General features: G+C 40.2%; 51 protein-coding genes and 1 tRNA gene (1 of these 52 cut by a window edge). 29 read left to right on the top strand and 23 right to left on the bottom strand.

Annotated features, from left to right (window positions below; all coding sequences use genetic code 11):
• Positions 1-21 precede the first annotated feature (21 nt).
• Together HYG89_RS01960 and HYG89_RS01955 are read left to right on the top strand one after the other, a co-directional pair.
• Positions 22-843, top strand: coding sequence for a PhzF family phenazine biosynthesis protein (locus tag HYG89_RS01960; protein WP_178865826.1), 822 nt, complete (start codon positions 22-24; stop codon positions 841-843).
• Positions 844-1027: 184 nt separating this feature from the next.
• A complete protein-coding gene (locus HYG89_RS01955; protein ID WP_178865824.1) occupies positions 1028-3844 on the top strand; it encodes a pitrilysin family protein in 2817 nt (938 codons plus the stop codon).
• A gap of 96 nt (positions 3845-3940) precedes the next feature.
• Here HYG89_RS01955 and HYG89_RS01950 read toward each other — a convergent pair whose 3' ends face one another.
• The gene (locus HYG89_RS01950) at positions 3941-5005 is read right to left on the bottom strand and encodes an amidohydrolase (RefSeq protein WP_096901876.1); all 1065 of its coding nucleotides are present in this window, start codon (positions 5003-5005) and stop codon (positions 3941-3943) included.
• Between the two features lie 141 nt (positions 5006-5146).
• Positions 5147-5548 carry a DUF3144 domain-containing protein gene (locus HYG89_RS01945; RefSeq protein WP_004973007.1) on the bottom strand — a complete coding sequence of 134 codons (402 nt, stop codon included), beginning with the start codon at positions 5546-5548 and terminating at the stop codon, positions 5147-5149.
• A gap of 108 nt (positions 5549-5656) precedes the next feature.
• On the opposite strand from HYG89_RS01945, the gene HYG89_RS01940 reads away from it, so the two are divergent.
• Positions 5657-6289: a hypothetical protein gene (locus HYG89_RS01940; RefSeq protein WP_178318945.1), complete on the top strand. Its 633-nt coding sequence runs from the start codon at positions 5657-5659 to the stop codon at positions 6287-6289.
• Between the two features lie 105 nt (positions 6290-6394).
• Here HYG89_RS01940 and HYG89_RS01935 read toward each other — a convergent pair whose 3' ends face one another.
• Together HYG89_RS01935 and HYG89_RS01930 are read right to left on the bottom strand one after the other, a co-directional pair.
• Entirely contained in the window at positions 6395-7861 is a 1467-nt protein-coding gene (locus HYG89_RS01935; RefSeq protein WP_178865823.1) for a CHAD domain-containing protein, read from the bottom strand.
• A gap of 204 nt (positions 7862-8065) precedes the next feature.
• The gene (locus HYG89_RS01930; RefSeq protein WP_178865821.1) at positions 8066-9532 is read right to left on the bottom strand and encodes a CYTH domain-containing protein; all 1467 of its coding nucleotides are present in this window, start codon (positions 9530-9532) and stop codon (positions 8066-8068) included.
• A gap of 509 nt (positions 9533-10041) precedes the next feature.
• Between HYG89_RS01930 and HYG89_RS01925 the strand changes: the two genes are divergently transcribed.
• The 6 genes from HYG89_RS01925 (at position 10042) to HYG89_RS01900 (ending at position 18372) form a co-directional block, all read left to right on the top strand.
• Complete coding sequence (locus HYG89_RS01925) at positions 10042-10425, top strand: DUF962 domain-containing protein (RefSeq protein ID WP_178865819.1); 384 nt, start codon at positions 10042-10044, stop codon at positions 10423-10425.
• A gap of 642 nt (positions 10426-11067) precedes the next feature.
• On the top strand, positions 11068-11688 hold the full coding sequence (gene thiE, locus HYG89_RS01920) for a thiamine phosphate synthase (protein WP_096900945.1): 621 nt from the start codon (positions 11068-11070) through the stop codon (positions 11686-11688).
• A 46-nt stretch (positions 11689-11734) separates the two neighbouring features.
• Complete coding sequence (hemL, locus tag HYG89_RS01915; protein WP_004973021.1) at positions 11735-13036, top strand: glutamate-1-semialdehyde 2,1-aminomutase; 1302 nt, start codon at positions 11735-11737, stop codon at positions 13034-13036.
• A gap of 444 nt (positions 13037-13480) precedes the next feature.
• Positions 13481-14167 (top strand): RluA family pseudouridine synthase, encoded by a 687-nt coding sequence (locus HYG89_RS01910; protein WP_228291851.1) that lies wholly within the window; start codon positions 13481-13483, stop codon positions 14165-14167.
• A 146-nt stretch (positions 14168-14313) separates the two neighbouring features.
• Positions 14314-17151: an RNA polymerase-associated protein RapA gene (gene rapA, locus HYG89_RS01905; RefSeq protein WP_178865815.1), complete on the top strand. Its 2838-nt coding sequence runs from the start codon at positions 14314-14316 to the stop codon at positions 17149-17151.
• 411 nt (positions 17152-17562) lie between these two features.
• A complete protein-coding gene (locus HYG89_RS01900; RefSeq protein ID WP_104852176.1) occupies positions 17563-18372 on the top strand; it encodes an alpha/beta fold hydrolase in 810 nt (269 codons plus the stop codon).
• Positions 18373-18449: 77 nt separating this feature from the next.
• On the opposite strand, the gene fabR is transcribed toward HYG89_RS01900, so the two are convergent.
• Positions 18450-19130 (bottom strand): HTH-type transcriptional repressor FabR, encoded by a 681-nt coding sequence (gene fabR / locus HYG89_RS01895; RefSeq protein WP_171287383.1) that lies wholly within the window; start codon positions 19128-19130, stop codon positions 18450-18452.
• A 154-nt stretch (positions 19131-19284) separates the two neighbouring features.
• Between fabR and HYG89_RS01890 the strand changes: the two genes are divergently transcribed.
• Complete coding sequence (locus tag HYG89_RS01890; protein WP_178865813.1) at positions 19285-20355, top strand: ferredoxin reductase; 1071 nt, start codon at positions 19285-19287, stop codon at positions 20353-20355.
• A 13-nt stretch (positions 20356-20368) separates the two neighbouring features.
• Positions 20369-21463: an acyl-CoA desaturase gene (locus HYG89_RS01885; RefSeq protein ID WP_096900933.1), complete on the top strand. Its 1095-nt coding sequence runs from the start codon at positions 20369-20371 to the stop codon at positions 21461-21463.
• Between the two features lie 296 nt (positions 21464-21759).
• Here HYG89_RS01885 and HYG89_RS01880 read toward each other — a convergent pair whose 3' ends face one another.
• A complete protein-coding gene (locus HYG89_RS01880) occupies positions 21760-22407 on the bottom strand; it encodes an HAD-IB family hydrolase (RefSeq protein ID WP_178865811.1) in 648 nt (215 codons plus the stop codon).
• Complete coding sequence (locus HYG89_RS01875; protein ID WP_178865810.1) at positions 22374-23579, bottom strand: DUF1615 family protein; 1206 nt, start codon at positions 23577-23579, stop codon at positions 22374-22376. The genes HYG89_RS01880 and HYG89_RS01875 overlap by 34 nt, the downstream gene beginning before the upstream one ends.
• Before the next feature lie 83 nt (positions 23580-23662).
• Here HYG89_RS01875 and dusB point away from each other — a divergent pair, with 83 nt between their 5' ends.
• Entirely contained in the window at positions 23663-24688 is a 1026-nt protein-coding gene (dusB, locus tag HYG89_RS01870; protein ID WP_178865809.1) for a tRNA dihydrouridine synthase DusB, read from the top strand.
• Positions 24689-24730: 42 nt separating this feature from the next.
• On the opposite strand, the gene HYG89_RS01865 is transcribed toward dusB, so the two are convergent.
• The gene (locus tag HYG89_RS01865) at positions 24731-25777 is read right to left on the bottom strand and encodes a nitronate monooxygenase family protein (protein WP_178865808.1); all 1047 of its coding nucleotides are present in this window, start codon (positions 25775-25777) and stop codon (positions 24731-24733) included.
• Positions 25778-25936: 159 nt separating this feature from the next.
• Here HYG89_RS01865 and HYG89_RS01860 point away from each other — a divergent pair, with 159 nt between their 5' ends.
• On the top strand, positions 25937-26452 hold the full coding sequence (locus HYG89_RS01860; protein ID WP_178865806.1) for a hypothetical protein: 516 nt from the start codon (positions 25937-25939) through the stop codon (positions 26450-26452).
• Positions 26453-26855: 403 nt separating this feature from the next.
• On the opposite strand, the gene HYG89_RS01855 is transcribed toward HYG89_RS01860, so the two are convergent.
• A complete protein-coding gene (locus tag HYG89_RS01855) occupies positions 26856-27200 on the bottom strand; it encodes a hypothetical protein (protein WP_178865804.1) in 345 nt (114 codons plus the stop codon).
• 249 nt (positions 27201-27449) lie between these two features.
• Between HYG89_RS01855 and HYG89_RS01850 the strand changes: the two genes are divergently transcribed.
• Complete coding sequence (locus tag HYG89_RS01850; protein WP_178865802.1) at positions 27450-27668, top strand: DUF1653 domain-containing protein; 219 nt, start codon at positions 27450-27452, stop codon at positions 27666-27668.
• 88 nt (positions 27669-27756) lie between these two features.
• Here the strand turns inward: HYG89_RS01850 and HYG89_RS01845 are convergent, their stop codons facing one another.
• The 3 genes from HYG89_RS01845 to ahpC all read right to left on the bottom strand — a co-directional run bounded on the left by HYG89_RS01845 (position 27757) and on the right by ahpC (position 29438).
• Complete coding sequence (locus HYG89_RS01845; protein ID WP_004973053.1) at positions 27757-27963, bottom strand: hypothetical protein; 207 nt, start codon at positions 27961-27963, stop codon at positions 27757-27759.
• Positions 27964-28212: 249 nt separating this feature from the next.
• The gene (locus HYG89_RS01840; protein ID WP_178865800.1) at positions 28213-28689 is read right to left on the bottom strand and encodes a hypothetical protein; all 477 of its coding nucleotides are present in this window, start codon (positions 28687-28689) and stop codon (positions 28213-28215) included.
• Positions 28690-28874: 185 nt separating this feature from the next.
• A complete protein-coding gene (ahpC, locus tag HYG89_RS01835; protein ID WP_004973058.1) occupies positions 28875-29438 on the bottom strand; it encodes an alkyl hydroperoxide reductase subunit C in 564 nt (187 codons plus the stop codon).
• 375 nt (positions 29439-29813) lie between these two features.
• Here ahpC and HYG89_RS01830 point away from each other — a divergent pair, with 375 nt between their 5' ends.
• The 12 genes from HYG89_RS01830 to HYG89_RS01775 all read left to right on the top strand — a co-directional run bounded on the left by HYG89_RS01830 (position 29814) and on the right by HYG89_RS01775 (position 42918).
• A complete protein-coding gene (locus HYG89_RS01830) occupies positions 29814-33773 on the top strand; it encodes a DUF3418 domain-containing protein (RefSeq protein WP_178865799.1) in 3960 nt (1319 codons plus the stop codon).
• A gap of 30 nt (positions 33774-33803) precedes the next feature.
• The gene (locus HYG89_RS01825) at positions 33804-34916 is read left to right on the top strand and encodes a beta-ketoacyl-ACP synthase III (RefSeq protein ID WP_004973062.1); all 1113 of its coding nucleotides are present in this window, start codon (positions 33804-33806) and stop codon (positions 34914-34916) included.
• A 199-nt stretch (positions 34917-35115) separates the two neighbouring features.
• On the top strand, positions 35116-36537 hold the full coding sequence (cysS, locus tag HYG89_RS01820) for a cysteine--tRNA ligase (RefSeq protein WP_154320668.1): 1422 nt from the start codon (positions 35116-35118) through the stop codon (positions 36535-36537).
• A gap of 65 nt (positions 36538-36602) precedes the next feature.
• A tRNA-Gly gene (locus tag HYG89_RS01815) sits at positions 36603-36678 on the top strand.
• Between the two features lie 403 nt (positions 36679-37081).
• The gene (locus tag HYG89_RS01810; RefSeq protein ID WP_004973067.1) at positions 37082-38059 is read left to right on the top strand and encodes a KpsF/GutQ family sugar-phosphate isomerase; all 978 of its coding nucleotides are present in this window, start codon (positions 37082-37084) and stop codon (positions 38057-38059) included.
• Positions 38060-38062: 3 nt separating this feature from the next.
• The gene (locus tag HYG89_RS01805) at positions 38063-38602 is read left to right on the top strand and encodes an HAD family hydrolase (protein ID WP_004973069.1); all 540 of its coding nucleotides are present in this window, start codon (positions 38063-38065) and stop codon (positions 38600-38602) included.
• Between the two features lie 40 nt (positions 38603-38642).
• The gene (gene lptC, locus HYG89_RS01800; protein ID WP_004973071.1) at positions 38643-39185 is read left to right on the top strand and encodes an LPS export ABC transporter periplasmic protein LptC; all 543 of its coding nucleotides are present in this window, start codon (positions 38643-38645) and stop codon (positions 39183-39185) included.
• A complete protein-coding gene (gene lptA / locus HYG89_RS01795) occupies positions 39175-39741 on the top strand; it encodes a lipopolysaccharide transport periplasmic protein LptA (protein WP_004973072.1) in 567 nt (188 codons plus the stop codon). Before lptC ends, lptA begins: the two co-directional genes overlap by 11 nt.
• Positions 39741-40508, top strand: coding sequence for an LPS export ABC transporter ATP-binding protein (gene lptB / locus HYG89_RS01790; protein WP_004973074.1), 768 nt, complete (start codon positions 39741-39743; stop codon positions 40506-40508). The genes lptA and lptB overlap by 1 nt, the downstream gene beginning before the upstream one ends.
• 222 nt (positions 40509-40730) lie before the next feature.
• Positions 40731-41330: a YigZ family protein gene (locus tag HYG89_RS01785; protein ID WP_096900925.1), complete on the top strand. Its 600-nt coding sequence runs from the start codon at positions 40731-40733 to the stop codon at positions 41328-41330.
• Entirely contained in the window at positions 41323-41949 is a 627-nt protein-coding gene (locus HYG89_RS01780; RefSeq protein WP_096900924.1) for a DapH/DapD/GlmU-related protein, read from the top strand. Before HYG89_RS01785 ends, HYG89_RS01780 begins: the two co-directional genes overlap by 8 nt.
• 126 nt (positions 41950-42075) lie before the next feature.
• Positions 42076-42918, top strand: a complete 843-nt coding sequence (locus HYG89_RS01775; protein WP_096900923.1) for a universal stress protein — start codon at positions 42076-42078, stop codon at positions 42916-42918.
• 180 nt (positions 42919-43098) lie between these two features.
• Here the strand turns inward: HYG89_RS01775 and HYG89_RS01770 are convergent, their stop codons facing one another.
• The 8 genes from HYG89_RS01770 to HYG89_RS01735 form a co-directional block, all read right to left on the bottom strand.
• On the bottom strand, positions 43099-43764 hold the full coding sequence (locus HYG89_RS01770) for an O-methyltransferase (RefSeq protein WP_004973089.1): 666 nt from the start codon (positions 43762-43764) through the stop codon (positions 43099-43101).
• Between the two features lie 150 nt (positions 43765-43914).
• The gene (locus HYG89_RS01765; RefSeq protein WP_178865798.1) at positions 43915-44634 is read right to left on the bottom strand and encodes a D-Ala-D-Ala carboxypeptidase family metallohydrolase; all 720 of its coding nucleotides are present in this window, start codon (positions 44632-44634) and stop codon (positions 43915-43917) included.
• Between the two features lie 142 nt (positions 44635-44776).
• Positions 44777-45100: a ferredoxin FdxA gene (gene fdxA / locus HYG89_RS01760; protein WP_070152070.1), complete on the bottom strand. Its 324-nt coding sequence runs from the start codon at positions 45098-45100 to the stop codon at positions 44777-44779.
• Between the two features lie 213 nt (positions 45101-45313).
• Positions 45314-47953, bottom strand: coding sequence for a DNA mismatch repair protein MutS (gene mutS / locus HYG89_RS01755; protein WP_019838007.1), 2640 nt, complete (start codon positions 47951-47953; stop codon positions 45314-45316).
• A gap of 550 nt (positions 47954-48503) precedes the next feature.
• Positions 48504-49763, bottom strand: coding sequence for an OmpP1/FadL family transporter (locus HYG89_RS01750; protein ID WP_178865797.1), 1260 nt, complete (start codon positions 49761-49763; stop codon positions 48504-48506).
• Positions 49764-49998: 235 nt separating this feature from the next.
• The gene (locus tag HYG89_RS01745; RefSeq protein ID WP_004973099.1) at positions 49999-50256 is read right to left on the bottom strand and encodes a DNA-binding transcriptional regulator; all 258 of its coding nucleotides are present in this window, start codon (positions 50254-50256) and stop codon (positions 49999-50001) included.
• Positions 50257-50401: 145 nt separating this feature from the next.
• The gene (locus tag HYG89_RS01740; protein WP_218644897.1) at positions 50402-50896 is read right to left on the bottom strand and encodes a DUF2946 family protein; all 495 of its coding nucleotides are present in this window, start codon (positions 50894-50896) and stop codon (positions 50402-50404) included.
• Between the two features lie 164 nt (positions 50897-51060).
• Entirely contained in the window at positions 51061-51468 is a 408-nt protein-coding gene (locus HYG89_RS01735) for a rhodanese-like domain-containing protein (RefSeq protein ID WP_004973106.1), read from the bottom strand.
• A gap of 187 nt (positions 51469-51655) precedes the next feature.
• Here HYG89_RS01735 and HYG89_RS01730 point away from each other — a divergent pair, with 187 nt between their 5' ends.
• The 3 genes from HYG89_RS01730 to HYG89_RS01720 all read left to right on the top strand — a co-directional run bounded on the left by HYG89_RS01730 (position 51656) and on the right by HYG89_RS01720 (position 53656).
• Positions 51656-52012, top strand: coding sequence for a rhodanese-like domain-containing protein (locus HYG89_RS01730; protein WP_178865795.1), 357 nt, complete (start codon positions 51656-51658; stop codon positions 52010-52012).
• A gap of 161 nt (positions 52013-52173) precedes the next feature.
• A complete protein-coding gene (locus HYG89_RS01725) occupies positions 52174-52353 on the top strand; it encodes a hypothetical protein (protein ID WP_178865794.1) in 180 nt (59 codons plus the stop codon).
• 235 nt (positions 52354-52588) lie between these two features.
• A complete protein-coding gene (locus HYG89_RS01720) occupies positions 52589-53656 on the top strand; it encodes a maleylacetate reductase (RefSeq protein WP_178865793.1) in 1068 nt (355 codons plus the stop codon).
• 74 nt (positions 53657-53730) lie between these two features.
• On the opposite strand, the gene HYG89_RS01715 is transcribed toward HYG89_RS01720, so the two are convergent.
• The 3 genes from HYG89_RS01715 to cysE form a co-directional block, all read right to left on the bottom strand.
• Entirely contained in the window at positions 53731-55725 is a 1995-nt protein-coding gene (locus HYG89_RS01715; protein WP_178865791.1) for a triacylglycerol lipase, read from the bottom strand.
• A 128-nt stretch (positions 55726-55853) separates the two neighbouring features.
• Positions 55854-56756, bottom strand: coding sequence for an ABUW_2363 family tetratricopeptide repeat lipoprotein (locus HYG89_RS01710; RefSeq protein ID WP_004973117.1), 903 nt, complete (start codon positions 56754-56756; stop codon positions 55854-55856).
• 174 nt (positions 56757-56930) lie between these two features.
• Positions 56931-57671: the 3' portion of a serine O-acetyltransferase gene (cysE, locus tag HYG89_RS01705; RefSeq protein ID WP_178865789.1), read on the bottom strand. Its footprint extends 57 nt past the window's final position; only the last 741 of its 798 coding nucleotides appear in the window; the start codon falls outside the window, past its right edge; the stop codon is at positions 56931-56933.

Below are 57671 nucleotides of genomic sequence, written 5' to 3'. Positions count from 1 at the left end.
TTTAGGATCATGAGTTCATTAATGAAAATTTACCAAGTCGATGCTTTTAGCCATGAATTATTTAAAGGCAATCCTGCTGCCGTACTTGTTAGTAAAACATGGTTAGCCGATGATTTAATGCAAAATATCGCATTGGAAAATAATCTGTCTGAAACCGCTTTTGTCAAAATGATAGATGCGGAAAACTTTGAAATCCGCTGGTTTACCCCCATAACAGAAGTCGATTTTTGCGGACATGCCACACTTGCCAGCAGCTTTGTTTTATTTAAGGATTATACAGAGGCAAATACAATTCAATTTCATGTTAAAAATTTGGGGATTTTTACAGTTCAGCAACAGCAAGATGGCAAAATTTGCATGAATTTCCCGATACGCGCTGCCCAGAAAGTTGAAGATTATCCCGATATTTTACGCCAAGCTTTGACTAAACCATTTAAAAACGTCTATATCAATGCGCAAGCCTATATTGTGGAATATGAATCGGTACAAGATGTGTTAGATGAACAGCCTAACCTTGAATTATTAAAACAATTGGGACAGTTGCGCACAGCCATTACGGCACAGTCGAGTGTTGATGTTGCGATTACTGCCTCTGCAAATACACAGTATGACTGCGTATCGCGTTATTTTGCACCAGCCATGGGCATTGCAGAAGATCCTGTTACAGGTTCAATTCATACTGCAATTGCACCGCTATGGGCAGAAAAATTACAGCAAACCGAACTTGTGGCATATCAGGCTTCTGCCCGAGGTGGCGTACTGTATTGCAAGATTTTGCCTAATGATCGCATCGAAATTTCAGGATATGCACAGCTATATTTGCAGGGCGAAATCATGATTTAAACATGCACAGCATTAGACCTTGTATCTTGGAGATGAAGCTGAGATGAGAGAAGTCTGCTAGATTTTTTTCTTGGTTTTAACTTACATCATTTGCAAATATTTACTGTGGGTTTAATTGCAGCTTGTTATGCTGTTTGCGCTCAAGTTGAAAATTGTCATATTTCATGGCAAATCAAAAAATAGAATGAAATCAATCGGGAAAAAGAAGTTGCTACGTTTTAAAACCCTCACTTTATCTTTATGTGTACTGGCATTCAATAGTGTGGTTTTCGCGCAGCCAGTTTTAGTAAAATCTCAGCAAGAAATACAAGAATATCAACTTGATAATGGCTTAAAAGTCATTTTGGCACCCAATCAGAAAGAAAATAAAGTCTTTATGAATATGGTGTATTTAACGGGTTCATTGAATGATCCACAAGGCAAAGGTGGTTTGGCACACTTGTTGGAACATTTGGCATTTAAAGGTACAGAAAACGTACCTGCCGAGGAGTTTCAGCGCCGTTTAGATCAATATAGTTTAATGCACAATGCCAGCACCGACTATTACTCCACTAAATACACCAACATCATTCGTCCTGAAACTCGCGCCGTCAATGAGATGATTTATCTTGAAGCGGAACGCATGGATAAATTGGTCATGCAGGAAAAATATGTGCCTGCCGAAATTGCGATTGTAAAGCGTGAACGCGAAGTGCGTATGGATCAACCGTTTTCAGTCTTGTTAGATCAGGTGTGGAAATCGGCCTATGGCAATCAGTATTTCGGACGCTTACCAATTGGCGATTTAAATGAACTGCAATCCATTAAAATGCAGGAATTGAACCAGTTTTATCGGACTTGGTATGCGCCGAATAATGCTGTTTTGGTTATGACCGGTAAGTTTGATCAGACCGCAGTGTTAAAGCAAATTGATCAGCATTTTAGTCCAATTGCAGCACGTCAAATTCCAAAGCAGGTACAAGTTCCGTTATTGGACAGCAATAAAATTCAGCCACGCAATTTTGTCGTACAAAAGGGCAGTCAGCTGGCCAAATTTAATCTGTATTTAAATGGCAAGGATGAAAAGTTAAAAACTGCTTTGGTGTTGTCGCCTTATTTACATACCTTACAGCCGAGCGGACATTTATACCAAAATCTTGTGGAAACAGGTACAAGCACCATGGTGCAATCTAGCACATGGCTAGATCAAGATTTTAATTTAGTGCTGATGGGGGCATTGTATGCGCCAAATCACGACGCTAAACAAGTACAAGCTGGCTTGAATAAGAGCATCGAACAGGCCAAGAATTTTGATGCAGCAGAATTACAGCGGGTTAAAAATCTGATTCAAAATCAATCAGATAGTGTTATGAGTGATGCAGTGGCTTTAGGTGGTCGCTTGAGTGATTATGCGGTGGCTTATCAGGGTGATTGGACGCAGTATTGGCGTGATTTAAACAATATTCAACAGTTAAATGCAGATGAACTAAATCAGCGTTTAAAACAGTTCTTCACTGCACAGCATCGGGTCATTGGCGATATTCAGCCCACACCTGAAGATCAAAAACAGGCACTCACAGCAAAAAATAATCTAAATACAGCAAAAATTTTAGATCAGCAAGATACACCTGTTACACCTTTGAAAGATGTGAAAAGTTATCAGCAAGAAGTGACAGACTATGTGCAAAAATCCAAACAGTCTTTGATTAAAAATGAAAAAAAGATTCAGCGTGGCAGCTTAAAAAATGGTGCCAAGTATGCATTATTTCCAACTGCAACTCGTGATGATAAAACCTATGCCACCATTTCGGTAAATTTTGGTACGGCACAATCTTTATTTAAGCAAGGTGAAATTTTAGATTTAACCGCGTATTTGTTGCTGCGTGCATCTCAAGAGCATAGTTTGCAAGACATCGCCGATCAGTCAATTGCTGCAGGTGGTTCGGCTTTTGCACAAGCCGATGCTAATGCGATTCATATTCAAATTGTGGCAAAAAATGAAAAGTTTAATGCGTTTTTTAATTTTGTTTTAGATGTCATGCAAAACCCAAGTTTTGAGCAAAGTCAGTTTGATTTAATTCGTTCTCAAAGTTTATCTAGTTTAGAACGACCTTATACCGAGCCTGAAACTGTAGCAGCTTTGACTATGGCGCGTTTAATTGAAATTTATCCGCAGGGCGATTTACGCTATCACTTCGAGCCTGAATTTGCGAAGCAACAACTGCAAACTGCAACCCAAGCGCAGGTGCAGCAGTTATATCGTCAATTTTTTGCCATGAATCATGCACAGATTGCCATTACAGGTGAGTTTGATCCGAAACAAATCAAAAAAACTTTAACCCAGCGTTTAGGACAATCACGCAATACGGAAGCATATCAACGCTTAGATTCAGCCTATACGGCATATCCTGCGAAAAAGTTGCATGTATTGGCAGAACAGCGCGAATTTGGCAGTTATCAAAGTTTATTGACCTTACCTTTGGGTGTGAATCATCCTGACACACCTGCCATGATGGTGCTGAGTTATATTTTGGGTGAATCGCAATTGTCTTCACGTTTGGCACAAGAACTACGTGAAAAAAATGCATTGGTTTATGGTTTTAGTAGTGGTTTGAGTTTAAGTGAATTTGAACAATCGGGTGCGCTCAGTATTTCTGCGCAATACAGTGCAGGCAAGTCGGCTCAAGTGTCACAGGCGGTGCATAAAGTGTTGCAGGATTTGCGCCGTGATGGTGTCAGCTTGCAAGAAGTTGAAGCTGCAAAAGCCGATATTTTGAAAAAACGTGTGACTGCCTTAGAAGATGAACGCAGTATCCACCGTATGTTGGTACCGCAATTAGAACAAGGTCGTGATTTACGTTACCGTGAGCGACGTGATCAAGCGTTAGCAAAACTCAGCAAAGCCGATGTAGATGCTGTGATTCAGAAATATTTACGCTTAGAACATTTGCTTGAAGTAGCCGCCGATCAATATGGTCAAGCCAATGTTGAGGTGCTGCCGTTAAAGCCGCAGTCTAAATAAAGATTCAATTTAATTTTGAGCAGATACAAAAAACGCATCCATTTCGATGCGTTTTTTGTCTTCAAGTTTGCTATCTATGCTCAATTGGCTAAAGCTTTATAAACGATAAAACTGTTTGGCATTATGATGAAACACTTGCTGCAAAGCATTTGGATGATAGGCCGCAACAATATCACTAGTCGCATCAATTAAATTGACCAAAGACGTGCTCACTCGATCCATTGGAAAATTGGAAGCAAACATCAACCGATATATTCCAAAGCTTTGTAAGGCATGCTGAATCAGTGGTGCAGTTAAATCTATAATTTCCTGTTTTGAGGCTTCACGTTTTTGCAAGTGAAATTGATGTCCTAAAACAGGCATAAATAACCCTGAAATTTTGCTGTAAACATTTGGACAGTGTGCCAACTCGGCAATATCTTCTTGCCAACGAAACAGAATGTTTTCCCGTGCTGTTTTGGTCACGCCTGTATGTGTGCCAACTTGCCCGAACAGCCCTGCAGGTGTGCCTAAATGGTCAAGTACAATAGAAGTTTCTGGAAATTGTTTAGCCAGCGCCAAGACATCGCCCAATTGGGTCGAATACGTCCATGCATCAAAACTTAAATTATATTGCGCTAAAGCTTCAAAACCTTTTAGAAACTTTTTGTTCCGATATAAATGTGGTTCGTCTGCCCAAGAGAAAATCCCGTGATCTTCATGCACGGCTGCCATTTTACGAATTCCACGGAAGTTTGGAGAGGCTTTGTGATGTAATTTTAGAATTTTCTTAAAATTAGAATCGCGCGGGTCTGCAGTGGCGACAATCGCGCCCAAAGCCAAACCATTATTTTTAAAATCCAGACTTTCTATAAATTCGGTTTCACCAACTACACCTTTGCCTTTATGGTTGTGCCAATTGGCTTCAATATGCACAACTTTTTCAGCCGTATAAAAACCTAAGTCGCGGGCATAATGCTCAGGTAAATAGGGCGATGTGACGTGCTCGGTGCGTCCCAAAGTTTCAATGAGTGTTTTCGGTTTTATCAGGCGGATGGTTTTATCTAGCAAATTGGGATGCTTGCCCAAAAGCTTAACAGCAAGTCGTGCGCTGTGTGGCGTGTTATACGGATCCCACTGATGAATATGTGCATCAATGAGTGCAAATCCTAGATTCTGCATAATGATCCTGTTTTTATGACGCTATTATTTCACTATTCAAAGCCATCATGTTACAAAAGGGAAGGGTTATTTATCGAAATCTACAAGTTTGAAAATTAGCCGCAATAAAAAAGCCCCGTAGGGCTTTGTTTATATGCAAAATTAATGATCGTGCGAGTGGTCGTGATCATGTTTATGGGTATGAAATTCTTCGTTGTGACGGAAGCGTAAGTAGTTTTCAAACTGCTCGCAATATTCGTCATAATTATCTTCAAGCATCATTTGAAATTGCTGCAAGATATATGACATAACTTGGTCTTTGGCATCGCGCATTTCATTGCCATCTTTAAAATTATTGGCTGCCACCCAAGTATTAAAACGTGCAGTAGCAAATAACATGGCAGCACTCACCTGACCACGAATTTCGGCAGGTTTTACTGTGGAGCCTTTTTCAAAATGACAGAAGCCATTGGCCTGTTTAATAAATTCATCGGCACGTTCAAAAAAAGCCGCATTTAATGCTTCTTCTTCGGTTACATCGGTTGCTTCAATCTTTTGAACCATGAATTTTTCCTAAGCTAAAAATCTGAATGTTTCATTATAGGCAAAGCCTTGCAGAAACAAAACCTTTGCCTTAAGCTAAAAATAGCCTAAGCAAAATTGGAGTGGTTGATGCAAGATGCGATTGCGGTACAAAGTTTAAAAAGCGACATTGCTTTATTACGTCAAAATATTTGGCCACCCGTGCAACTTGCCCATGTTGAAGGCTTGCCGATTTATTATGGAACACGCGCAGAAGTAGCAGAATACTATAAACAATGGACAGGGTTGATTGAACGTGCACAGGATTTATTTCAGCCTTTTATGCAAGATGCAGTCATTGATGCGGTGCATTTACCCAGTCATTTGAACTTGCCCTTATTTTATTTTCATGTCGATCGGATTCGAGTGAATAAAACCCGCGCCAAAGAATCGAAAACTTTTCGGGGGATTGCCAGCCTGATCGAAAAATGTGGGCAATTTGAACCGCAGGAAATTCAGCTCATGCAGCGTTGGTTAGACAGTGATGACAATGCAGCACTGGTGGCACATCGTGAGTTTATTGATTTGCGTACTTATGTGTTTCAGCATGGGCAAAGTGACTACACGCGCACCCGTTTTTATGTGAATGGTATTGTGTTAAGTGTTGAACCGCATTTTGAACTGGTCGATGCGCGCGATAAGCCACGTAAGCAGCGCAGTGACAGCTATCAAGACCCTTTAGCGGATAACCAAACATGGAAAGTGTTTGGTAAATATCGTTAAGCTTTTAGAAAGTGTGCAATATTAAGATTAAATATAAAAAAGCTCAAAATGAAATGCATCTCTGTTGAGCTTAAAGGTGATCATTGATTGATGATCAAACTTCAACTACGACCAAAAAGGCTGACTTTCAGCAAACTGCTGTAAATCCTGTTCAATCTGTATGGAAATATGACGTTCTTCCGACACAATCCAACCCAATACAAACCATGTTTTCGGTTCAGTTTGAGCATGGCTTTCATATAGACCTTGTGCCACCATTAAATCATTAAAATGCCCTAAAGTTTCCTGTAATGGTTTTAGGGTTTTTAAATACGTTTTGACGTCATCTTCTGCAAATAAACTACTCACAAACTCCACGGTATAGCGTAAACGTTTTACACGCTTACGCGTGCGGTGTTTAGATTCCACATCCAAGGTTTGGAAATGACCTGTATCATCACAAATTTGTTGATGCATTTTCTGCAAGCGTTTACGTAATACTTTTTTGAATGGTTTTGATTCTGCATCTGCAATCGCAGCCGAATGTGCAAAACTCATAAGTTGTAACAGTAATAAGGTTGTGGTCGGTGAGCGGAAAATTGCATCAATCGCAATGTTTTCAGATGCTGCAGGTGGTAGTTCGGTAATAGGTGAGCCTGCATTTTCAAGTTGCGGAATCAGACTTTCGCGCAAAGCATCTTGATCGCGGGTCGAACCTAACTGCTGAAAAAGTGTCGCCAATTGACTTTCCCAATTGTTATTTGCCAACGCATCATATTCAGCAAAAATTTTTAAGGCACTGCGTAAACGTCGAATGGCAACACGCGCTTGATGCACATGCCCACTGGCATAATCTTGACTGGCAATCGCAGTTGCATTTGGCAGCAAGTGTGCCAAACAATTCTGGGTAATTTGCGCCAACAACTCATGCATATTTTCGGGGTGTTGCAATTGCAAGGTACTTTGCTGCTGTACAGGAATCATGGTTTCATTGTTATACAGCATATTGCCACGCTGCGATTTAGTGCGTGTGTCGAGCCATAAATGATATTTTTTAATCCACGGCTGAATATAGGCAATTAAGTCTGCAATTTCACCTTGTTTCAGTTCAAACTCAACTTCGTAAATTTCAACCGAATTTTTGCTTTGGCGGATTTCACCTAAATCAAAAGCAACTTCAATTTGGCTGTTTTTATAATGTGCCAATTGGCTGTAGCGTAAAACATCGGTTTCAAACTGCAGGGTTAAATCTACCTCTGAACCGTCTAAGGCTTTTTTTAAAATCTTTCGTGCTTGTTTATGATTTTCATAACATGCCAAATCACACAATTCAGGCGCATCATGTCCTAATTCATGTTCAAGCTCAAAGCGTTCATAATGTTGTGGACTAGGCGCTTTTAAAGTTTGTTTCCAAATATCGCCCTCTAAACGCTGACGCAGGGCAATGCGTTGCTTGGCTAAGTGCTGTTCAGGACTATCATAATATTTAGCCCATAAGCGTTGTTGTTGAACCAGTTTGTTCTTTTTAAATGCTTTTTCAAATGCCGCACGATAGTTGTGTGGAATTTGAAATTTTAATTCTATTTCACACATCGGGAATGCCCTCGATGAAACAAGATAAGTTCTCTTTACTATAGTGTAAATCTATAAATGAACAAGGGGAGAATTGTGAACAAAAGCTTGAAAAATAAAATAATTTGTATTCAGTTTTTAACACAAAGCAGCCGAATGAATATTCACAAGGCTGCCGTTGTATTGCAGTATTTTTAGCGTGTGCTTTGAGGATGTTAAGGATACTTATTTTAAGAATTTACGGCTCACCATAAATTGTTCTGTCGCTTCCAATAAACGCTGTGCATACACTTCCTGTTTTGCAGTGAGCCAACCTAAAACAAACCAGTCGCTCGCTTCCAATTCAGTTTGTTGAATGTATGCTGCAGAAGATGCCAACACTTGATATTCCTGTGCTGCAAGCTGTGCATCATTCAAAGCTTTACTATATTTCTGCAAATTTTTGACATCATAAATATGCGTCAAAATGGGGAAGCTGAATTTTAGCTCCTGAATACGCAAAGCCAGTTGATCTAAACTTTCAAAATCGTGAATATCACTGTGCTGTAATTGTTCATGTAACTGCTTATATTGCTGTTGCAATGTGTTTTGTGCGGCAGTTTTTAAGTCTAAACCCGAGTCAGCGCTCACATCTAAACTAAACATCAATAATTCTAAATAGTGATGCACGTTTTGCGTTGACCGGACTAAATTGACCAATTTTTCTTGGGCGTATAAGGTATCTTTTTTTAGATTTTCTGCAGTCGTCGGGTTTTGTAAAAACGCGCCGAGTGTGGCTTGCATGTGTTCTAAATGCTTCAAGTGATCAAAATGTTGTTTAAATGCTGCAATTTGCATGGCCCATTTGTCGCCTAAATGCTTAGACCAATCTTTAAATAAGGACAGCGTTAGTTGTAAATGCTGCAAAGCAAGCTGCGCCTGATCAATATGGTTTTGCTCGGCAACTTGTGCAGAAATTGCGGCAATATTAGGCAATAAATGCTGTAATTGTTGTGCAATTAACAGGCGTAAATTTTGGTCTGCATGGTCTTTTTTACTGAATTGAAATTCTTTGCTCTGAGCCGCAGGGCTGACTTTTTGCTGCACAGAAAGCAAATGTCCAATTTCTGCTTTATTGCGCACATCCAGCCATAAATGAAATTTTTTCACCCATTCAAAACTAAAAGCCAGCAATTGCTGAATTGAACCTTGTTTCAGTTCAAACTCAACTTCATGTACTTCAACTTCAGCATCTGCACAACGAATGTGACCAACATCTAAACTGATTTCAATGTCAGTATCTTCAACGGTCATTAGTCGTGAGGTACGTTGAATATCGGTTTCAAATTGTAGTTGCAACTGATCCCAATTTTGTCCCAAAGCTTGATTTAGCAATTGTTGTGCTTCGGGAATACTTTGATAAATTTGCAGATCAAGTTGTGGTGGAGTATCTGGATTTTCAGTTGGCGCAAGTGGATGGTTATGTTCAAAACTATGAAAATGACTTTGACCTGCCGCTTTTAAAGTTTGTACCCATTGCTCACCTTCTAAACGCAGTCTTAACGCCATGCCATGATGCGCCAAGCTGTGCGTAGATGTATCAAAATAGCGTGCTTTTAATGGAATTTGAGTCGATTTTTTCGGGTCTAAAGTTTTGAGTAGTGCAGTACGACGTGCGACTGGAATTTGAAATTTTAATTCAACTTCGACCATGAAAAATATCCTGAACGTAAAGTATGTTGCGCCAAAGCAGCGGCAAGCAAATTGGTATTATGAATGTGTGAAAATTGCAGAACGAAGGTTTTGCAAAAGTGCGTTTGATTGTAACCAAAATATGCCAAGAAGTAAGGCTTGACCTTGGCTTTTTTAGGGTCTGTTGGCATTTCCTAAATGGCTTGCGCTGTAGGCTAAAACTGAGCAGATCAGGCATGAAACGTAGGGTATAGCGAGACTATTGCCAAGTTTCATAACGCAATCTGAGAAAGTTTTAGCCACAGCCTTTCAGGACAAGCATATTTTTTGCTGCTATTGCGTTATGAGTCAGTTATTTAGAACGACTAAATTTCCTGTCTCATGCCTTATATCAGCTGAAAAATATGCGTTGTCGCAAACATAGACGAAGTGTCAACAGACCCTTGAGTTTGGTTTTTTTTTGGCTTAGTTTAAAGTGTCGTTGAGCGTAGCAAAAATAATTCAAATCTATAAACATCAGGATGATGAACATGAACGCAGCATCAAAGCCCGAATTTGAGCCGACACCAGACCCCAAGTTTGAATCGCCAATTCAGGACTATTCAACATTTTACCGTTTTTATTTAACTGAACACCGCAACATCATGAGTCGTCGTTTGCACGTTGTTGGCAGCAGTATCGGTTTATATTGTGTGAGCAAAGCCATACGCCAGAAAAAAGCCAAATATGTACTCTATGGTTTGCTAGCAGGCTATGCCTGTGCATGGGTCGGGCACTTTGTTTTTGAAAAAAATAAACCTGCCAGTTTTAAACAGCCTGTGTATAGTTTTATTTCAGACTGGCGGATGTTTGCAGATGTTTTACGTGGTCATTTAAGTTTGCAAGATCGTGCTAAAGATAAAATTCCAAGTTGAATTGAGTGTTTAGTTATACCGTTTAGGCAAAAACTAGACGATATGTGATTATTTTCATAAAAAATGTACAAATAAAATTAATTTTTTGTTGAAATGATAGAGTGAATATTCTAATAATGTGTCATCAAATTTATTGATAAAAGTTTGTGACTTTCCAAGCCTAGAGTGACCTTTCTCTAGGCTTTTTTTATGTGAAAAATTATATTCAGAATGGTGTTAAATCAGAAATCATTCATCTTTAAGCAAGGATATAGAGCAAGCAGGTTACTGATAGAGCGGCATGAAAAAATATAGACACATGATCATTTGTCGCATCCCCACATGCGCTCTGGCACAAATGATCATGTGTCTAAATGGGCGACCTAAATATGTCGTTATTCGCTGTAGTCACCCGTATGGATTTTAAAATCCATATCTTATTGAACTGGTTGCAGTTCTTGTTTTGCGCAGTTCAATTAAAGCTAAATCTATCTTTTAGCGCTATCACTAGAATTTGGTATTTTTAAGTTTTTGACTCAATAAAACCCAAACAAAATAGAAGCTTATAGAGCCTATATAAAAAAACTTGTTGAGCCTGAGGTTCTGACGCATGCCGCCTGAATGTGTAATAATACAGACCTTGTATTATTTGTGGCTGAGATTATGCGCGGTTTATATTTGATTACCAATGATGATCCTATCGAACTGCTTTTGGCAAAATTAGAAGGGGCGATGGCAACTTATGAAGTCGCGGTGTTGCAATATCGCCGTAAAAATGTGCCTCAAGCTCAGCAGGCATACGAAATTGAATATATGAAATCGATGTGTGATCAATACAAAGTGCCATTTGTGATTAATGATGATCTTGAAACTGCAGTGAAATATGGTGTTGGCGTACATTTGGGTCAAGAAGATGGCTCTATTGTTGAAGCGGTTGCACGTTTACCACAAGATGTATTGATTGGTCGCAGTTGTAATAACTCGATTGAATTGGCAGAGCAAGCCATTGCCGATGGTGCAAACTACGTGGCTTTTGGTGCAGTCTATGCAACTGAAACTAAACCTGAGGCAAGTACACTTACATTAGACACGCTCACACTGGCGAAGCAACAACTCAATGTGCCAATTTGCGCGATTGGTGGTTTAACTGTTGAAAACAGTCAGCCTGTCATTGAAGCAGGTGCCGATTTATGTGCAGTGATTAGTGATATATTAAGACGTCCGATGCATACTGTTGCACAGCGTGTTTATGATTGGTCTGCACTTTTCAAAGCAGACACTTAAAGCAGACAGCTAATTTTTTATTTTATTTTTTGAGTTGAGTGCCTCCATGAGCTTATCTCCAAAGCAAGAACAATTGTTTAAACAAGCCAATAAGCATATTCCAGGTGGGGTCAATTCACCTGTACGCGCATTTAACGGGGTAGGCGGAACCCCTGTATTTATTGAAAAAGCCAAAGGTGCTTATTTGTACGATGTCGATGGCAAACGCTATGTTGACTATGTAGGTTCTTGGGGGCCAATGATTTTAGGCCATGCCCATCCTGCTATTATTCAGGCAGTGCAGGCTGCTGCTGAAGATGGTTTGAGTTTTGGTGCGCCAACGGTGCATGAAACGACTTTGGCCGATATTATTTGCGAAATCATGCCTTCAATTGAATTGGTTCGCATGACCAACTCAGGTACAGAAGCCACCATGACTGCAATTCGTTTGGCGCGTGGTTATACAGGTCGCGACAAAATCGTCAAATTTGAAGGTTGCTATCATGGACACTCAGATTCGCTGTTGGTCAAAGCAGGCTCAGGACTTTTAACCAGTGGTGAAGGTGAAGCAACTTCTGCGGGTGTTCCTGCCGATTTTGCCAAACACACGTTGACTTTGCCCTATAACGATATCGCCACTTTAAAAGAATGTTTTGCAAAGTTTGGTGCTGAAATTGCGGGGGTGATTGTTGAACCTGTTGCGGGCAACATGAACTTGGTTAAACCGATTGATGGTTTCTTGCAAGCGATTCGTGATGTCTGTGATGAACACGGTGCAGTTTTTATCATTGATGAAGTGATGACTGGTTTCCGTGTTAGCTTGGGCGGTGCTCAGGCACATTATAATGTTAAACCAGACTTGACCACACTCGGTAAAATTATTGGTGCAGGCTTACCAGTAGGTGCATTTGGTGGTAAACGCGAAATCATGGAGTGTATTGCACCATTAGGTAAAGTGTATCAAGCAGGTACTTTGTCGGGTAACCCATTAGCGATGCGTGCAGGCATTGAAATGTTTAAACATTTACGTGCCGAAGGTTTTTATGAAAACTTAACTGCGCAATTGGAAAAATTATTGGCAGGCTTACAAGCTGCGGCAGATGAAGCAGGTATCCCATTCAAGACGCAACAAGTCGGTGCGATGTTTGGTTTGTATTTTACTGACCAAGATGACATCACCAGTTTTGATTCTATGCTGAAATGCGATGTCGATGCTTTCCGTAAATTTTTCCACGGAATGTTGCAACGTGGTGTGAACTTGGCACCATCTGCTTTTGAGGCGGGCTTTATTTCATCTGCGCATAGTGATGAAGATATTGCCTACACCATTCAAGCTGCAAAAGAAACATTTGCGGAAATGAAGGCGTAATTTGACCTCTGCTTAACACTGTTCTAAAAGGCATAGATATCTCCAAAATATCTATGCTTTAGGTTAAATTGAAGAGCATGCTCTTCAATTTAACATCTCTGGCCTGGATCAGCGTCTTGTTAAACACTAAAATAGCCTGGTCAAACTAAATATGAATCCTATTACTTCATTTGCTCCAGCCAACAAAGATATAGCTTCAGAACGGCTTTGTTGTGCAACTATCTCGCACTATGATTTCATTGTATTTTTCTATCCAAATTTAAAACCTTTAAAACAGTATCTAAAAAAATATTTATGCAGCAAAGCCTCCTGCATGCTATAAAACCCACATTTCTAAAAGCGGACTGATTTAAAATTCAGCGTATTACTTGTTTCAGCCAAGCAAATCGGGAAATTCATCTGGTATTCGCAAATTTTGCATTGTAATTTTGTGTCAGGCTTTTTATTATTGCCGCCTTATTTTCACGATCAAGCCTGGAATTGAAATTGAGTAATTTTCTAAGCGAACACCTGATTCATCGTGACGATGAGTTTATGGTAATCCATAAACCTGCTGGCATACTCACCGTTCCAGGTAAAACAGCAGATTTGCAAGACTGTGTGATCACTCGTCTGGTTACAATTGAACCACGTACTTTGCTGATTCATCGTTTAGATCGTGATACTTCGGGTATTTTGGTATTCGCACTCACAAAATGGGCGCAAAAACAAATTTCGCGTCAGTTTCAAGAACGCCAAACCGACAAAACCTATCAGGCATTGGTGGCAGGGCAATTGCAAGGTGAAGGCACTGTAGATGTGCCAGTGGTCTACGATCCTGCACATCCACCATTACACATTGCCGATGCAACCCATAACAAACCTGCGTTAACGCATTGGCGCGCATTAGAACAGTTTGAATTGCAAGGGCAAATCTTGACTCGTGTGCAATTGACGCCTATCACAGGTCGATCGCATCAATTGCGAGTGCATATGAAATATTTAGGTCATCCAATTATTGGTGATACTTTGTATGCCACGCCCGAACAGCAACAACTCATGCCTCGGTTGTGTTTACATGCAGCAGAATTGAGTTTTCTACATCCACAAACTGAGCAACGTGTACAGTTTGTTTGCCCAGTCCCATTTTAAGCGAAAAAGATTACGCAAAGCCTGTGCTTTAGGCTCTCTTTTTAGTGCGCTTTATGTCAAAATATATTGCTATACGCCCTGAATTTTTGCTCAAATACTCAGCAGGTTTTGCGCAAAAATTTATACGTCCTAACTTCTAAATAAAGGTGGAAAAATTGCAGCAGTTTGCTATTGGTCAACGTTGGTTATCAGACACAGAAACGGAATTAGGACTTGGTGTTCTGATTGATGTAGATGAGCGATCGGTCAGCATTTTATTCCCTAAAAGTGATGAAACCCGTGTCTATGCACGCAATAACGCACCTTTATCGCGTATCATTTTTAATGTAAATGATGAAGTTCAAGACCAAGAAGGCAATGTGTGGACGGTTGAATCGGTCGAAGACCGCCATGGCGTATTGCGTTATAACGTGGTGCGTCGTTTGCAAGATGGCAGTGAAGAAAAGAAATCACTGAATGAAACCCGTATTGGTGCAAGTATCCAACTTTCAAAACCCTTAGACCGCTTGCTTGCCAGCCAAATTGACTATAAAGAATGGTACGACTTGCGTATTGAAGCCTTGTTGATGCAAGCCAATATGCAAAGTAGCCCACTGCGCGGCTTGGTGGGTTCGCGTGTAGGTTTGATTCCACATCAACTTTATATTGCACATGAAGTCGGTAAGCGTTTTGCGCCACGTGTCTTATTGGCAGATGAAGTTGGTTTAGGTAAAACCATTGAAGCAGGTTTGATCATCCATCAGCAACTCAAAACAGGACGTGCGGAACGTATCCTGATTTTGGTACCTGATTCGCTGCAATATCAGTGGATGATTGAAATGCGTCGCCGTTTCAATCTGCAATTCTCTTTGTTTGATTTAACCCGTACGGCATCTATTAAAGAACACGATCCTGACCTGAATCCATTCTTGACCGAACAATGCATCATTGCTTCAGTCGATTTAATGATTGACCACGATGACTTACGCGAACAAGCCCTAGAAGCAGGTTTTGATTTGCTGGTGGTCGATGAAGCGCATCACTTAATGTGGAGCGAAGAAGAAGGTGGTAATGACCGTTATGATCTGGTCGAAGAATTAGCCGAACAAACCGCAGGGGTGTTATTGCTTACAGCAACGCCTGAGCAACTGGGTGTAGAAAGCCATTTTGCGCGTTTACGTTTACTCGATCCGCAGCGTTTTAGTTCACTAGACCGTTTCTTGGATGAAGAAGCGCAATATCAACATACGGCAAAAATTGCCGAAGTCTTAATGTCAGATGCCGCATTGGAAGAAAGCCATTTGGTTGCACTGGAAGGCTTGTTGGGACATCGCATTGAAGATAACCCAGAGCAGCGTTTCCGTGCCATCCACGAATTATTAGACCGTCATGGTACAGGGCGTATTTTGTTCCGTAATACCCGTGAAGCAATTCAAGGTTTCCCAGGTCGTGATTGTCAGCCTGCGCCGTTACCTGCACCAGAAAACTGGTCTAAAGATGGTAAGCTGCGTGAACAAATGTGGCCAGAAGAAGCGCAGCTTGATGGCGGTTGGATGGAAACTGACCCGCGCGTAATGTGGTTAATGGAGCGTTTACGTAGCGATTTAAAACACAAAAAAGTGCTTTTAATTGCGCGTAGCGGCCCTGTGGTAGAAGCCCTTGAAAATGCGCTGCGCCTACATGCAGGTATTCGTACCGCAATGTTCCATGAAGGCATGAGCTTGTTGGAACGTGACCAAGCGGCAGCATATTTCGCAGAAGATTCTTATGGTGCACAAATTTTATTGTGTTCAGAAATTGGTTCTGAAGGACGTAATTTCCAGTTTGCATCCGACTTGATTTTATTTGACTTGCCTGCCAATCCAGATGTGTTAGAACAACGTATTGGTCGTTTAGACCGTATTGGTCAAGAAAACCGTATTCAAATTCATGTGCCGTATTTGGTGGGTACTGCGCAAGAACGCATGTTCCGTTGGTATAACGAAGCTCTCAATATTTTCAGCAATATTTCACCCACTGCACAAACCTTGCAGGAAAACTTTATTGTCGATTTAAAAGACTGCTTATTGGCAGATTTAGGACAACAATTTGAAGATTTGCTGGAAGCAGTCAGCGTGCAGCGCGAAGCTTTGGAAGCTGAATTACAAGCTGGACGAGATCGTTTGTTGGAATACAACTCATGCCGTCCTGTGGTTGCACAAGAAATTGTACAGGCGCTTGAAGAATATGATGACAATACCACGTTGCCAATGTTTATGAAGCGCTTTATGGCATCGACCAATATTGACTTCGATGAACAAAGCAATGGCACGGTGATTATTAAACCAACTGATCAAATGCAGGTTCAAGGTTTGACCTTAGACGAAGAAGGCATGACCGCGACGTTCTATCGTGATCAGGCGCAAATTCGTGAAGATGCGCAATACTTGACCCTAGAGCATCCATTCACAGAAAGCGTGATGGAAATGATTAATACGCAAGGCTTTGGCAGCACCAATGTTGCGGTATTAAAATCTGCCGCTTTGCCACAAGGTTCAGTGTTACTGGAAGTTTGGTTTAAGGTGGATGTCATTGCACCGAAAGCGCTGAACTTACCGTCGAGCTTGCCACAGCAACTCATTCGTGTCTTATTGAGCGAAAAAGGGCAGGATTTATCGCAAAAAATTGCCCCTGAAATTTTAAAACCTTATTTACATCATTTAGATGGCAACAGTTGTCGTCAAGTGGTGAAAGCACGCCGTGACGCGATTGAAGCGCGTTATACACAGGCTTTGGAGTTGGCTAAAGCTGCATTGCCTGAATTTAAGCAACAAGCTAAAGATGTATATAGCAAAAAATGGCAATATGAAATTGACCGTTTAAGCTATTTGAAGCAATTTAACCCAAGTATTCGTGATGATGAAATTACACGTTTACAGAAATTGCAAAAAGAAGGTGTTGCATTATTAGATGGTTTGTCGGTCACGCCTGAAGCAATTCAGGTGATGGTGGTGGTAAAGCCATAAAGAGTGCATTCAATACAGGTGTCTAGACGGTGTATTTGTATTGAGTCGGTTTTAATCAATCACTTTTTTAAATATTTGGCATCTTCTAAATTGCACGTTTTAAGTTGGGCATTGCGCCTCATTTTTACGGAGCAGTTTAGCGGGTGCTTTTTTAATATCGCAATAAAAATTTTGTGCGAGATTTTTCACATCACAGACTTAAACAAAGTAGCAACCAGTGCTTATGTGTCATTAAAATGACTCATAATTCATCTTTTTCAGCATTCCGGTCATTTGCAAAACCCAGTGGTATGCGTAGTTTAAAGGCTGTTGATCTTTTATCTATGATTGATGTGCCAAGTGTTGAATCTGTAAGCGCGTACGCATAGATCAAGTCACAGACCCGATATTCTTCTTTTAAGCGTATTTTAAATGACTAAAGCTGCAATTCATTTTACCCATGCCAATGGTATTCCTTCTGCCAGTTATCAAAAGTTTTTTCAATGTTTTGAAGCAGATTATCATTTAAAGGCAATTCCACTGATTGGTATGCAAGCAGAATTTCCTGTGACCTATAAGTGGACCTATTTGATTCATCAAGTGATTCAGGACATTGAGCAGCAGTTTCCAAAGCAACAAGTGATTGGTTTAGGGCATTCTTTTGGTTCATTATTAACCCTGATGTGTGCCTATCAGCGTCCAGATTTATTTTCTCAATTGATTATTATGGATCCACCTTTTGTGATTGGATCGAAGTCGGCATTATTTGAAATTTTACAAAAATTTAAACTGAAATATGTAGATCAACTCACACCTGCCGCCGTGACCATGAAGCGTCGAGATCATTGGGCTAGCCATGCAGAAGCCTATCAAGCTTTGCGGCATAACCGTTTATTTAAAAAATTTGATGCACAATGTTTTGAAGATTATTTTGCCAGCGGCATACAAGTCGATGCACAAAGAGGTGGTGTGACTTTAACAATTCCAAAACGGGTAGAAGCTGAAATTTTTAGAACCGTACCTGCATGGTGGTGGCGCACACCACGCAAAGCCCCAGATGTACCTGTGCATTTAATTACAGCAAGGCATAGCCCATTTTATTTGCAAGGTTTACCGCAAGGCATGCAAAAAACTTATGGAATTGAGTTTAGTGTGGTCGAGGGAGGACACATGTTTCCTTTGGAAAATCCTGAAACCACGGCAACACATGTGCAGCAATTAATTCAAAAACAACACGCTTAACAGCGAAGTCTAGCAATTAAATGCTCAAACGGGCGTGACCTGATTCAGGAAAATCGCCCGATTTATCCTGTGTTATGTTAACGAATTTTGGCATCATCCAAATGTCGTGCACCTTCTAAAATCATGCGAATCATGGTCATGGTTTGTTCAGCGGTTTCTTTACGTTCAGTCGCAGGCATATCAATGACTTTGGCACCCATATTAAATACCAGTTGTGTAATGGCTTTGGCTGCAATGTCAGGATGCGCCAATTTGCTATTATTCAAACGTTCCAAACGAATTAAATCATCCTGCAATTCTTGCTGGAAATAATTCAATTGGCGCTCAACAGCTAGCTTATAAGAGGTTGAACCCGTATAACCTTCACGTAATAGCAGACTTAAATTGCCTTCATCGGTATCTAATTGTTCAATAAATACTTCAACCGAGCTGCGAATAATACTGTTTTGTTTAGATGCTTTTAAACGTGCTTCATGCAGAATTTGACGCAACACCACACCTGCACGATCAATCAGTTCAATCGCGAGTTCATCAATATCTTTAAAATGACGATAAAAACTGTTTGGTGCGATGCCTGCTTCACGTGCAACTTCACGTAAACTTAAAGATGCGATACTTTTTTGTGGGCCAATTAAATTTAATGCTGCCTGAAATAATTCTTGTTTGGTAATGGTAGCTTTACGCCCAACCGTACGCACGACAAGAGGCTCATGAACCGTTTCAGATTCTGGAAAAGTCACATCATGGTTTGTTTTCATGGCAGGCTGAGTCATATTTTCAATAATTTATAAGCTTAGAGGCATTATAGCGGTTGCGCCAGTACTTGTGAAATGATTAGAAACAATACAGATGTATATACAAATATATATACATGTGTATAATAATTAAAATTTCATCGGGTGGTGCTGAATCATGCAGCTAACTGAAAAAAGAAAATCTCCCTTAACCAGTATTGCAACTGCAGTACTAGATCCTTATGCAGCAAATTTCTGGTTGCAAAAAATTAATCCATTATGGTCGGTGAATCAGTCACTCGGCAAAATTGTAAAAAAAGATACCGCTGCACAAGGTGTAGTGAGCTTTACTTTGCAATTCAATAAAAAATTCCAAATTGGCGCAGCAGGGCAGCATCATCCTGTTTATGTGACAATTCAAGGCGTACGCTATGAGCGAACCTATAGTTTGACTCAGCTTGATGCACAACACGTTTTATTGACGGTAAAAAAAGTTGATCAGGGCAAAGTCAGCACATGGCTGGTTGAGCAAGCCAAAGTTGGCGATACTTTAGAGTTTGGTGCGCCTTATGGTGATATGCAACTGCCTGCACAAGCCCAGCCTTTAATTCTATTGGCAGCGGGTAGTGGTATCACACCAATGTATAGTTTGCTACAAGACATGGCGAAATCAGGTCGTCTTGGTAGCACTCCAGTAACTTTAATGTATTGGGTAAAAACCTTTGCAGACGCAGCATTTAAAGCACAGTTTGAAGCATGGGCACAGCAATATCCAAACTTTAAATTTCAAGTGTTTTATACCCAAGAGCCGAGTGTGGCGCACAGCCGTTTAAATGCAGAACATTTACAAGACTTGGCACAAATCGAGCAAAGTGCAGTGTTTGCATGTGGTCCATCGGGTTTTACCACGCAAGCTGAACAATTATTTGCACAAGCTGCTTTGCTGAAAACAGAAGCTTTTAGCATGACCCCTGTGTTAAGTGATGATGTTGGTTTGGTACAAGTTACACTGACCCAATCGAAAAAGATTGTCACCATTCCAAAAGGCAAGTCCATTTTAGAAAGTCTGGAACAGCAAAATATTAAGCCTAAATACGGCTGTCGTATGGGAATTTGCCATAAATGCGTATGCAACAAGGCCGAAGGCGCAACTAAAAACTTGGTCGATGGGGTTCAAAATAGCGAACCGAATAACCAATTGAAAATATGCGTCAATTCAGCACAAACCGATTTAATTATTGATTTATAAGCGAGTTCCGATTATGAATATGCCAGTAAAAATAGAATATTTCCGCAATCCTAAAAACCGTGAACTCACTCAATTTGAATTAGATGAGCTTGCACGTGAATTAGATGCCATTAAACAAGAAGTTTTGGATGATATTGGCGAAAAAGATGCTAAATACATCCGCCGTGTTTATTCAACCATTCGTTATAGCTCAATGGCAGGTCGTGCCTTATTGTTCGCAGGATGGTTCCCGCCAGCATGGGTTTTGGGTACAGGCTTGTTAGGCTTTGCCAAAATTATGGAAAACATGGAATTAGGTCATAATGTCATGCATGGTCAGTATGACTGGATGAATGATCCTAAATTCAATGGTGCAAGTTATGAATGGGATACGGTAGGTACTTCAGACAACTGGCGTCAAACCCATAACTTTAAACACCATACTTATACCAATATTAAAGGTATGGATGATGATATTGGCTATGGTTTGGTGCGTTTGTTCCCAGAACAGCGCTGGAGATCAGGCTATTTATTGCAACCTTTATACAGTATTCCTTTCTGCTTACTGTTCCAATGGGGTGTTGCCATTCAGAATTTAGAAATTGGTAAAATTTTGAATGGCCGTAAAAGCAAAGCCCAAGCCAAAAAAGAATGGCAACCTATGCAGAAGAAAATTGGAAAACAATTGTTTAAAGATTATGTGTTCTTTCCATTGATTGCAGGCCCTTCGGCTTTACCAGTGTTTACAGGGAACTTGGTTGCGAATGGTATTCGTAATATTTGGACATTCAGCATTATTTTCTGCGGTCACTTTACGAAGGATGTAGAAGTATTTCCAAAGTCTGTGATGCAAAACGAAAGCCGTGGTCACTGGTATATGCGTCAAATTCGTGGTTCATCGAATCTTACAGGTTCTGAAGCATTCCACATTTTGACAGGACATTTAAGCCATCAAATTGAACACCATTTATATCCAGATATTCCTGCACGTCGCTATCGTAAAATGGCGCCAAAAGTACAAGCTGTGTGTGAAAAGTATGGCTTGAACTACAACAATGCGAGCTTAGTTAAACAGTACGGCAGTGTGCTTAAACGTATTGTGAAATATGCTTTTCCATTTAAGAAATAAGTGACTTACAAATGAGTTGTTTAGTACGAATAGATTAAGTGATTGATCTTGGTTTAAAACTATACTTCTATTTTGAATTAGAGGTGATGCTGTAAAGTGTCACCTTTTTTATTGCTTTAGGTGTTGTAGTCGTTATTTTTATGCAGAATCATCAGCTATTTTATTAAGAGAAAACTCTATTTTTATTTTCTATTCTGGGTATAAAAAAGTAATCACCATAGGCGGCATCCGCTACATGTAACTTAAAAAACCCACAATTCATTGTGGGTTTTTTATAAATTACATTTATCTATAAATTAAGCTAATTTTTTATAAACCATAATTTCAGGTAAGGTTTGATCTACACCGACCATATATGGATGGGTTGCTAAACTCAGCATAGCTTCATCTTCATCACTATTGCCATACGCGTAAATAGCAGCATAATTTTTTAAATCGTATTGTTCTAAAATCCGTATATGCTTTTGTTCCCGACTGCAATCAGGTGTTGAATATCGCCCTGTAAATTGCAGATTCTCAATTTCTGTTTCAGTACAAATCAAATCGACATTTAATTGCTGGCAAATATACAGCAAATAAATATCCACACTCGCAGAAACAATCACCACATCATCACCATTGAATTGATGCTGCTTTAATTGTTGTAATAGTTGTGGGTTAAGGTCATGCATTAAATCTACTGCGTAGCGCTGTGCAAGCACTAATATTTCAGCTGTACTTGCATCTTTGAACATGGCATTAAACAATTTAGGGCGCATGGCATGTGCAGGATAGACTTTTAAATAAAAGGCCTGAATCCACGGTAAGGTTTTTAAACCTTGTTTGATAATGTGTCGTTTAGATAACGCATAGAAAATGAACCCCGTAAAACTGTCTTTGCTGCACAGGGTTCCATCAAAATCAAATAAGGCTAGATTTTTATATTTTTGGCTTTTTGCATGCATGTTTTATAACGTCCGTTGACTCGTGTTGCGAACCAATTGGTGTTGTAATCTCGACTCAGTTTAGGCCCTGAAATCACCACTTGTGGCATCATGGCATAAAATGGCTCTTTGCCCGTTTGAGCTTTATACAGTTTAGTGACAGCCAGATAGGTCGCGGTATCTTCAAATTTCTTTTCTTTTTCTTTTTTTAAGTCTGCACGAATTTGTCGTGGTGTAACCAAAATATTATGTTTGGCAAAAACAGCAATTAATTCACGTTCTGATTCACTCTTTGTATTACGTACGCCACCATCTTTAGCGTAAAGAAGTAAATCACCATCTAAATCGAGTTCAGCTTCGGTCAAATCATTCAGCATACTTTGGAATGCGGCATTGCGACTTGAATACATGCCCGAGTTATAGTCCGCAAACCGGTATAGCGCTTGATCATAGTCGGCAGGGTACATCATTAAACGATGAATCCCATAATATAAGCCACCATACTGGGTATATAGATCACTGCGTAATTCTGCGATATTACCACTTTTTCGTTTGTGCTCTTTGGCATAGCTAATATGCACTTGCATAGAACCTAAAGTGGTAATTGGATTAAGTTTTTCACCAATATTTTGTCCAAACAGTTTGGCAGCACCTGTTAGTGCGGAAACATGATAATGCTTGGCCATGTAGTCAAAAATTTCACGGTATAGTTCATCTAATTCACGTTCAGTTTTTACCCGACGCATTTGACTTAAATAGTTATCTTCAGGGCTAGGGTGATTTTTCAGCACATCCTGAAAATAGCCTGCAACAGTACCGCCAATGGCGTCGCCCAGTTTATCTTTAAATTTCTCATCCAAACGGTCTTGCACTTCTTTAACAGCTTTTTCACCCAAACCATAAACTTGTGGGTCTGCTACAAAGTTCGATTCCTGATCCACCACGGCAATGATGGTGCACATATTTTCTTTGGTTTGTGGGATGCCCAATTGCTCTGAAATATCGTAAATATCTTTTGCCCAAGCACTACGCTCGCTGACCCGATTTGGAATGAGTTTGCGGATTTGTTCTGCTTCAAGGGTAGGCTCATTGTCCTTAGACCACCATGCGCTATCTCCACAGGCAGCCAAGCTTAATGATAAAGCAAGCACGCTGAAGGGTTTCATCAAAGAAGTGAATACAGTGTCTTTCATAGATAGGGAAAACTCGTTCCAAATGGATGAGCCCAAAGGGCAGATGCAGTATACTATGCCAATCGTTAAAGTTAAGAATATATATGTATATTGGTCCCTATCAACTGTCAAATAATTTGATCGTTGCCCCGATGGCAGGCGTCACAGATAGACCCTTTCGCTCACTGTGCAAGTACTTTGGTGCAGGGCATGCGGTCAGTGAAATGATGACCTCTGACAAAACTTTGCGCATGAGTAAAAAGAGTTTGTATCGTGCTAACTTTGATGGGGAGCTTGCACCAATTTCTGCACAAATTGCTGGTTCAGACCCGCATGATTTAGCCGAAGCCGCACGTTATCAAGTCGCCAATGGGGCACAAATTGTTGATATCAATATGGGATGTCCTGCTAAAAAAGTCTGTAATAAATTAGCAGGTTCGGCTTTATTGCAAGATGAAGATTTGGTGGCGCGCATTTTAGATACCGTTGTTGGAGCGGTAGATGTACCTGTCACTCTCAAAACCCGTTTAGGTTTTTTGAATGGGCAGGAAAATATTTTACGGGTTGCCAAACGCGCAGAACAAGCAGGCATTGCTGCATTGGCATTGCATGGGCGTACCCGTGAAGATATGTATTTAAACCGTGCACGCTATTCACTGATTAAAGAAGTGAAAAGCATGCTCAATATTCCTGTGATTGCCAATGGTGATATTGATAGTCCTGAAAAAGCCAAATATGTCTTGGACTATACAGGCGCAGATGCAATTATGATTGGACGTGCTGCGCAAGGACGTCCGTGGATTTTTCGGGAAATCGCACATTATTTAGCAACAGGTGAGCTGTTAGCAGCACCGAGCATTGCAGAAGTTCAAAAAGTATTACTTGGACATTTAGCTGAGCTGTATGAATTTTATGGTGAATATTCAGGTTGTCGTATTTCACGTAAACATATTGCTTGGTACACCAAAGGTTTACGTTCAAGTAATGAATTCCGTCAAAGTATGTATCAAGTAGAAAGTACTGCAGAACAATATAAAGTGGTGGAAGATTACTTTAATCAGCTACTTGCGCATGGTGAAATCATGAGTGATGTGCAGGTTGAAGCGGTGAACTTATTAGATACAAAATAAAAACCCAACCGTGATACACAGTTGAGTTTTTCGTACGTAAACTTAGCGTGCGTGAATCATTTCCAAAACCAACTGATTAATTAAATCTGCGGCTTCTAATTCACGAATTTGACTGACATTACTCCCTGCCCAAAAAGGTGCATAACCTTGCTCGCCTTGTGTTACGGCGGCTGCATGCAACTGTTTTGCAAGATCATACGTATATGGATAGGTGGGCACGGTTAAACGATTTGGTGTATCTACCTGTGTATGCCAATGATTAATTAAACCACGGGCAGGACGTCCAGAGATGCTGTCGGTAATTTGAGTAATGTTTTGCTGAAATAAAGCTTGTCGATAAGCTGGATTGGCATTGGAACTTTTACATTGCACGAAAGCTGTACCCAGCTGTACCGCAGAAGCGCCCAATTTCAGCATTAACTGTGCTTGCTGACCATTCATAATGCCACCTGCGGCAACCACTGGCAGGGTACAATGTTCACGAATCAGTTGTACTAAATCGCTGGTTTTAATTGCACTATCAAAAGTTTGGTTAAAGATACCCCGATGTCCACCTGCCTCAATGCCTTGGGCTATAATGACATCAATTCCCGCTGCTTCAATGGCTTGAGCTTCGGCTAAGTTGGTTGCTGAAACCATAGTAATGATTCCTGCATCTTTTAAAGCCTGAATTTGATGCGCATGCGGAATCCCGAAGTGAAAACTGACGGCTTGTGGTTTAGTTTCTAATACAAGATCTAAATATCCATCATGGTCTTTAAAACTTGGATAAATACAATTTAGTTGACTCGGTGCAGTTGCGCCATAGCGTTCAAAGATTGGCTGAAAATGTGCAATCCACGCTTGTGCAGCGACTTCATCTAGTGGACTTGATTCATGGCAAAAGAAATTGACTTGAAATGGAAAATCGGTCAGTTCTTGAATGCGTAAAATTTGTTCACGTGCAGCATCTACCGTGTTTGCACCTAAACCGAGTGAACCAAAACCACCTTGATTAGAAACCTCGGCTGCAAGTTCGGGAGTAGAAACGGCAGCCATTGGAGCAAGAAAAATAGGATGCTTTATATTCAGTTGTTCTAATAAGGTCATATTATTTACTCCATGTTTTTATCTACTTTGCCCAACTCTAGATAGATTGGCAAATCATATCCGTCATTTCCTTATGAAATATTAAGATGAGCGATATCATTAAATTTGCAGATGCTTTCAGGCATAATAAGCCTGATGTATGAATGGATGAGTAAATTAATGAAGCCTTTCGTTTATGGTGGTTTGCTTGTGGTGTGTGGATTAAGTGCATGTAGCAATCCACAGCAAACTCAAGTAAAAATTGATCCAAAGCAATATCAGGTTCAGGATGCAACTGCATTACAACAGCGTATAGATGCTTTAAATGTCAAATTAGCGAAAGACTTCAAACAATTTAAACAAGTCGAAAATATCGCATTTGCGCATCAATTCCCTTTAGATGTAAATAACTTACAAACTTTGAATCAGCATTTGGTCGCCAGTACTGCTTTAAAGCCAACTAAAATTGCTTATTGCGATATGATGAATGGTTATTTTGCTGAGTTATATCGCTTAGGACATAAGAATCTAGATTTTCTTAAAGATGTAAAATTACCGCGTGCAGAGCAGGAAAATTTGGCTGAAAATTTTGCCAATGCAGAATCTTATTATGATTTTATTTTGAATCGTTACACCAGTTACCGCCAAGTACAACAGACCATGGGCTATGGTTGTAATTTAAAAGCGGCGTTATAGTTGCGGCAGGATTTAGGTTTACTAGGGTCTGTTGATATTTCATAAATGGCTTGCGCTGTAGGCTAAAACTGAGCAGATTAGGCATGAAACGCAGGGAATAACGGGTTTATTTTCAAGTTTTATAACGCAATCTGTGAAAGTTTTAGCCACATGAGCAAAAACAAAGCACTGCTTTGTTTGCTGCGCAAGGGTACAAGCATATTTTTTGCTGCTATTACGTTATGTGCCAGTCATTTAGAATGAGTAAATTTCCTGTCCCATGCCTTATATCAGCTAAAAAACCTTGCGAGATATATCTCTCATGTCGCAAACATAGACGAATTGTCAACAGACCCTAATTAAATCGTGCTGAACAAAAAACTCCTGAGAATTTGCTCAGGAGTTTTTGTTTTATACAATCAAATTATTGTTGTGCTTTTTCTTTCACATTTGCAGCACCTTGTTCAACCGCACCTGCAGTCGCAGCAGTTGCATCTTTAGCAGCTTGTACAGTCGCATCAGCTGCGTTTTCTGTTGCTGTTGCAACATTGTGTGCAGTATTTTCAGTTGCTTGCGCTGCGTTATCTACCGCAGTTGCTGTAGCAGTAGCAGCTTCATGTGTTGCATCTTTGGCATCATGTGCAGCTTGAGCCGCAGCGTTTTCTAAGTGTTCACCCGTAGTTGCTCCTGTTTCTGGTGCTTTTTCTTTTGCACAACCTACAAGTGCTACAGTGGCAGCAAGACCTAAAGCAATAAGAAGTTTATTCATTATCATGTTTCCTTTTTTTACATCCACTTAAGATGGGATATAGCGAATATAACCAAAAAATAATCAAGTTGAAGCTAAAAATTGTTCAAATAATGTAATAGCTTTAGATATTTTTTAGTAGCGTGGCTTTGGATGATGCATTAGAAAAATATGTCGATGAAATGTACTTTTTTCGATGAGGTAAAATCTTAAGAATGGTTGCAGCTTTTGTTGTACAGTAATGTCATTCTGTATAATTGGGATTGTAAAATGTTTAAAAAAGGGATTTATCAACATTATAAAGGGCAGTTATATCAAGTACTGCATGTGGCAACACATAGTGAAACCCAAGAGAAATTGGTGGTTTATCAATGCTTATATGGCGATTATTCTATTTGGGTCAGACCGCTTGAGATGTTCACAGAGAGTATTACTTTGGATGATGACCGTGAACAGGAACGCTTTAAATTGATTCAGGAAGTGCATTAAATATTTAAAATCATTTGCTTGTTTAAAACGATCCAATCTATTTTTAGATTGGATCGTTATGTGGATGCTCAAAGTTTAATAAAATCAATTATTGAATGGAAATACGGTTAAAGCTTAAATCGTATGCTAAATATTTACTCACAAAAGCTGCTTTATCACTGCGTCTTAATAAGTTGTCATAAATAAATTGTGGTACAGGATGGAATAAATCCCCAGAGCCATTTTCGTAAAATATTTTTAAATAACGTGAAGATGCACTGTATGTCCAGGATGTCACGGCAAGTGTTTTACCCATAAGCAACTCCTTTATTTTTTATATTATTTTTCACAGAATAAATCTGCTTATTTTGAACATAAGTGAAGTGCTTGCTAAAAAGTATTACAGAATTGTAACTTTTGAATATAAGTTTTTTGCGCAACCTAAACGTGCCAAAAACGACAAAACTATTATGAAGCGAAATAAAACACCACATTTAGGATGTGGTGTTTATGCTTTGCACATGAATAGTCATTCATTTAAATAAAATGATTGAAAGACTAGATTTTATAGATGACGACATTGATCTTCTTTGTCACCAGAAACACGGTTTGTGCCGCCAGTCGGTTTTACGCGGTTATCTTCACATTCTAAATTGCCATTCACGCGGTTATTTTTTACAACGATTGAGCCTGAATTATCTTTAAGTTGAATATTGCCATTTACACGGTTTGACGTGAGTTGGATGTTACGCCCATCTTCGAGTTGGATATTGCCATCAATGCGGTTGGCATGTGCATTAACCTGACTAAAGTTTCCTTTAGATTCTAAATTGCCATCAATCGTACTATTTTTAATTGCCGTATGTGAGTTGGAATGCAACATTAGGTTGCCCTTAATAGTCACATGATCAAGAACACATTGTTTATGCACTTTGACATTATCATCAATAGTTTGATTTTTAATGCTGCCATTACAGTTGAAATCAGCTAAAGCTGGCACTGAAAATGCTATTAATGTTGAAAGTAAAAATAATTTTTTCATAGAACAGCCCTCAAAAATAAATCTCACAACTGTTACCGGTACAGATTCGATTGTAGTGTTGTAATGTTTTTACATTTTCTATTCTAGAGATGAAATATGAATAAATAAGGTAGAAAAGGGTGATGTTCTGATTAAAAAAACCACGCAAAATATGCGTGGTTTTTTTGAGTGGTTTAATCTAAAACTTAGATTTTACCTACTAGGTCGATAGATGGGGCTAAAGTTGCATCACCTTCTTTCCATTTAGCTGGGCATACTTCACCTGGGTGAGCGTGAACGTATTGAGCTGCTTTAACTTTACGAAGAAGTTCTTGAGCATCACGGCCAATACCGCCAGCATTGATTTCGATGATTTGGATTTTACCTTCTGGATCAATTACGAAAGTACCACGGTCAGCAAGACCAGCAGATTCGATTAATACTTCGAAGTTTTTAGAAAGCGTCCAAGTTGGGTCGCCAACCATTACGTATTGGATTTTTTTGATTTCTTCTGAAGAATCGTGCCAAGCTTTGTGCGTGAAGTGAGTGTCAGTAGAAACTGCATAGATTTCAACGCCTAATTTTTGGAATTCTGCGTAGTTGTCTGCAAGGTCACCAAGCTCAGTTGGGCAAACGAAAGTGAAGTCAGCAGGGTAGAAGAATACTACAGACCATTTGCCTTTAAGATCAGCTTCAGTTACTTCAATGAATTGACCGTTGTGGTATGCATTTGCTTTAAATGGTTTAACTTCAGTATTAATTAAGCTCATCATTGTCTCCATGATTAAGGTTTGTATTTAGTTGGTAATAGAGTATCTAATTTTGTTTTATTGCTGAAATGGTATTTTTACATTACTAGCATCGGAAAAACAAATGAGTATGTAAAAAGCGTACACTTTCATTACTGCATTATTGAGTCTTTATTAAGCCTCAAAATGATGATGATTGCATGACAACCTATTTTTCAGGTTCAAATACAACCCATTTCAAGCAATTGGTGAACATACATCTATATGGGGATGCTATTTTGAAATTCAAGGGGGGATTTAAAACTTTTTAAATACGCATTCTAAATCACTGTTCTTTCGCTTAAAGGCATTACAGCGTAAAATACGCGTTTGTGTTTTGGTTAGGAAGCGTATTCTGTGCAGAGTCATTTAAATGTAGACCACCTCGTTTTGGCGCGTGATCGTCATCGTTTAAATCGACTACGAAAAGGCAAAGATGCCAATCCAAAGCAATATCAGGAATTATTTGAAAAATCTAATTTAAAAGTGTTGGAGCGTGCACAGCGCATTCCCAACATTAAGTTGAATCAAGATTTACCTGTGACTCAATCTGCCGAACAGGTGATTACTGCAATTCAGCAACATCAGGTCATTATTGTGGCGGGTGAAACAGGTTCAGGGAAAACTACACAGTTACCACAAATTGCAATGTTGGCAGGTCGTGGTTTAACGGGGTTAATTGGTCATACTCAGCCACGACGTCTTGCTGCGCGTAGTGTATCGCAGCGTATTGCCGAAGAAGTTGGCGAAAAGTTAGGTGAGTCCATCAGCTTTAAAGTTCGTTTTAATGAACAGGGTTCGCAAGATTCAATTGTCCGTTTAATGACCGATGGTATTTTGTTAGCAGAGCTTGCCAATGATCGTTATTTAAATAAATACGACACCATTATTATAGATGAAGCGCATGAGCGTTCTTTAAATATTGACTTCATTATGGGCTATTTAAAGCAACTTTTGCCACGTCGCCCTGATTTAAAAGTCATCATCACTTCTGCAACTTTAGATGTGCAGCGTTTTAGTAACTATTTTAACGGCGCACCTATTTTTGAGGTCGAAGGTCGAAGCTATCCTGTCGAAGTACGTTATCGTCCAATTTCTGAATTAAGCATTGGTGGTAGTGATGATGATGAGTTTGATGACTTTGAAGAAAACTTGCCACGCGCAGTGGTGCAAGCGGTAGAAGAATGCTTTGCCGATGCACAGGAAAAAGGTCATCCTGAACATGCCGATATTCTAATTTTTGCCAGTACTGAACAGGAAATTCGGGAGCTGCAAGAAACCTTGCATAAGCATGGACCGCGTCATACTGAAATTTTACCGTTGTATGCGCGTTTGGCTTTGGCGGAACAACAAAAAATCTTTAATCCTTCAGGTGGTGGTCGTCGCATTATTATTGCCACCAACGTCGCTGAAACCGCACTCACTGTACCCAATATCCGCTATGTGATTGATAGTGGTTTTGCACGTATTTCACGTTATAACTATCGCTCACGGGTGCAGCGTTTACCGATTGAAGCAGTATCTCAGGCAGCAGCGAATCAGCGTAAAGGACGTTGTGGTCGTATTGCACCAGGCGTTTGTATTCGCCTGTATTCAGAAGAAGATTTTTTAAGTCGCCCAGAGTTTACTGAACCTGAAATTAAACGCACCAACTTGGCCTCGGTCATTTTACAAATGCAAAGTTTGGGCTTGGGTACGCTCGAAGATTTTGATTTTATTGAGCCGCCAGATCATCGTTTAGTCAATGATGGTCGTAAGCTGTTGATTGAACTGGGTGCGATGATTGAGAAGGGTAAAGCCCCTCTTTTAGACGGAATGAGTAGCTCTGCGACGCAAAAGGGAGACAATCATCCGAATAATTCCACTAAATCCACCGCTAATAAAGGCGAGCTTCAAGGCAGCAGCTTAACCAAAATTGGTCAGCAAATGGCAAAAATGCCGATTGATCCAAGACTGGCACGTATGATTTTAGGCGGTGCGCATTTTGGGGTGTTAAATGAAGTCCTGATTATTGTAGCGGCATTGGCGGTACAAGACCCGCGTGAACGTCCTGCAGACAAACAAATGCAAGCCGATCAAAAACATGCTTTGTTCCGTGAAGCAGATTCTGACTTTTTATTCTATTTAAAATTGTGGGAAACTTTACACGAAAACCGTGATGGCATGAGTGAAAACAAACGTCGTACTTTTGCCCGTCAGCATTTTTTAAGTTGGTTGCGTTTACGTGAATGGAAGAAAACTCATGAACAATTGGTGGATTTGGCGCGTGGCTTAAAACTGTCGTTTAATGAGAAAAAAGCCAGTTATGAAAATCTGCATCGGGCGTTATTAACAGGGTTGCTTTCTTTTATTGCCAATAAAACCGATGAGCGCAATGTGTTTATGGCAGTACGCCAACAAAAAGCACGAATTTTCCCTGCATCGACTTTGCATAAAACCAATACACCGTGGGTCATGGCATTTGAGATGGTAGAAACTTCGCAAGTGTATCTACGCACCTTGGCAAAAATTGAACCTGAATGGATTTTATTGGCTGCACGTGATTTGCTGAAGCATCACTATTTTGAACCACATTGGTCTAAAAAAGCAGGCGTGGTGAATGCCTATGATCAGATTTCGCTGTTTGGTCTAATTATCGAGCCGAAACGTCCTGTCAATTACGAAAAGGTCGATCAGGAAGCCGCCCATGAAATATTCTTACGTGATGCTTTAACCACAGGCAACTTGGGCATTACCCCACCATTTTTAAAACACAACCTGCTTAAACTGGAAGAAGTGGAACGGGTTGAAGATAAATTACGTCGTCGTGATTTAGTGGTTGATGAAGAAACTATTTATCAATTTTATGCCGCCAAAGTACCTGCAGAAGTTGCAAGCCGTCGTTCCTTTGAAGATTGGCGTGCCACAGTAGAGCCGCAAAATCCACGTTATTTATTTGTGGAAGATGATGCACTTTGGCTGAATGATCGTCCGACCACGCAGCAATTTCCTGACTATTTGCGTAATGGTGAGCTGCGCTTGGCGGCCAGTTACCGTTTTGACCCCAGCCATGATGAAGATGGCGCAACCGTTAAAATTCCAGTGCAAGCGTTGGCACAGGTCGATGAAAATATCTGGTCGTGGGGTGTTCTGGGTTGGCGTGAAAATTTAATTGAAGCCTTGCTCAAGACTTTGCCTAAAGATAAGCGTCGTCATTTGGTGCCTATTCCAGACACAGCTCGAAAGTTGCTACAACGTGTTGATGCGGTAAATTTACGCGAGCACATTTTTAGCTTTTTGGCATTCCAGTTACGCGCAGAGCACATCACCGAAAAAGACTTTAGCTTTGAGCGAGTAGATGCGTATTTATTGCCGTTCATTAAAGTGTTAGATGAAAAAGGGCGGGTGATTGAGCAAGGGCGTGATTTATCTGAATTAAAAGCGCGTTGCCGTACCGAAACTCACAGTCCAGTAAAACAGTTACACGGCGAATTCCAAACCTTCCCTGAACGATTTGTATTTGAAGCCTCGCAAAAAGTCACGGGCGTAGTGGTTAAGCAATATCAGGCGTTGGTACCAAGTAAAGCTTTTGCAGAACTTTCACAAAAAGATGAATCGGGTGTGGTGATTCAAACCTTTAATGATCAGCGCGAGGCGATTCATCAGCATCGTGAAGGGGTGATTCGTTTGCTGCATGTGCAATTAGGCGATTTATCACGGCAATTGAAAAAGCAAATTGCCAAACCATTGGCCTTGGCGTACTCACCTTTGGGTGATAAAGCACAACTTGAGCAAATGTTGATCTATGCGACCTTGCAAAGCATTATTTGTGACGTGCCAGTCAACTTGGAAGAGTTTCAAAACTTGCAGCTTGAGGTAAAAAAGACTTTTCTCAGTCATGGTCAAACCACGCTGCGTATCTTTAATGAAATTTATATTGCTTGGCAAGACATCCGCCGTCAGCTCCTTATGCTAGATGAAGCCGTGTTTGCCAAAAATATGGATGATATTGAAGATCAGCTGGACTTAATGCATCTGGCAGACTTTGTGTATAGCAAGCCTGTAGAGGTGTGGAGCGAATATCCGCGCTATTTGAAAGCGTTGTTATTACGTTTAGACCGCTTACCCAACAACTTGCAAAGAGACGATGCTGCCATCGCCCAAATTGACCCTTGGATGGACAAATTGTTTAAACACAAACAAGATGCCCGACTCAAGGAATTGTACTTTATGGTGGAAGAATTACGCATATCGCTGTTCTCTCAACCCATGAAAACCAAAATGCCAATTTCTGCAACTCGGCTGCAAAAAGTATGCGAAAAGCTCGGAATCAGTTAAGATATTAGTAATTTCTAGAAGGAGTTTTACATGGGCATTCGCATTACAGGTACTGGTCTTTATCACCCAGAAGATGTTATTACCAATGAAGAGTTGGTCGAAAGTTTAAATGCTTATGTGGAACAGTATAATCAGCTCAATGCTGACAAAATTGCAGCAGGTGAGCTTGAAGAACGTCGTGGCTCAAGTGCTGACTTTATCGAAAAAGCCTCTGGGGTAAAACGCCGTTACGTGTCAGAAAAAACAGGTATTCTGGACATTAACCGTTTACGTCCAAATTTGCGTGAACGCGGGGATGATGAAATTTCGCTACAAGCAGAATGGGGTGTAATTGCTGCAAAACAAGCCATGCAAAATGCAGGCGTGACCGCAGAAGATATTGATGTGGTGATTTTGTCTTGCTCAAACTTGCAGCGTGCTTATCCTGCGGTGGCGATTGAAATTCAAACTGCGCTTGGTATTCAAGGTTATGCCTATGACATGAACGTGGCATGTTCTGCTGCGACTTTCGGTATTAAGCAAGCGCATGATGCGATTAAAGCAGGTGCGCGCCGCGTACTGTTGGTGAATGTCGAAATTACCTCAGGTCATAACGATTTCCGTTCACGTGACTGCCACTTTATTTTTGGTGATGTAGCAACCGCTTCAATTTTGGAAGACACTGAAACCAAAGCAGGTTTCGAAATTTTGGACATGAACCTGTTTACTCAGTTCTCGAATAATATCCGTAATAATTTCGGTTTTTTAAACTTAAGTGAAAATGCAGATATTGACGATAAACGCTTCCATCAAGATGGTCGCAAAGTCTTTAAAGAAGTTTGCCCCTTAGTTGCCAAAATGATTACTGCGCAATTAGAAAAGAATCAGATTGCGCCAACCGAGGTGAAGCGTTTCTGGTTGCACCAAGCCAATGCCAGCATGAACGAACTCATTTTGAAATTGGTGGTTGGTAAAGAAGCAGCACAACCAGGTTTAGTACCTATTATTTTAGATGAGTTTGCCAATACTTCTTCGGCAGGGGTAATTATCGCTTTACACCGTACTGCACACGAAGTCGAAAACGGTGAATATGGTGTCTTGTGTTCATTTGGCGCAGGCTATTCAGTTGGCGCGATTTTGGTACAAAAACGTGATGCTGCATAAGCTTTGCCAAACCGTATAAGATCAGCAAACGCCTAAGTACAGGTATTAAAAAGTTCCTTCTCCTTCGGGAGAAGGCTTGGATCATCCGCGATATTCTCTTCACACAGACACATACAGAATAAAAACATCGAAAAACTTTATGAAAAATAATGCTTAGGTTAAGATGGAGCATCTTTTAATAGACCTATTTTGAAAACCTATGCAACCATTTGTTCTATATAACTCAGAGCAACGAAAAAAAGTTGAATTTGTTCCGCGTAAAGAAGGACATATCGACATGTATGTCTGTGGCATGACGGTTTATGATTACTGTCATATCGGGCATGCGCGGGTTATGGTTGCATTTGACTACATCATTCGCTTTTTGCGCAGTCAAGGTTGGAATGTGAAATATGTCCGCAACATTACCGACATTGACGACAAAATTATTAAACGTGCCAATGAAAATGGCGAGAGCATTCAAGCTTTAACAGATCGTTTTATTCAAGCCATGAATGAAGATGCGGCAAACTTGGGCTGTGTTGAACCTGATGCTGCACCACGTGCCACTGAATATATTGATCAAATGCAAAATATGATTGGTAATTTGGTCAATAAAGGCACAGCTTATCCTGCAAGTAATGGCGATGTTTATTTTCAGGTTGAAAAATTTGACAAATATGGCCGTCTTTCAGGTCGCAAGCTAGAAGACATGCAGGCGGGCGCGTCTGAGCGTGTTGATGTTGAAGTCGACAAAAAGCATCCATTTGACTTTGTTTTGTGGAAACATGCCAAAGAAAATGAACCATCTTGGGCTTCGCCGTGGGGCAATGGACGTCCGGGTTGGCACATTGAATGTTCTGCGATGTCGACTTGCTGCTTAGGTAATCATTTTGATATTCATGGTGGTGGTTCAGACTTAATGTTCCCACACCATGAAAATGAAATTGCCCAGTCTGAAGCATCAACAGGTGAGCAGTATGTAAATTACTGGATGCACGTTGGCTTTATTAATGTCGATGGCGAAAAAATGTCGAAGTCATTGGGTAACTTCTTCACCATTCGTGATGTGATGGAAAAATTCCATCCTGAAGTGATCCGCTACTTTATTGTGTCATCGCATTATCGTAGCCCTGTAAACTTCTCCGATGTAGCACTCAAAGAAGCCAAAACCGCATTATCACGTTTCTATCACTCATTTAAAGCTTATCAACAAGCGTACGGTACGCAAACAGTTGAGCAGTTAGATGAGGCTTTGGTGGAACGTTTTAATGCCGCAATGCGAGACGACTTTAATACAGCCGAAGCAATTGCAGTTCTGTTTGAAGTCAATAAAGAGCTGAACCGTTCAGTAAAAGAGCAGCAGGCAGATCAGGCGGCGGTGTACTATTCGACTTTGCGTCATTTGACCAATATTTTAGGTTTGGTGCAGCATGATGTTGACGAATTCCTGAAGTCTGATATTGGTCAGGACGCTTTAGGTTTATCTGAACAAGCCATTGCAGACTTCATTCAGCAACGTCAGGATGCCAAAAAAGCCAAAGATTTCGCCCGTGCTGATGAAATTCGTCAGTCTTTGCTCGATCAAGGTGTGGTCTTGGAAGATACCCGTCAAGGTACAGTATGGCGTCGTGCTGATTAATTGAGCACTTGGGAGCATAGAGAGTTGACAGTTGTATGAAATTCTCTATAATTCACTTCCATATTGCGGGAATAGCTCAGTTGGTAGAGCACAACCTTGCCAAGGTTGGGGTCGCGAGTTCGAGTCTCGTTTCCCGCTCCAAAATTTTAAAAAACGCTTATCGAAAGATAAGCGTTTTTTTATGGCTGTTTGTTACAGCTTGCTTGCAGTCAGCTTTATAGATGGGTTTGATCCATAATTTTTAGAGCATTTTCGTTGAAATATGCTTCTGAGCTAGTTCTATCTTTAGCTTTATCTGCAACTTTGAATCAATAAAATAAATAGCCTAAGCTCAAATATGATTGTTTTTCATTTGAAACTCGAGTCAAAAAGCGAGTTAATTAAAACAGCATACAAAAATGCGTTAAAACAAAAAACACACGCAGAATCAAAGTGTAGAATTGCATAGATATGCTAAAATTGCGAAAATTAAATGTGCTTCAATAAATCACTTTTATTGAGGTGTAGAAAATACTCAATTTAAGTTGAACGTTGAATGCCAAACATGTCAAATACCATTGATTTCCAATCTGTAGCCTTAGACACTTTAAGAATAGAAGAACAAGCATTACAAGTCTTGGCGACGCAAATTGATCAGCGTTTTAGCCGTGCCTGCGAAATCATGTTGCATTGCAAAGGGCGTGTTGTGGTCACAGGTATGGGAAAATCAGGTCATATTGGTCGTAAAATGGCTGCGACGTTTGCCTCTACAGGCACGCCGTCTTTCTTTATGCACCCGGGTGAAGCAGGGCATGGTGATTTGGGAATGTTGGTACGGGGTGATGTTTTAATTGCCATTTCCAACTCCGGCAAAAGTGATGAAATTATGATGTTGATGCCACTCATCAAACATCTGGAAGTTCCTCTAATCACAATTAGCGGTGATGATCGCGGGCCGATGCCACAAAATGCTGATGTCGCTTTAACATTAGGCAATATTCAGGAAGCTTGTCCACTTGGTTTAGCACCAACCTCAAGTACGACTGCAACCTTGGCATTAGGTGATGCATTGGCTGTAGCGTTACTTGATGCACGTGGTTTTACTGCCGATGATTTTGCTCGTTCACATCCTGCAGGCGCTTTGGGTAAGCGCCTGTTATTGCATGTGAAACATTTGATGCATACCGGTACAGAATTACCTAAAGTTGCACCAGATACACCAATGAACAAAGTGTTATACGAAATTTCAAACAAACGTCTAGGTTTAACCACAATTGTCGATGAAAATGACGTCTTGTTAGGCATTTTCACCGATGGTGATTTACGACGTTTAATTGATAAACAACAGGGCTTTGATGTGAATTTACAAGTTGGGCAAGTGATGACTCAACATCCTGCAACGATTTCACAAGAAGCACGTGCAGTTGAAGCTTTAGAACAATTACGTGACCGTAAAATCAATCAGTTTGTGGTGGTGGATGATGCTAATAAAGTCATTGGTGTGATCAGTATGCATGACTTGATTCAAGCAGGGGTAAACTAAACAATGGCATCTTATATTTTATTAGAGCAAGCGCGTCATATTGAAGCTTTGGTTTTAGATGTCGATGGAATTCTAAGTGATGGTTTTGTCACCTTAACCAACAGCGGTGATGAAATTAAATCATTCGATATTCGTGATGGTTTAGGTATGAAACTGGTGCAACAAGCAGGTGTTAAAGTCATTATCATCACGGGTCGTAAAAGTAATATTGTCGAAAAACGCATGTCCGATTTAGGTGTAGATTTGGTCTACCAAGGACGTGAAGATAAAGGCACTGCATTGCAGGAAGCCTGTGCCAAGTTAGGTTTATCACCTGCAGATTGTCTCTATATGGGCGATGACTGGCCTGATCTTTCAGCGTTTTCGATTGCAGGGATGAAAGTCACAGTGCCAAATGGACATATTGAAGTGCGTCGTCGTGCCGATTTAGTCACACAGGCCATGGGTGGGCGCGGTGCGGTACGTGAAATCTGCGATATGATTTTAACCGCCAAAGGTGTGTACCAAAGCTTACTTGAAAAATATCTCAGCATCCCTCATTAATTAAGTCATACATTCAAAGGTTTGAGTTACAGCCCCACTTATGGATACTAAAGTTTTATACGTTACTGCGATTGCAATTGCAGCTGTAAGTGGTGGTTATTACTATTACAGCGGTAAAGGCAAAAAACTGGAAACTGACGCTGCTCGCTCTATGACTTATAGTGCCGAGCAAATTCATCTGACCCAAACAGATGAGCAGGGCAATTTATATGTGCGTGCGCAAATTGACCGTTTAGAGCAAGACATGCAGCAAAAAACCTCTAAGCTGGAAAATTTGAATGCCTCTATGTATAAAGCGGGCGCGGTGGATGCCACTTTTTTTGCTAAACAGGCACAAGGTTTTAATGACAATGAAAAGGTTGTGTTGTCAGATCAAGTGCTAGCAACCAAGTTACTCGCTCAAGGCAAACTGACGCTTGAAACAGTCGAGTTGAATGTGTTTCCTAAAACACGTGAAATCAGTACCGAAAAACAAGTGACTGTACAATCTCCACAGGCTGATTTTATCAGTCAGGGCTTAAAAGCCAATTTAAATGACGGGCAATACGAATTTTTTAATATTCGAGGAAAGTATGAACCATAAATCTAAGCTTACAGCTCCTAAAGCGTTGATAAAACAAGCAGCACTTGTGGGCTTGGCGGTGCTTTCATCGGCAGGTGCATGGGCAATTCCGTCAGACCGCAGTCAGCCTATTACTTTATTGGCAGACCGTGCGACCTTTAGTGAACGTACTGGCGTCACCACTTATACCGGCAATGTGGTGATTGAACAGGGCACCATGAAACTGCAGGCAGATTCGATTGTTGCTAATCTGAACAGCAAAAAAGAAATTAGTGTCATTACGGCAACGGGCAGACCTGCGCAATTCCAGCAAAAGACTGATCCAGCCAAAGGGCTTGCCAAAGGTCAGGCGCAAAAGATTGTTTACAATGCTGAAACAGGCATTATCACCTTAACGGGTGGCGCACTTTTAGAGCAAGATGGAGCCAGTATTCGTGGTAATACCTTGCGTTATAGTATGAACAAAGGCGATGTTGAAGCGATTGGTACACCGAACAAAACTGGTTCTGAAGCGGGTCGTGTAAAAATTGTGATTCCACCATCAAGTTCAAAATCATTCCCGGGAGCGCGTGATTAATGGATCAAACGAGCGCAGCACAGGACAGCGTCCAGCACGGTCAGCAGACTTTGTGTATTAAGCATTTAGCCAAAAACTATAATAAGCGCTGGGTGGTTAAAGACGTTTCATTTGAAATGAAAAGTGGTGAAATTGTCGGGTTACTTGGGCCGAACGGTGCGGGTAAAACCACCAGTTTCTACATGGTTGTGGGTTTGGTGCGTATGGATAAAGGCGAAATCCATTTAGATCAACTGGATTTATCTGACCTTGCCATGCATGAACGTGCGCGTAAGGGGATTGGTTATTTACCGCAAGAAGCCTCTATTTTCAGAAAGCTGACCATCGCTGAAAATATTATGGCTATTTTAGAAACCCGCAAAGATTTAAATAAACAGCAACGTCAGCAGCGTTTATCAGAATTGCTGGCAGATTTTAAAATCACGCATATTAAAGATTCATTAGGGATGAGTGTGTCGGGTGGCGAACGCCGTCGTGCAGAAATTGCCCGTGCTTTGGCAGCAGACCCTAAATTTATGTTGTTAGATGAGCCTTTTGCAGGGGTCGATCCTATTTCTGTCGGTGATATTAAAGATATCATTCGTACCTTAAAAGATCGTGACATTGGCGTATTAATTACCGACCATAACGTCCGTGATACTTTAGCCATTTGTGAACGTGCTTATATTGTTAGCGAAGGTTCAGTCATTGCAGAGGGTACACCGCAAGAAATTCTGGAAAATGAAATTGTGCGTGAAGTTTATTTGGGTGAAGACTTTTTTGTTTAAAGCTTGAATGTTCTAACCGTTATTGGTTTTCGTATGCTTACTGCATAAGTTGTAGAACAGAAAGTCGTGTAAACATTATTTAACCTTCTATACCTTTGAGGATAGAAGGTTTTTTCATGGTGGTTATCAGTCCAAATAAGCTATAACTCTAAATACGTTAGAGCGCTAAACACGTTATAATTATCAAGTTTTTATTTAACTGGTTGATTGATCTGGAGTGTTATGCCATTTACCATTGCTGCGCCCATCACTTTTGAAGAAGAAATTAAAAAAAGTCGATTTCAGGCAATTGCTGTGCCTGTAGATAATGAGCAAGCGGTAAAAACTTTTTTGGAACAGCAGCGTGATTCATCTACCACACATCAATGTTGGGCATGGAAAATCGGGCATCAATTACGTTTTAATGATGATGGCGAACCTTCAGGTACGGCAGGACGTCCTATTTTAGCCACGATTGAAGGCAATGAGTTGACTAATGTTTTGGTGTTGGTGAATCGTTGGTACGGCGGCATTAAATTGGGCACAGGCGGCTTGGTACGTGCCTATGGGGGATGTGCAGGGCAATGTTTGGCTCTAGCAGAAAAAATAGAACTGATTGAAAAAAAGACCGTGCAATTTTCCTGTCATTTTAATGAGTGGGCAATTTTACAATACGAGCTAAATAGTCAGCAGATTGAGTACAGCGAAGACTACACCGCCGAAGGCGTGTTGGTAAAGGCATTCATGCAAGTCGATCAAATAGACCCTTTAAAACTAAAATTACAAGATATTAGCCGTGGGCGTGAACAACTCAAAATCCTTGAGGATGATCAAGATGACTGAAGCAAATTCACCTGATCCATTATCGAAGTACCGTGAGCAGCATAAACACCGTTTAAACTACATGCCGTGGTTATATTGGTCATTAAAACCTAAACATCGTGTATGGGCAGAAGCTTGGCAGCAGGAATATCAAGCTTATTTAATGGCAATGGAAACGGTGGAGATTGGCAAAAACTGTTTTATTTCCCCTTTGGCACATATTTTTGCAGAGCCGGGGCGTAAAATCAGTATTGGCGATAATACCTTTATTGCAGCCGATTGTACTTTGCATGGCCCTTTAGAAATTGGCAATGAAGTCGCGATTAATCACCACTGTATTTTAGATGGTGGCAGAGTTGGAATTAAGCTTCATGATCAGGTGCGTATCGCAGCATATTGTCATTTATATGCATTTGATCATGGCATGGCTTTGGATCAGCCCATTTATCAGCAAGCGGTGCGTTCACAGGGCATTGAAGTTGGTAAGGATGTTTGGTTAGGTGCGCATGTTGGTGTTAAAGATGGGGTGAAGATTGCGGCACATGCAGTCGTTGGTATGAATAGCATGGTCACCAAAGATGTTCAGGAGCGGGAAATTGTGGTAGGAAACCCTGCCAAATTGATTCGTTATCGTGAGTAAATACGATGCAGCAAGGCTAAATCTTTAAACTTCATTACATTTTTTCATGTCCCTGCAACACGAGTTGTGTTAAGTTAAAAATAACAACTAAAAAATAGCCTGCAAAAGGCAGTAAGAGAGGCAATAATGAAACGTGTAATTGCTTGTATTGATTCTTCGCCTTGTATTAATGCGCTTGCTGAAGCTGCTGCGTGGATTGCAACACAAACTCAACGTGAATTGGTGTTATTACAAGTTTTGGATTATTACCCCGCCAGTTATCATTTGGGGGAAATTAGTGGCGTGATTGGTTTTGAAAGTAATGCCATGTTACTCAAAGAATTAGCCGAATTAGAACAAAAACAAAGTGAATTAGCACTCGATTATAGCAACAATTTATTGCAGCACATTTCCAGTATGATTCAGGAAAAGTTCGGCATTGTACCTACCCACATTCAAGAAAAAGGCGACTTTTTAGAACAAAGTTTTAGTGTGCTGAACGAAGAAGATATTGTGGTGATTGGACGTGTGGGCGAGAAATCTGCTGAACGCAATAAGGCATTAGGCAGTAATGTCGAAAACTTTATTCGTGGTGCAAATTGTACTGTGATGACTGTCGGAGAGCATTTTAAAGCACCAAACCGTTTTATTTTTGCTTATGAATATTCCCCAACTTGTATCAAAATGATGAAGCGAATTGCACAAAGTGATTTGCTTAAATTATTGCAATGTCATTTGCTCTATGTCGGTGATCACCCAGAAGTTTTAAATGAACCTGCAGATTTTTTAACTTCAGCGGGTTTAGATGTGGTGGTGGAATATCGTTATGGCGATGTGGCTGAAAATATCTTAGATTATCAACGTGAACATGGTATTCAGTTGATTGTACTGGGGGCATTTAGTCACAGTAAAATTCACCAATTTTTCTTGGGAAGCATTACCACCAATATTTTCCGTAACTCAACTGTTCCTTTGTTGGTGGCAAAGTAAAAATCGTAAATGATTCAAAAAAGATCATTTCAAAAGATTGTTTAGTTGAACTGATGTAAATGCTTGCTGACTGTCCATGGTTATCCGCATAATTTGTGGATAACTGTATGGACAGTATATGTAACATTATAATATATAATGTAAAATTGATTTAGGTTGTTTTTTAACCTTGTGTGGACTTTACTTTACAATCGCTAAAGCAAAGCCATCATGTCCTTTGCTGCCTACAGTTTGTAATGCTGTGCACGATAAAATTCGCGAATGATTTTGCATGGCTTTGAACATGTCACGAATCCCTTCAATGCTTGGTTTGTGATTGTCAGGATTTAAAATTTCCCCTGCACGAATTACATTGTCTAAAAAGATAATTGTACCTGAGCGTGAAAGTTTAAGACTCAGTTCCAAATATTCAGGATAGCTTTGTTTGTCGGCATCAATAAAAATAAAATCAAAAGCTTCAGTATCTTCTGGCAGAGCTTTTAGAATTTCTGCAGCACGACCAACTTTTAATTCAACCTTTTGTTTTAATTGAGCGCGGTCAATATTTTCCTGTCCCAAAGCTGCATGGGTATCACGTCCTTCAATCGTGAGTATATAACCATCTTCAGGCAGCGCACGTGCTAGCCACATTGTGCTATAAGCTGCGAATGTGCCCAATTCCAACACACGTTTGCATTGATTCATTTGAATGAGCATTTGTAGCAACATGCCCTGATTTGCCGCAACTGCAAGGTGATCTGGAAAACCTTTGGCATCGGTATTTTCTAAAGTTTGCGTCAAAATTGGGTCTTCGGGAATTAAATGTGATTCGATATAGTGATCGATATCCGTCCACATTTGTTGCATAGCGTGCTCACCTTTGTTGCGATGTGTGCATTGTAAACTTTTCTGCTCAGAGTGCAATTTATTCGCGGAATGGAGCAGGTGATAATCTATTTCGCAATAAAAAAGAGGTCAATTTGACCTCTTTAGGATTTAATTCTAAACAACACTGAATTAGAAATTACACATAGATGAATGGCGGCTTAAATCTGGCCCCCAAGTTCGATAACCTTGTGTATCAATATGAATTTGTCCTGAAGCGTATAAGCCTAAGCCCATGTTTAAACTTTGACCATATTGCTGCCAGAACTGACACAGTCTGTATTTGGTACTTTCAATATAGGCATAGTCTTCGGCATTCGGGAATTGTGGCCCAATTCTAAAATCAATGGCTGAGTTAAATAAGTGACGCGATGAGTTCGCACCACCTGCACATTGATTCAGTGGTAAATCTCGATAGACAGAAGTGACTTCAAAATCAGTTAAGACTTTAGAGGCGACCAAATATTTAAATACACGCAAGGTAGGCACCTGATTTTGCCACAATTCACGACTTGGAATCATAAACTGCGAACGTCCACAGCGTTGCCAGTCACGTGCGGTACGCATTAATTCAAAACTTGGAATAATATTGCCAACACCATTATGTTCCAAGAAGCGTTCATATTCACGAACTTGGCGTAAATTGTCACTCACTGCCACCCATGCATTATACGAATAAGGCACAATTTTAGGTGCTGCCTGACGCTCGTAGGTGATTTTTTCTTGAGGAATGAAAATTCGTTTTCCATCGGGCGTGGTAATCGTTGTTGTTCTGTTTGGGGTTGAGCTACAAGCCACCAAGAGCATGGGAACAATGCTGAACGAAAACAGCGCCTTGAAAAATTTCTTCATTAGGCAAATCAGATATTTATTTAAAGTGTCCGTATTCTAATCGAAAATGCGGGTAAAAATTTGAGAATATTGCAATCAAATGTGTGTTTTAGGTATAAAAAAAGATCAGCACAGGGCTGATCTTTTTCACAACAAGATCAATTTACTTTTCTAAGTATTGTAATTTGTCTGGTTTGCCATTCCATTCTTCGCGGTCAGCAGGTTGATCACCAATTTGTGTAATGTTTGGCCAAGTCTGTGAAAGTTCGGCATTTAGTTCGATAAATATTTCCTGACCTTCGGGTAACTCATCTTCAGAGAAAATAGCGTTGGCAGGACACTCGGGTTCACATAATGCACAGTCGATACATTCGTCTGGATTAATCACAAGGAAGTTCGGACCTTCGTAGAAGCAGTCTACAGGACAAACTTCAACGCAGTCTTGATATTTACATTTAATACAGTTTTCAGTGACAACAAATGTCATGGCGACGGCTACCTAACAATATGGTTCTAATTGAGAATAGTCTATTTTAGGCAAAAATCACCACAACTAACAATCGCTTTTACTGATATTTGATATAGACAGTGCTGCTAAATTTGATAAAAGGGGGATAAAACCATCAAAAAAACTTATAAATGAAAAAGACTCTCAATTAAGAGTCTTTGTTTGGTAAAAATATTGTAGAAATAACAGCGGCTAAGCGTTCAATTGTTCCTTTAAAGCATACAATTGTTCCAAAGCTTGTCGCGGAGTCAAATTATCGACATCTATACTGCGTAATAACTCTAAAGCCGCGGATGGCTTTTCTACTTCGATTACACGTTCAATCACTTCAGGTTCAGATGAGCTTGTTGTAGGTGCAAATAGGTCATCTTGAACGGCTAAATTGACATTTTTGTGCTGCTGTTTTTCCAAAATTCTTAAGCGGTTTTGTGCTTCTTTAATGACGTTGGCTGGAATGCCTGCCAGTTTTGCCACTTGCAAACCATGACTTTGGCTGGCTGGACCTTGTTGTACTTTGTGCAAGAGAATCAGGTTGCCATTCATTTCTTTGGCAGTCACATGATAGTTATCGACCCCAGATTCTTTGCTTAATTCGGTCAATTCAAAATAATGTGTTGCAAATAGGCATAAACATTTGATGCGTTTGCTTAAATCCAACACACATGCCCACGCCAAAGATAAGCCATCGTAGGTACTGGTTCCGCGTCCAACCTCATCCATCAGCACTAAAGATTGTGAGGTTGCATGGTGTAAAATTTGTGAAGTCTCAGTCATTTCGACCATAAAGGTCGATTTACCTGTCGATAAATCATCGGCAGAACCAATACGGGTAAACACGCGATCAATAGGACCTAATACGGCTGTTTGGGCAGGCACATAACTACCACAATAGCCAAGTAGGGCAATGAGTGCGGTTTGACGCATATACGTTGATTTACCGCCCATATTCGGGCCAGTAATAATTGCCAAACGATGATTGTAGTCGAGTAAAGTATCATTCGGTGTAAAGGCGGTTTTACTCAAGGCCTCAACAACAGGATGACGTCCTGCAGTAATTTTAATTCCAATTTCAGGGCTATATTCAGGGCGTGCCCAATTGCGTAAACGTGCTTGATGGGCAAAGTTTGCCAATAGATCAATTTGTGCAATCGCGCTGCTCATCATTTGTAATTGAGCAATGTCTTGGCGTAATTCATCCAATAGCATTTCAAATAGCATCTTTTCACGGGCTAAAGCACGGGACTCGCTAGACAGGACTTTATCTTCAAAACTTTTTAGCTCTGGGGTGATGTAGCGTTCTGCATTTTTTAAAGTTTGACGACGGATATAGTGTTCAGGTGCTTGCTCGGCTTGGGCGCGAGTGAGTTCAATGTAGTAACCACTGACACGGTTGTAGCCAATTTTTAACGTTGGGATACCGCTTTCTTGGCGCTCTTTGACTTCTAAATCAATCAGGAATTGCCCCGCATGATCACGGATTTTGCGTAGTTCATCGAGTTCACTGTCAAAACCCTCTGCAATGACATTGCCATCACGCAATAGTACAGGTGGGTTTTCTACAATTGCCTGCATCAGCCGTTGATGCAGTCCATGAAAATCGCCCAGTTCTTCATTCAGGTTTTGAATGAGTGCGGATTGTTGTGCAGAAACAATGGGCTGTAAGGCATGACGCAAATAGGGAATTTGCGCACAGGCCTGACGTAGTTGTACCAAATCACGTGGGCGTGCGCTACCGAGTGCGACACGACTCAGCACACGTTCAATATCACTAATTTCTTTCAGTACCAAACGCACAGGCGACTCATGGTAACCTTGTATTAAGGCTTGAATTGCATCCAGTCTTGCATCTAACAATGCCGTGTCACGCAAAGGTTGCATCAAGGTACGACTCAGTAAACGGCTACCCATGGCAGTTTGGCAATCGTTAATCAGTTGGAATAAAGAAGTGCCGTGTTCAAATAATGGTTCAACCAATTCCAAATTACGTCGGGTCACAGGATCAAGCGCAATAAAATTGCTGCTTTGTTCTAATTGAATACTGCGAATATGTGGTAAAGCCGTTTTTTGGGTTTCTTTGGCGTAGTGTATTAACGCTGCCGCTGCTGCTTTGGCTAAGGGCAAATGATCAATACCAAAACCTGAAAGTGACGATACAGCAAATTGATCACAAAGCGTTTTTTGTGCATTGTTCAGGTTGAAATCGACATTTGGGCGTTTGGTCACAGGGCAGTCAAGCTGCTTTTTAACCTGTTCAATAATATTCGGATCGACAATATCTTCATCGACCACAATTTCGCTTGGCATTAAACGAGAAAGTTCAATCGCGAGTTGTTCAGGCAAATAATCCATTTGCTGAACTTTAAAAATCCCTGCACTTAAATCCAGCAATGCGATACCAATTTGGTTTTGCTGTAAGCATAAAGAGACCAAGTTGGAAGATTGATGACTGTTGAGCAAGGCATCATCAGTGAGCGTGCCTGGGGTGATAATCCGTACTACTCCACGCTCTACAGGACCTTTGCCTGTCACCTCGCCAATTTGCTCACAAATTACCACGGTTTCGCCTTTTTTGACCAAGCGAGCGAGATAACCTTCAGCAGCATGATATGGCACGCCCGCCATTGGAATAGGTTTGCCACTAGTTTTACCACGGTGGGTGAGGGTAATGCCTAAAAGTTTGGCAGCTTTGTGTGCATCATCAAAAAATAATTCGTAGAAATCGCCCATGCGATAGAACATTAAAGAATGTGGATGTTCCATCTTCACCCGTAAGTATTGCTGCATCATTGGAGTGTGTGAAGATAGATCAGCCATGATTTCTGTCATGTTCATGCAGTTGAAGTCCTTTAATTTGAAGCGTAATTTAAGTGTAAGTATGTGACTAGCTTATTTTACGCCATCTTAGTCAAATTAGTGAACCTGCATGTCATTGTTGCTCGCTCTCTAACGAGTCGAACATCGAGCGGTTTAAGCTTTTAAATGGATAATATTCAATTGATCGGGTGTGTTAGTGAGCACACAGCCATAAAAAATATCGCCCATAAAATCTAAACCCACAGTTTCAAAAATGATATCGCATAGCTCAAAGAGCTTAGCTGTTGAAAATGTATGATTTGCGAAGTTAAAAGTGAAAATTATTGTGTCATTTGGCTGAATTTTACTGAGTTTTTCGTGTAATTCATCGTTATAAAAAGCATCGAAATTTGATTGTTTTCTATGGATTCATTTAGAAAGTAGTGCATGTTGTAACATTATGCTTTGCATGGTCTTATTTCTAGCTAAAAGCCGTACTTTGGAAAAACTTCATCACAATCAAAGTAAAAAAAGCCATCATCTTTTCAGATCATGGCAAGCTATTATTCAAACTCAAGCTATGTAGAATTTAAAAATTCAAACTATATGACACGCCCAAAATATTTTGGCTCATGCTTAAATTGGCTTCGCCACCACCAAAATCAGCGGGGATAGAGTTGTTACCTTGCACTGTTTCTTTGAGTGCGTGTGTATAAGCCACACTTACATTTTGTTGATCATCGAGTTGCCAAGTTGCACCAACACTTAAATGCTCTTGTACCACACCTGGTGCCAAAATATTTAGGAAGGTTTGATCATTTTTAACAGGCTGATCGTTATAGCTATAACCCGCACGTAAAGTCAGTTTTTCTGAGGCTTGATAAGTCGCTGAAATTTTATAGACATTGATGTCATCCCATCCAAAACCAGGACCTTGTGTTGTGCCAAATTTATTGTTTGCGAATAATTGATCCAGTTTATTGCCAACAGAATCTACATCTGAATAATTAATGCGTAAGTAATCTGTCGCGACTGATAAAGCAGGGGTAAGTTGATAATTTAAACCTACACCATAGCTTTCAGGTACGTCAAAATCACCTTGTTTGGCAAATAAACCTTCATATTTCTTAAAGCGGCTGGCATTAATTTTAGATGAATAGCTTGCACCAAGGGTCAGTTTATCATTTGGTTTTGCCGACCAGCCAATACGTGCACCTACGCCGTATGAATCGTCATTGCCACGATCGCTAATTGCCGCACCGTTTGACGAAGCACCACCAAAGAAATCACCAGCAAAACCTTGTGCACTAAAACGTTGATATAAAATATTTGCAGCCAAGGCTATAGATTGATTTTCTGCATATTTCCAAGATAAAGCAGGTGAAATAAAGGCTTGGGTTAATGAAATACCTGCGCTTCCTGTATTATCATAAACTGCATAAGGATTATTTTTATAATTGGTATTCATGCCACCATTGCCATAAACCGCAATACCCGCAGTGACTTGTTCATTCACTGGGTGAACATAACCTACATCTGGAATTACAAAGTATTTACGGCTATTGCCATCATACTGACCATTTGCTCCATAACCATTTCCTGTAATTTCAGACTCACGATCTGGAGAGAAAATAGTTAAACCTGCATCAACACGCTTATCTAACCAGCTCAAACCCGCTGGGTTGCTTGCAATAGTCAGACTGTCCTGAAAATTGGCAATGGCTGTGCCTGCGTTTCCTTGAGATTTCACACTATATGCATGCATGAAATATCCTGTTGTTGCAAAAGCAGATGTTGAAAACAAAGGTGCGATAACAGCAATTGAGATAAAAGAAGATAGATATTTCATGAGAATATAGATCGAGTAAAAACAATATATGCAGCAGTATATTGAAAAGTTGTATTCTTGTATTTGAATATAAATTCATATCTTTATTCTATTTTTGAATATATAGCTATGAAACAGCAAGGGTATTCATTCTATATGTATATCAAAATGATGCTTCAACTCTTTTGACCAAAGAAGCTCCCTTGGGAGCTTCTTTATTGATTTACATTGCTTTAATTCATCATTATAAAGTGCTTTATGCCAAGTTTTCTAACACAAATTGTGGCGATTTAATAAATAATCGAATCAATGCTTGAGCAGAACTCGACGGTTGACGGACACCACGTTCCCAACTTTCTAAAGTTCGGGCAGAGATACACAATTTTGCCGCAAGTTCAGTTTGTGAAATATTCATTTTTTGCCGAACTTTAATGATCTGTTGTGCTAAATCCAAACAAGCCGTTTGCTCTACAGTATGATTCACATGATTATGACTGTGTTGAAGCAGATGCATAGTTATCTCCTCCTTAGGGTCGAATAAACAAGTCAATGAGTTATTAAAATAAGTATTGTCCTACAGCTGCATAAATTTGATACTGCAAAATTTACACTTTAGAGTGAAGCAAAGATGGCAACACTGTAAGAAATGATAAGAAAATTCAAAAGTCAAAACGAGGCGGAGCACGACCTTGTGGTAGAATAAAAAGCGGCTCAGTTTGAAATAGTGTTGGTGTAAACGATGTTTTAAAAGACAAAATCCGAATTTGTGTTCGGATTAACACGTATCTAAGCTTGGTATCTAGTAAGGGAAGTGCAAAGCTATAGACTAAACAATATTCACATTCATGGTTTTCATGTGCATCTTGTTTGGATGATTCATGCGCATGTTGAGCTGAATGCCGTGTGTCAACTTTGTCTGTATGCGGTGAATGAGCCGTATGACTTAGATGAGATTCAGACGTAGATGTGCTGGCTGTGCGTTGTAGAAGATTTGCAGACAGCTGATTTGCAGAGCTTGGCTGATCAAAAAAAAATGCTTGGGCAACAGTTTTACAGACAGAGGAAAAATGTTGTTTCTCTGGCAATAAAGGCTGTAGGAATACAGCGACTTGTAACAAGATTGCTGTTAATCCGAGCAATCTTCCCCACATCATCAACACTGCATACGTCTTTTATTGAATTTTCATGTAACACTATAACAAAAAATTTAACTGTTTAATGATAAAGCTTTGTTTATCACATGAACTGTGTAGTAAAAATACTGCTTTACTCAAGTGGTTTTGGGCTAAAGCAATGGATCGTTTCGTAATTTAGTCAATTAAGCTGTAATTGAGATTGTGGGTAAACCAGCTTCAATCCAAGCCTGCATGCCGCCTTGTACAGAAAATATTTTTTCAAAGCCCATACGCTGCAAAGATTGAGTTGCCAAAGCTGAGCGTGCACCTGTACCACAGATCAAATAAATATCTTTTTCAGCTAAATCGGCAAGTGCGCGTTCAACTTCACAGTAATGATTGACAACAGGGTGTTGTGCAATTTTCATTTCGAGCATGCCACGCGGAAAGTTCACAGCACGATCAATTGCACAGGCTTGATGTTCTTCTGGTTCACGTACATCAATCAAAATAATATCAGGATGTTTGCTATACACCTCATAGACATCTTGAACACTCATTTCGGTAATTTGGCTTTTCGCTTCGGTAATCAGTTGATCTGGTGTTTTCATGAAATCACTCACATTTTTTTTGATCCTATATAATATAAACTAATATATTAATTAAGTTTTGATTATTGTTAGCAAATGTGTCTATATGATTTCTCTTTGGAAATAGCCACAGCTAGATAAAATTAGACATGCTATGGTTTAAATCATTTGTTGGAATTTTCAAGTTTTATTTGCTTTGGAGTGTGCAATGTTTAATTTGATGATGTATCTGCCGTGGGGTAAAGTGCCTGAAATAAACGCACAGGATTTGTTACAACAACAGCAAGATGTGCAAATTGTAGATGTACGTACCCGAAAAGAATTTTGTGACAGCCATATTCAAGGTGCGTTGCATTTGCCTTTGAGTCAAATGAATGAATCTAATGTCAAAGCATTATCTTTAGCTCCTACAAAGCCTGTAGTGACTATTTGTCTATCTGCACATCGCAGTATTCCTGCAACCAGAAGATTGGCTAAAATGGGTTATCAGGCATCGCAGTTGCAAGGTGGCATGAAAGCATGGTGGAAACAACAAATGCCATGCGTGTCCTCTCAGGTCAAATAAACAAGTGCATTGAGACTATAATTCAATATGCGCAATGTTGACATTTCTAATGCAGCTGATTGTATAGCTTTGTTAATCTTTGCTTAAAAAATAATATCTTATTTAATTATAAGGTATATACTAGATTTAACACTTTTGTTCGATTGTTCAGGGGACGTAAAATGCCTGCAAAATTTTTTGGAATTTTTCTGGGTTTAATTGCAGCGGTATTAATCATTGGTGGATTATTCATCAATATGATCAGTGGTGAAGCTACCGTCGTGGAATACTGGATTTTATTGTTGCTTCCATGTTTCGGTGTGCCAATTTTATCTGCAGTGTGCCTAAAAGAAATTGACTAAGCACAAAAGTACAAGTTTTCTTTACATTAAAATTGATAGCTGATTTATTCATCGCATTTGATTTTAATAATACAAAAACCCATGAGATCATGGGTTTTTGTATTTATAGCAAAATAGTTTATCTCGAGTCTTTATGTGAATATTTGCAAAGCAGCGTTGCAGAATTGGGCTGTTCAGCAGCCTAGTCATAGTTATATGCTATTAAAATCTAACGACAATATTTAAGCTCAATAACATGCAAGCATTCCATTATCAGGCATTGCCAATCGATGTTCACTTTGGCGTAGGTCATCTGCAAAAAATCCAAGAGATTTTACGTACTTATGCCTATCAGCGTATTTTAATTATTACTACTGCAGGGCAACAAGCCGCAGGCGAGCGTTTATTGGCACAAATCCAAGACATGGCTGTAGCGGTCTATCCTCATGCGGTGATGCATGTGTCAAAAGAGGTTGCAGATCAGGCCATTCAAGATGTGCAGCGTTTAGGAGTAGATTGCTGTTTGGCATTAGGCGGTGGCTCTGCGATTGGTTTAGCCAAAGCGATTGCCTTAGAAACTCATTTGCCGATTATTGCAATTCCGACCACTTATGCAGGTAGTGAAATGACAGCGGTGTATGGCATCACCGAAAACCAGCTGAAAACCACAGGCAAAGCAGCTCAAGTTTTGCCTAAAGTAGTGATTTATGATCCTGAATTGACACTCAACTTACCCACTGAAATTTCGGCATGTTCGGGCATGAATGCGATGGCACATGCAGTTGAGGCATTATATGCACAGGATAAAAATCCCATTGTAAGTTTAATGGCGCTAGAGGCGATTACTCAACTGGCACAGGCTTTACCTGAAATTGTGCAAGCGCTTCATAATATGCAGGCACGTGAACACGCTTTATATGGTGCATGGTTGGCTGGTGTGTGTTTGGGTTCGGTGGGGATGGCAATTCATCATAAAATTTGCCATAGCTTAGGTGGACGTTATCAGTTGCCACATGCGCAAACCCACGCCATTGTGTTGGCGTATTCAGTGTATTACAACCGACATGCAGATATTGCTGCAATGAATCAACTGGCAGCGGCTTTAAATGTGTCAGATCGGGAACAGTTGGGCTTGGCGATTTATCAGCTTAACCAAAGATTGAATATTCCAATGGCGCTTAAAGATTTAGGATTACCCGAAACAGCACCTGCCCAAGTGGCACGTATTATCTGCGATAGTCCATATTATAATCCACGCGAATATGACTATGCCGAATTAGAGGCCTTATTGACCAAAGCTTATTGGGGACAAGCACCAATCTAATACTGCTGAGAAATAGCATGATAGATAAAAAACCGAAGCCACTTAGACTTCGGTTTTTTATTTGCCGTGACGGATTACGGTTTATACAAGCCTAAATCTTGCAAATGTAATCTAAGAATACGTCGCAGTTCCAATACAGCTTCTGGCGTTTCCTGAATGGAATGTCCGCCTTTAATAATTTTTTCTGAAACAGCGCCATCTAAGTGGGCACTGTTGTAATGCACCACATCGTCATTCATTAACAGATGCTCAGTGCTGTCGGTATTATTGCCAATAATACTGTGATATTTAAATCCATTGACAGGCAAAATATCTTCAGTTAATTCCGTAAATTTGGAATTTTTACTTAAATCACTCGGTCCATTTTGAATGACGCCATGCCCAATTTCTTTGGTTAGATTTTTTAAATCGACTTCATGTTGCTGCAAGGTATCCGCAAACGCGCTTAAAAATGCAGTCGGTAAGCGAATGACTTTACGTGCTGCAAGGGTGAACCAGCGGTCTGCAAACTCTGTACCTTTATGCGGTGCAGCCAAGAATATTGCACGGTTAAAATTGGTGATGGGTTTAAGGCGCAAACGTGCTTGCAACAAAGGATCAGATTTAAAGCGTTCCAGACGTCGGTTTTTAAGCATTTGCATGGCAGGTTGAGTTAAATCAGTATCGCTGACCAACAAACGTGCCAAAATACCACCCATGCTGTGTCCAATTACTACAGCATCTTTTTTGGCTGCAGCAGAAGGACTGACCTGTTTAAAGCCTTGTTGAAGCAAGGCATAAATTTGGAAACGGCTTTCTAAAATTGGCATATTGGTCGAGTAAAACACTTGCCAGACTTGAAAGTTTTCCCGCAATACAGGATCGCCCATAATATCGTTGGTTAAGCGAATCCACGCTTCGGGGCTACTGGCCAAACCATGAATGAGTACAATGACTTTTTTATTCGGATTATACGGCTCAAGTAAGTACAAATGCGGCATACTGAGTCGTTCTTCACGATCAATTAAGGATAAATAAGCCGATTTACCTAAATTATTTTGCGCTAACCACAACCCATAAGGTGCAGAAAAGTTAGCTGCAAGCGGGTAGTTCTTTTGTGCAATTTGGGCAGATTCATATTTATACGGATCATAAGCCTTGAGCTTAAAATGCGGCCGATTCAAAATATCTTCAATGGAATTGGCGCTATGTGGTTCTGCAGTGATTGTCGCGGCTAAATAGCGAGCTTGGTGAATATTTGGATTTTTTCCTGCAGGATAATCATATTTTAGCGGATCAATAATATATTTGCTTTTGCTCAGATCATCGTTTGGATTTTCAGGCAATACCACCAGAAATTCAGACCCAAAACCATCACGGCGCGTGACCGAGCGCAAACCCGAAAAGTTCAGGTTATAGGTTGACATCAACTGCTGAATTTTTTGTTGTTTCAGCTGCGGGTAGTACTCAAAATCAATGTCATAAATGCTGTTGCCAACACGAATTTGTTGTTGCAATTCATCGTGTTTATAGCGCAGCGCATAGCTGCTGACCAATTTGGCAATCGCCTGATTATAAAAATCCCGAATTTGGACTTGTCTGTTATCAAAAAGACGGTCTTGCGGCGCACGTTTGGTTTTAAACATGTAGGCGTAACTATAACGAATACTTTGATCGAGCATGTGCAATTGCTGATCTAAACATTGTTCATAATTGGCCTGATGAATTTTTTGTTGTTCTTCCGATCTTTTACTGTTCAGAATACTGATTTTACAGGACGATGAATTTTCCAGTTCAATCGCTTTCGCTAAATATAATTCACTGGCGGTTGAGAGCAGTTGTTCATCTTGAATTTGCGGGATTTGTTTGAGTGCACTTACACATTCTTCAGGTTTTTCGGCACAAATATTGGCTTCACGTCCTGTCATCGACAAGACATTTAAACTGGCTTCACTCAGTTTTTTGCGCGATAAAATACTATCACGTTCATTGGCAATACTAACTTTTAACGCCTGATTTTTAACACTGACCACCTGACAACCAGACAGCAGTGTTGTACTGAGCAATGCAGCAATCACAATTTTATTCATGGAAAGTCTGGCTTAATTTTTAAGATTTTTTTCCATCATACGTTTTTTTAAAGCTTTTTCAATTGCGTAGAAAGCAAAATAGACCGTCGAAACGGTCTATTTTTAGGTATTTTTGTATCGATTTTTTATTAAGTGCGTGGTGCGATCACTTGCCACACATTCCAGCGACCTTGCTTTTCAATTTCAGCAATCAAACGGTCAGCCACTTCGGCTTCTTGCGGGTATTTGATTTTATAGTTTTTCAAAGTTTGTACTGCATTTTTCTTTTGTTCCATGGCAATATAATTGTTTGCCGCAGACAAATAAGCTTCCTGCACACCTGCTTTCATGGCTTTGTCTAAATAAGGAATGGCTTCACGATGACCGCCACCTTCAGACAGACCGAAACCAAACCAGAAATTCGCTTCGGCATCTTCCTGATTAATTTTTAAGATACGCTGCGCATAGTTAAGTGAGCGTGTGGTGTAAACAGAGCCTAAGTCTAGGTTACGTGCCATAACACTGGCTTTAAATGCACGCATCAAAATATCAAAAGAGGCATTTTCATTGGCTGCCAAAGTGTCTAATTGTTGAGTCACTTCTTTGAGCTTTGCCTCGAAACCACGACGTTCCTGACGTTCGCTAAAACGTGGTGGATAGTGACGTGCTTTGCCTTCGACCAATTGTAAGAAGTCATCAATTTCGGTGATGTCAATTTCGTTTTCACCTGCCAAAACTGCAAACTTCAAGCTACGGGCATTGTTATTGACCGTAGGTACAATCAATTTGTTTTGATCTAAGGTAATGCTTTTGCTTGGATCATTTGGGTTAGTAACCACCATTTTAGTCACAGGCTGTGCTGCTGCTTTTTGTAGGTTAATTTCAAATGGTGGTGGGGCATCATAATTAAATGGATTTAAGGCATAGAATGGTGCACTTAATTCAGGTTCGGTAAATACGATAGGTGGTTTTACTTCTTGTTTTGGTGGTGCAACACAGGCGCTAACGAGCGTTGCGGCTAGAATACTGAGTGCCAAAGGCTTAAGGGTCATGGTGTTCTTCCGTTCAATTTATTTTAAAAGTGAGAGGTGATTGTGTCGGATTAAAATATTGCATGTCGGTCAGTCTAAGAAATCTGTTCCGAACATGCAATACAATTGAGGGGGCTTAGTTACACAGTGATACGAAGTTTTTTTAAGTATGTAGGATTGATCAAATAAACAGCCCTATTTACTTTGTGCTTCACACTCACGTCTAACATCTTTAATTATTTTTAATTCTTCTGCACTATAAGGTTGTTCATTTTGCTGTGGGTTTTTAAAGCTTGGGTCAAGTAAAGAGAGACGCTGACATAATAAATTCATACGTTTTTCATTTTGTTCCAAGCGATCTAGTAATACTCGCATACCGTCCAATACTGGGTCAGATTGGTCCTGCGTTGCTGCATAAGGTTGGAAACCAATACTGGCAGCATAATCACGACGACGTGCTTCCTGATCATCGGCAGGTTTATTTTTCATAATAAAGCGCGCAGGGTTACCCACAGCAGTTGCGCCTTCAGGTACTTCTTTGGTCACAACCGCATTAGAGCCAACCTTGGCATTTTTATGTACGGTGAATGGGCCTAGAATTTTCGCGCCTGCACCGACTACTACGCCATCTTCCAAAGTTGGATGACGTTTGCCTTTATTCCACGTTGTGCCGCCTAAAGTCACGCCATGATATAAGGTGACATCATCACCAATTTCAGCAGTTTCACCAATCACCACGCCCATGCCATGGTCAATAAAAAAGCGACGACCAATTTTTGCACCGGGATGAATTTCAATTCCTGTAGCAAAACGGCTAAATGACGAGAGTAGACGTGCCGACCCCTTGCAGTCTTTGTTCCATAATTCATGCGCCACACGATGCATAATTAAAGCGTGAATTCCTGGATAAGTGGTTAAGACTTCAAGTGTATTTCG

It is taken from the genome of Acinetobacter sp. SwsAc5, assembly GCF_013391485.1.
GTDB lineage: Bacteria > Pseudomonadota > Gammaproteobacteria > Pseudomonadales > Moraxellaceae > Acinetobacter > Acinetobacter towneri.
This window is presented reverse-complemented; position numbering and strand designations above follow the sequence as displayed.

Coding starts and splice junctions, on each gene's coding strand:
- HYG89_RS01960 (WP_178865826.1), top strand. CDS start 22: ATGAAAATTTACCAAGTCGATGCTTTTAGCCATGAATTATTTAAAGGC.
- HYG89_RS01955 (WP_178865824.1), top strand. CDS start 1,028: ATGAAATCAATCGGGAAAAAGAAGTTGCTACGTTTTAAAACCCTCACT.
- HYG89_RS01950 (WP_096901876.1), bottom strand. CDS start 5,005: ATGCAGAATCTAGGATTTGCACTCATTGATGCACATATTCATCAGTGG.
- HYG89_RS01945 (WP_004973007.1), bottom strand. CDS start 5,548: ATGGTTCAAAAGATTGAAGCAACCGATGTAACCGAAGAAGAAGCATTA.
- HYG89_RS01940 (WP_178318945.1), top strand. CDS start 5,657: ATGCAAGATGCGATTGCGGTACAAAGTTTAAAAAGCGACATTGCTTTA.
- HYG89_RS01935 (WP_178865823.1), bottom strand. CDS start 7,861: ATGTGTGAAATAGAATTAAAATTTCAAATTCCACACAACTATCGTGCG.
- HYG89_RS01930 (WP_178865821.1), bottom strand. CDS start 9,532: ATGGTCGAAGTTGAATTAAAATTTCAAATTCCAGTCGCACGTCGTACT.
- HYG89_RS01925 (WP_178865819.1), top strand. CDS start 10,042: ATGAACGCAGCATCAAAGCCCGAATTTGAGCCGACACCAGACCCCAAG.
- thiE (WP_096900945.1), top strand. CDS start 11,068: ATGCGCGGTTTATATTTGATTACCAATGATGATCCTATCGAACTGCTT.
- hemL (WP_004973021.1), top strand. CDS start 11,735: ATGAGCTTATCTCCAAAGCAAGAACAATTGTTTAAACAAGCCAATAAG.
- HYG89_RS01900 (WP_104852176.1), top strand. CDS start 17,563: ATGACTAAAGCTGCAATTCATTTTACCCATGCCAATGGTATTCCTTCT.
- fabR (WP_171287383.1), bottom strand. CDS start 19,130: ATGAAAACAAACCATGATGTGACTTTTCCAGAATCTGAAACGGTTCAT.
- HYG89_RS01890 (WP_178865813.1), top strand. CDS start 19,285: ATGCAGCTAACTGAAAAAAGAAAATCTCCCTTAACCAGTATTGCAACT.
- HYG89_RS01885 (WP_096900933.1), top strand. CDS start 20,369: ATGAATATGCCAGTAAAAATAGAATATTTCCGCAATCCTAAAAACCGT.
- HYG89_RS01880 (WP_178865811.1), bottom strand. CDS start 22,407: ATGCATGCAAAAAGCCAAAAATATAAAAATCTAGCCTTATTTGATTTT.
- HYG89_RS01875 (WP_178865810.1), bottom strand. CDS start 23,579: ATGAAAGACACTGTATTCACTTCTTTGATGAAACCCTTCAGCGTGCTT.
- dusB (WP_178865809.1), top strand. CDS start 23,663: ATGTATATTGGTCCCTATCAACTGTCAAATAATTTGATCGTTGCCCCG.
- HYG89_RS01865 (WP_178865808.1), bottom strand. CDS start 25,777: ATGACCTTATTAGAACAACTGAATATAAAGCATCCTATTTTTCTTGCT.
- HYG89_RS01860 (WP_178865806.1), top strand. CDS start 25,937: ATGAAGCCTTTCGTTTATGGTGGTTTGCTTGTGGTGTGTGGATTAAGT.
- HYG89_RS01855 (WP_178865804.1), bottom strand. CDS start 27,200: ATGAATAAACTTCTTATTGCTTTAGGTCTTGCTGCCACTGTAGCACTT.
- HYG89_RS01850 (WP_178865802.1), top strand. CDS start 27,450: ATGTTTAAAAAAGGGATTTATCAACATTATAAAGGGCAGTTATATCAA.
- HYG89_RS01845 (WP_004973053.1), bottom strand. CDS start 27,963: ATGGGTAAAACACTTGCCGTGACATCCTGGACATACAGTGCATCTTCA.
- HYG89_RS01840 (WP_178865800.1), bottom strand. CDS start 28,689: ATGAAAAAATTATTTTTACTTTCAACATTAATAGCATTTTCAGTGCCA.
- ahpC (WP_004973058.1), bottom strand. CDS start 29,438: ATGAGCTTAATTAATACTGAAGTTAAACCATTTAAAGCAAATGCATAC.
- HYG89_RS01825 (WP_004973062.1), top strand. CDS start 33,804: ATGGGCATTCGCATTACAGGTACTGGTCTTTATCACCCAGAAGATGTT.
- cysS (WP_154320668.1), top strand. CDS start 35,116: ATGCAACCATTTGTTCTATATAACTCAGAGCAACGAAAAAAAGTTGAA.
- HYG89_RS01810 (WP_004973067.1), top strand. CDS start 37,082: ATGTCAAATACCATTGATTTCCAATCTGTAGCCTTAGACACTTTAAGA.
- HYG89_RS01805 (WP_004973069.1), top strand. CDS start 38,063: ATGGCATCTTATATTTTATTAGAGCAAGCGCGTCATATTGAAGCTTTG.
- lptC (WP_004973071.1), top strand. CDS start 38,643: ATGGATACTAAAGTTTTATACGTTACTGCGATTGCAATTGCAGCTGTA.
- lptA (WP_004973072.1), top strand. CDS start 39,175: ATGAACCATAAATCTAAGCTTACAGCTCCTAAAGCGTTGATAAAACAA.
- lptB (WP_004973074.1), top strand. CDS start 39,741: ATGGATCAAACGAGCGCAGCACAGGACAGCGTCCAGCACGGTCAGCAG.
- HYG89_RS01785 (WP_096900925.1), top strand. CDS start 40,731: ATGCCATTTACCATTGCTGCGCCCATCACTTTTGAAGAAGAAATTAAA.
- HYG89_RS01780 (WP_096900924.1), top strand. CDS start 41,323: ATGACTGAAGCAAATTCACCTGATCCATTATCGAAGTACCGTGAGCAG.
- HYG89_RS01775 (WP_096900923.1), top strand. CDS start 42,076: ATGAAACGTGTAATTGCTTGTATTGATTCTTCGCCTTGTATTAATGCG.
- HYG89_RS01770 (WP_004973089.1), bottom strand. CDS start 43,764: ATGCAACAAATGTGGACGGATATCGATCACTATATCGAATCACATTTA.
- HYG89_RS01765 (WP_178865798.1), bottom strand. CDS start 44,634: ATGAAGAAATTTTTCAAGGCGCTGTTTTCGTTCAGCATTGTTCCCATG.
- fdxA (WP_070152070.1), bottom strand. CDS start 45,100: ATGACATTTGTTGTCACTGAAAACTGTATTAAATGTAAATATCAAGAC.
- mutS (WP_019838007.1), bottom strand. CDS start 47,953: ATGAACATGACAGAAATCATGGCTGATCTATCTTCACACACTCCAATG.
- HYG89_RS01750 (WP_178865797.1), bottom strand. CDS start 49,763: ATGAAATATCTATCTTCTTTTATCTCAATTGCTGTTATCGCACCTTTG.
- HYG89_RS01745 (WP_004973099.1), bottom strand. CDS start 50,256: ATGCATCTGCTTCAACACAGTCATAATCATGTGAATCATACTGTAGAG.
- HYG89_RS01740 (WP_218644897.1), bottom strand. CDS start 50,896: ATGATGTGGGGAAGATTGCTCGGATTAACAGCAATCTTGTTACAAGTC.
- HYG89_RS01735 (WP_004973106.1), bottom strand. CDS start 51,468: ATGAAAACACCAGATCAACTGATTACCGAAGCGAAAAGCCAAATTACC.
- HYG89_RS01730 (WP_178865795.1), top strand. CDS start 51,656: ATGTTTAATTTGATGATGTATCTGCCGTGGGGTAAAGTGCCTGAAATA.
- HYG89_RS01725 (WP_178865794.1), top strand. CDS start 52,174: ATGCCTGCAAAATTTTTTGGAATTTTTCTGGGTTTAATTGCAGCGGTA.
- HYG89_RS01720 (WP_178865793.1), top strand. CDS start 52,589: ATGCAAGCATTCCATTATCAGGCATTGCCAATCGATGTTCACTTTGGC.
- HYG89_RS01715 (WP_178865791.1), bottom strand. CDS start 55,725: ATGAATAAAATTGTGATTGCTGCATTGCTCAGTACAACACTGCTGTCT.
- HYG89_RS01710 (WP_004973117.1), bottom strand. CDS start 56,756: ATGACCCTTAAGCCTTTGGCACTCAGTATTCTAGCCGCAACGCTCGTT.